The organism is Alkalilacustris brevis, assembly GCF_003350345.1.
Classification (GTDB): domain Bacteria; phylum Pseudomonadota; class Alphaproteobacteria; order Rhodobacterales; family Rhodobacteraceae; genus Alkalilacustris; species Alkalilacustris brevis.
Window position 1 is genome coordinate 57,076 of sequence record NZ_QNVJ01000009.1, and the last position, 56,246, is coordinate 113,321.

At 65.6% G+C, this 56,246-nt stretch carries 50 protein-coding genes and 2 tRNA genes (2 of these 52 only partly in view); 25 read left to right on the forward strand and 27 right to left on the reverse strand.

Translation table 11 applies throughout. The features are described from left to right. On the forward strand, window positions 1-237 hold the end of the coding sequence (locus DQ229_RS01105) for a hypothetical protein (protein WP_162300709.1). Its footprint begins 729 nt before the window's first position; 237 of the gene's 966 nt are visible here — the last part of the coding sequence; its start codon lies beyond the left edge, outside the window; it ends in the stop codon at window positions 235-237. A 285-nt stretch (window positions 238-522) separates the two neighbouring features. Here the strand turns inward: DQ229_RS01105 and DQ229_RS01110 are convergent, their stop codons facing one another. The 4 genes from DQ229_RS01110 to DQ229_RS01125 all read right to left on the reverse strand — a co-directional run bounded on the left by DQ229_RS01110 (window position 523) and on the right by DQ229_RS01125 (window position 3,944). Further along, window positions 523-882, reverse strand: a complete 360-nt coding sequence (locus DQ229_RS01110; protein WP_420796848.1) for an ArsR/SmtB family transcription factor — start codon at window positions 880-882, stop codon at window positions 523-525. 184 nt (window positions 883-1,066) lie between these two features. Further along, complete coding sequence (locus DQ229_RS01115; RefSeq protein WP_114964430.1) at window positions 1,067-1,561, reverse strand: flavin reductase family protein; 495 nt, start codon at window positions 1,559-1,561, stop codon at window positions 1,067-1,069. 45 nt (window positions 1,562-1,606) lie between these two features. Further along, window positions 1,607-3,430: a M3 family oligoendopeptidase gene (locus tag DQ229_RS01120; protein ID WP_114964431.1), complete on the reverse strand. Its 1,824-nt coding sequence runs from the start codon at window positions 3,428-3,430 to the stop codon at window positions 1,607-1,609. A gap of 298 nt (window positions 3,431-3,728) precedes the next feature. Next, window positions 3,729-3,944, reverse strand: coding sequence for a hypothetical protein (locus DQ229_RS01125; RefSeq protein WP_114964432.1), 216 nt, complete (start codon window positions 3,942-3,944; stop codon window positions 3,729-3,731). A 180-nt stretch (window positions 3,945-4,124) separates the two neighbouring features. Between DQ229_RS01125 and DQ229_RS01130 the strand changes: the two genes are divergently transcribed. Further along, a complete protein-coding gene (locus DQ229_RS01130; protein WP_114964433.1) occupies window positions 4,125-4,385 on the forward strand; it encodes a DUF2312 domain-containing protein in 261 nt (86 codons plus the stop codon). A gap of 57 nt (window positions 4,386-4,442) precedes the next feature. On the opposite strand, the gene DQ229_RS01135 is transcribed toward DQ229_RS01130, so the two are convergent. Beyond that, window positions 4,443-5,318: a hypothetical protein gene (locus DQ229_RS01135; RefSeq protein WP_155326410.1), complete on the reverse strand. Its 876-nt coding sequence runs from the start codon at window positions 5,316-5,318 to the stop codon at window positions 4,443-4,445. Window positions 5,319-5,553: 235 nt separating this feature from the next. On the opposite strand from DQ229_RS01135, the gene DQ229_RS01140 reads away from it, so the two are divergent. The 7 genes from DQ229_RS01140 (at window position 5,554) to DQ229_RS01170 (ending at window position 12,273) form a co-directional block, all read left to right on the forward strand. Beyond that, window positions 5,554-5,629: transfer RNA gene (locus DQ229_RS01140), tRNA-Thr, on the forward strand. A 259-nt stretch (window positions 5,630-5,888) separates the two neighbouring features. Continuing rightward, the gene (locus tag DQ229_RS01145; protein ID WP_114964483.1) at window positions 5,889-7,013 is read left to right on the forward strand and encodes an AI-2E family transporter; all 1,125 of its coding nucleotides are present in this window, start codon (window positions 5,889-5,891) and stop codon (window positions 7,011-7,013) included. Between the two features lie 41 nt (window positions 7,014-7,054). Further along, a complete protein-coding gene (locus DQ229_RS01150) occupies window positions 7,055-8,017 on the forward strand; it encodes an AAA family ATPase (RefSeq protein ID WP_238380907.1) in 963 nt (320 codons plus the stop codon). A 326-nt stretch (window positions 8,018-8,343) separates the two neighbouring features. Then, window positions 8,344-8,766 carry a hypothetical protein gene (locus DQ229_RS01155; protein ID WP_155326411.1) on the forward strand — a complete coding sequence of 141 codons (423 nt, stop codon included), beginning with the start codon at window positions 8,344-8,346 and terminating at the stop codon, window positions 8,764-8,766. Next, window positions 8,759-10,036 carry a vWA domain-containing protein gene (locus tag DQ229_RS01160; protein WP_114964436.1) on the forward strand — a complete coding sequence of 426 codons (1,278 nt, stop codon included), beginning with the start codon at window positions 8,759-8,761 and terminating at the stop codon, window positions 10,034-10,036. The genes DQ229_RS01155 and DQ229_RS01160 overlap by 8 nt, the downstream gene beginning before the upstream one ends. Before the next feature lie 201 nt (window positions 10,037-10,237). Further along, complete coding sequence (locus tag DQ229_RS01165) at window positions 10,238-11,260, forward strand: XdhC family protein (RefSeq protein ID WP_114964437.1); 1,023 nt, start codon at window positions 10,238-10,240, stop codon at window positions 11,258-11,260. Then, a complete protein-coding gene (locus tag DQ229_RS01170; RefSeq protein WP_114964438.1) occupies window positions 11,260-12,273 on the forward strand; it encodes a molybdopterin-binding protein in 1,014 nt (337 codons plus the stop codon). The genes DQ229_RS01165 and DQ229_RS01170 overlap by 1 nt, the downstream gene beginning before the upstream one ends. Window positions 12,274-12,554: 281 nt before the next feature. Here the strand turns inward: DQ229_RS01170 and DQ229_RS01175 are convergent, their stop codons facing one another. Then, window positions 12,555-15,035: a penicillin acylase family protein gene (locus DQ229_RS01175; RefSeq protein ID WP_114964439.1), complete on the reverse strand. Its 2,481-nt coding sequence runs from the start codon at window positions 15,033-15,035 to the stop codon at window positions 12,555-12,557. A gap of 92 nt (window positions 15,036-15,127) precedes the next feature. On the opposite strand from DQ229_RS01175, the gene DQ229_RS01180 reads away from it, so the two are divergent. Further along, window positions 15,128-16,003: an NAD(P)-dependent oxidoreductase gene (locus DQ229_RS01180; RefSeq protein WP_114964440.1), complete on the forward strand. Its 876-nt coding sequence runs from the start codon at window positions 15,128-15,130 to the stop codon at window positions 16,001-16,003. Window positions 16,004-16,274: 271 nt separating this feature from the next. On the opposite strand, the gene DQ229_RS01185 is transcribed toward DQ229_RS01180, so the two are convergent. Both DQ229_RS01185 and DQ229_RS01190 read right to left on the reverse strand, forming a co-directional pair. Continuing rightward, window positions 16,275-16,823 carry a lipid-binding SYLF domain-containing protein gene (locus DQ229_RS01185; protein ID WP_238380908.1) on the reverse strand — a complete coding sequence of 183 codons (549 nt, stop codon included), beginning with the start codon at window positions 16,821-16,823 and terminating at the stop codon, window positions 16,275-16,277. 158 nt (window positions 16,824-16,981) lie between these two features. Further along, window positions 16,982-17,653, reverse strand: a complete 672-nt coding sequence (locus DQ229_RS01190; protein ID WP_238380909.1) for a lytic transglycosylase domain-containing protein — start codon at window positions 17,651-17,653, stop codon at window positions 16,982-16,984. 210 nt (window positions 17,654-17,863) lie between these two features. Between DQ229_RS01190 and ssb the strand changes: the two genes are divergently transcribed. Then, window positions 17,864-18,361: a single-stranded DNA-binding protein gene (ssb, locus tag DQ229_RS01195; protein WP_114964443.1), complete on the forward strand. Its 498-nt coding sequence runs from the start codon at window positions 17,864-17,866 to the stop codon at window positions 18,359-18,361. Window positions 18,362-18,573: 212 nt separating this feature from the next. Here the strand turns inward: ssb and DQ229_RS01200 are convergent, their stop codons facing one another. The 3 genes from DQ229_RS01200 to DQ229_RS01210 all read right to left on the reverse strand — a co-directional run bounded on the left by DQ229_RS01200 (window position 18,574) and on the right by DQ229_RS01210 (window position 22,636). Next, window positions 18,574-20,475 carry a TRAP transporter permease gene (locus DQ229_RS01200; protein WP_162300712.1) on the reverse strand — a complete coding sequence of 634 codons (1,902 nt, stop codon included), beginning with the start codon at window positions 20,473-20,475 and terminating at the stop codon, window positions 18,574-18,576. Window positions 20,476-20,635: 160 nt separating this feature from the next. After that, the gene (locus tag DQ229_RS01205; protein WP_114964445.1) at window positions 20,636-21,577 is read right to left on the reverse strand and encodes a TAXI family TRAP transporter solute-binding subunit; all 942 of its coding nucleotides are present in this window, start codon (window positions 21,575-21,577) and stop codon (window positions 20,636-20,638) included. A gap of 45 nt (window positions 21,578-21,622) precedes the next feature. Further along, the gene (locus DQ229_RS01210) at window positions 21,623-22,636 is read right to left on the reverse strand and encodes an amidohydrolase family protein (protein WP_114964446.1); all 1,014 of its coding nucleotides are present in this window, start codon (window positions 22,634-22,636) and stop codon (window positions 21,623-21,625) included. A 126-nt stretch (window positions 22,637-22,762) separates the two neighbouring features. On the opposite strand from DQ229_RS01210, the gene DQ229_RS01215 reads away from it, so the two are divergent. Next, window positions 22,763-23,683, forward strand: coding sequence for a LysR family transcriptional regulator (locus DQ229_RS01215; RefSeq protein WP_114964447.1), 921 nt, complete (start codon window positions 22,763-22,765; stop codon window positions 23,681-23,683). A gap of 114 nt (window positions 23,684-23,797) precedes the next feature. Here DQ229_RS01215 and DQ229_RS01220 read toward each other — a convergent pair whose 3' ends face one another. Continuing rightward, entirely contained in the window at window positions 23,798-25,444 is a 1,647-nt protein-coding gene (locus tag DQ229_RS01220; RefSeq protein ID WP_114964448.1) for an FAD-dependent monooxygenase, read from the reverse strand. A 310-nt stretch (window positions 25,445-25,754) separates the two neighbouring features. Here DQ229_RS01220 and DQ229_RS01225 point away from each other — a divergent pair, with 310 nt between their 5' ends. From DQ229_RS01225 to DQ229_RS01255, 6 genes are all read left to right on the forward strand, one after another. Next, on the forward strand, window positions 25,755-26,474 hold the full coding sequence (locus tag DQ229_RS01225; RefSeq protein ID WP_114964449.1) for an IclR family transcriptional regulator: 720 nt from the start codon (window positions 25,755-25,757) through the stop codon (window positions 26,472-26,474). Between the two features lie 240 nt (window positions 26,475-26,714). Then, a complete protein-coding gene (locus tag DQ229_RS01230; RefSeq protein ID WP_114964450.1) occupies window positions 26,715-27,467 on the forward strand; it encodes a class II aldolase/adducin family protein in 753 nt (250 codons plus the stop codon). Window positions 27,468-27,846: 379 nt separating this feature from the next. Beyond that, complete coding sequence (locus tag DQ229_RS01240; RefSeq protein ID WP_114964452.1) at window positions 27,847-28,911, forward strand: Bug family tripartite tricarboxylate transporter substrate binding protein; 1,065 nt, start codon at window positions 27,847-27,849, stop codon at window positions 28,909-28,911. 226 nt (window positions 28,912-29,137) lie between these two features. After that, window positions 29,138-30,169 (forward strand): Bug family tripartite tricarboxylate transporter substrate binding protein, encoded by a 1,032-nt coding sequence (locus DQ229_RS01245; RefSeq protein ID WP_162300714.1) that lies wholly within the window; start codon window positions 29,138-29,140, stop codon window positions 30,167-30,169. Window positions 30,170-30,257: 88 nt separating this feature from the next. Further along, on the forward strand, window positions 30,258-31,001 hold the full coding sequence (locus tag DQ229_RS01250) for a class II aldolase/adducin family protein (protein WP_274378814.1): 744 nt from the start codon (window positions 30,258-30,260) through the stop codon (window positions 30,999-31,001). 72 nt (window positions 31,002-31,073) lie between these two features. Continuing rightward, window positions 31,074-33,122 carry a tripartite tricarboxylate transporter permease gene (locus tag DQ229_RS01255; RefSeq protein ID WP_114964455.1) on the forward strand — a complete coding sequence of 683 codons (2,049 nt, stop codon included), beginning with the start codon at window positions 31,074-31,076 and terminating at the stop codon, window positions 33,120-33,122. Window positions 33,123-33,633: 511 nt separating this feature from the next. Here DQ229_RS01255 and DQ229_RS01260 read toward each other — a convergent pair. From DQ229_RS01260 to DQ229_RS01270, 3 genes are all read right to left on the reverse strand, one after another. Then, window positions 33,634-33,708, reverse strand: a tRNA-Asn gene (locus tag DQ229_RS01260). Window positions 33,709-33,792: 84 nt separating this feature from the next. Next, complete coding sequence (locus DQ229_RS01265) at window positions 33,793-34,695, reverse strand: MBL fold metallo-hydrolase (RefSeq protein ID WP_114964456.1); 903 nt, start codon at window positions 34,693-34,695, stop codon at window positions 33,793-33,795. Then, the gene (locus tag DQ229_RS01270; RefSeq protein WP_114964457.1) at window positions 34,682-35,287 is read right to left on the reverse strand and encodes a hypothetical protein; all 606 of its coding nucleotides are present in this window, start codon (window positions 35,285-35,287) and stop codon (window positions 34,682-34,684) included. Before DQ229_RS01270 ends, DQ229_RS01265 begins: the two co-directional genes overlap by 14 nt. 191 nt (window positions 35,288-35,478) lie before the next feature. Between DQ229_RS01270 and recA the strand changes: the two genes are divergently transcribed. The 3 genes from recA to DQ229_RS01285 all read left to right on the forward strand — a co-directional run bounded on the left by recA (window position 35,479) and on the right by DQ229_RS01285 (window position 39,739). Then, a complete protein-coding gene (gene recA, locus DQ229_RS01275; RefSeq protein WP_114964458.1) occupies window positions 35,479-36,552 on the forward strand; it encodes a recombinase RecA in 1,074 nt (357 codons plus the stop codon). Between the two features lie 225 nt (window positions 36,553-36,777). Further along, entirely contained in the window at window positions 36,778-39,441 is a 2,664-nt protein-coding gene (alaS, locus tag DQ229_RS01280) for an alanine--tRNA ligase (RefSeq protein ID WP_114964459.1), read from the forward strand. A gap of 4 nt (window positions 39,442-39,445) precedes the next feature. Continuing rightward, complete coding sequence (locus DQ229_RS01285) at window positions 39,446-39,739, forward strand: DUF1330 domain-containing protein (protein WP_114964460.1); 294 nt, start codon at window positions 39,446-39,448, stop codon at window positions 39,737-39,739. Window positions 39,740-39,987: 248 nt separating this feature from the next. Here the strand turns inward: DQ229_RS01285 and DQ229_RS01290 are convergent, their stop codons facing one another. Both DQ229_RS01290 and DQ229_RS01295 read right to left on the reverse strand, forming a co-directional pair. Then, on the reverse strand, window positions 39,988-40,344 hold the full coding sequence (locus DQ229_RS01290; RefSeq protein WP_114964461.1) for a DUF5368 domain-containing protein: 357 nt from the start codon (window positions 40,342-40,344) through the stop codon (window positions 39,988-39,990). Window positions 40,345-40,357: 13 nt separating this feature from the next. Continuing rightward, window positions 40,358-41,674, reverse strand: a complete 1,317-nt coding sequence (locus DQ229_RS01295; RefSeq protein WP_114964462.1) for an NAD(P)/FAD-dependent oxidoreductase — start codon at window positions 41,672-41,674, stop codon at window positions 40,358-40,360. A 223-nt stretch (window positions 41,675-41,897) separates the two neighbouring features. Here DQ229_RS01295 and DQ229_RS01300 point away from each other — a divergent pair, with 223 nt between their 5' ends. Then, entirely contained in the window at window positions 41,898-42,374 is a 477-nt protein-coding gene (locus DQ229_RS01300; protein ID WP_114964485.1) for an RrF2 family transcriptional regulator, read from the forward strand. Window positions 42,375-42,459: 85 nt separating this feature from the next. Here DQ229_RS01300 and DQ229_RS01305 read toward each other — a convergent pair whose 3' ends face one another. Genes DQ229_RS01305 through DQ229_RS01315 form a run of 3 tightly spaced genes read right to left on the reverse strand, consistent with a single transcriptional unit; the run spans window position 42,460 to window position 45,676 of the window. Continuing rightward, window positions 42,460-43,041 carry a retropepsin-like aspartic protease family protein gene (locus DQ229_RS01305; protein WP_114964486.1) on the reverse strand — a complete coding sequence of 194 codons (582 nt, stop codon included), beginning with the start codon at window positions 43,039-43,041 and terminating at the stop codon, window positions 42,460-42,462. 57 nt (window positions 43,042-43,098) lie between these two features. Then, window positions 43,099-43,734, reverse strand: coding sequence for a MarC family protein (locus DQ229_RS01310; RefSeq protein WP_114964463.1), 636 nt, complete (start codon window positions 43,732-43,734; stop codon window positions 43,099-43,101). Between the two features lie 43 nt (window positions 43,735-43,777). Further along, window positions 43,778-45,676 (reverse strand): ABC-F family ATP-binding cassette domain-containing protein, encoded by a 1,899-nt coding sequence (locus tag DQ229_RS01315; RefSeq protein WP_114964464.1) that lies wholly within the window; start codon window positions 45,674-45,676, stop codon window positions 43,778-43,780. A gap of 188 nt (window positions 45,677-45,864) precedes the next feature. On the opposite strand from DQ229_RS01315, the gene ndk reads away from it, so the two are divergent. Continuing rightward, window positions 45,865-46,287, forward strand: coding sequence for a nucleoside-diphosphate kinase (gene ndk / locus DQ229_RS01320; RefSeq protein ID WP_114964465.1), 423 nt, complete (start codon window positions 45,865-45,867; stop codon window positions 46,285-46,287). Window positions 46,288-46,293: 6 nt separating this feature from the next. On the opposite strand, the gene DQ229_RS01325 is transcribed toward ndk, so the two are convergent. From DQ229_RS01325 to DQ229_RS01350, 6 genes are all read right to left on the reverse strand, one after another. Then, entirely contained in the window at window positions 46,294-46,665 is a 372-nt protein-coding gene (locus DQ229_RS01325) for a TfoX/Sxy family DNA transformation protein (protein ID WP_114964466.1), read from the reverse strand. Window positions 46,666-46,813: 148 nt separating this feature from the next. Further along, complete coding sequence (locus tag DQ229_RS01330; RefSeq protein WP_114964467.1) at window positions 46,814-47,419, reverse strand: bactofilin family protein; 606 nt, start codon at window positions 47,417-47,419, stop codon at window positions 46,814-46,816. Continuing rightward, complete coding sequence (locus tag DQ229_RS01335; RefSeq protein ID WP_238380910.1) at window positions 47,409-48,737, reverse strand: M23 family metallopeptidase; 1,329 nt, start codon at window positions 48,735-48,737, stop codon at window positions 47,409-47,411. Before DQ229_RS01335 ends, DQ229_RS01330 begins: the two co-directional genes overlap by 11 nt. Before the next feature lie 193 nt (window positions 48,738-48,930). Further along, entirely contained in the window at window positions 48,931-49,392 is a 462-nt protein-coding gene (locus tag DQ229_RS01340; RefSeq protein WP_114964469.1) for a peroxiredoxin, read from the reverse strand. Window positions 49,393-49,721: 329 nt separating this feature from the next. Continuing rightward, entirely contained in the window at window positions 49,722-51,242 is a 1,521-nt protein-coding gene (gene trpE / locus DQ229_RS01345) for an anthranilate synthase component I (protein ID WP_114964470.1), read from the reverse strand. A gap of 11 nt (window positions 51,243-51,253) precedes the next feature. Then, complete coding sequence (locus DQ229_RS01350) at window positions 51,254-53,107, reverse strand: peptidyl-prolyl cis-trans isomerase (RefSeq protein WP_114964471.1); 1,854 nt, start codon at window positions 53,105-53,107, stop codon at window positions 51,254-51,256. A 236-nt stretch (window positions 53,108-53,343) separates the two neighbouring features. On the opposite strand from DQ229_RS01350, the gene DQ229_RS01355 reads away from it, so the two are divergent. After that, window positions 53,344-54,762 carry an FAD-binding oxidoreductase gene (locus DQ229_RS01355; RefSeq protein ID WP_114964472.1) on the forward strand — a complete coding sequence of 473 codons (1,419 nt, stop codon included), beginning with the start codon at window positions 53,344-53,346 and terminating at the stop codon, window positions 54,760-54,762. A 155-nt stretch (window positions 54,763-54,917) separates the two neighbouring features. On the opposite strand, the gene DQ229_RS01360 is transcribed toward DQ229_RS01355, so the two are convergent. After that, the gene (locus DQ229_RS01360) at window positions 54,918-55,304 is read right to left on the reverse strand and encodes a hypothetical protein (RefSeq protein WP_114964487.1); all 387 of its coding nucleotides are present in this window, start codon (window positions 55,302-55,304) and stop codon (window positions 54,918-54,920) included. Window positions 55,305-55,447: 143 nt separating this feature from the next. Between DQ229_RS01360 and hemF the strand changes: the two genes are divergently transcribed. Next, window positions 55,448-56,246 carry the 5' portion of an oxygen-dependent coproporphyrinogen oxidase gene (gene hemF / locus DQ229_RS01365; protein ID WP_114964473.1) on the forward strand. It continues 92 nt past the right edge of the window, so the window shows 799 of its 891 coding nt (coding positions 1-799); its start codon is at window positions 55,448-55,450; the stop codon falls past the right edge of the window.

The window sequence follows — 56,246 nt, forward strand, 5'->3', positions numbered from 1 at the left end:
GCCGAACGTGCCATGACCAATGCCGGGGTCGCCGGGGATGAGGAAGCGCAGGCGCGCGCCCAAGCGGCCCTGCGCGCCGCCGAAGAGGCCGCAGCCGCCGCTGACAGCGCGATGCAATGGTCGTCGATTGCTGCCGGCGCGGTGGCCGATGCCATTCTGGGCGCCGCGCCGGATCAGGCCATCGTCGACGAGTTGCTCACGCAGGGCCGCATCCGCCTGCCGCAGGAGAACGAGTAGAAATTTCCCGACGGGCATGACCAGGGCTGGGCCGCAGACAGGCCGCAGACAGGCCGTTGCCGGGCGGCAGCCTGGCTTGCAATCGCGTCAGGGCACAGCCCCTTCACTGTGAGGGAAATATCCTCGGGGGGTCCGGGGGGCAGACAGCCCCCCGGCTTTCCCGCGGCGCGCACGCGGCGCATCCATCCGGTTTCTTGCTAAAGCGCCGGCCTGGTGCAGTGCCCTGTCCCGGCGCGATTTTCGGGCCGTCGGGCAGCTTGGCCCGGCTTGACATTGCCCGGCCGTTCAGCCGCGCGCGGTCTGGCCTTCTTCGCAGAACATGTCGTAGAGCAGTTCGATCACCCGGCGCGACTTCGTGTCGCTCAGTGAGTAATAGATCGCCTTGCCCTCGCGCCGTGTCTCCACCAGCCCTTCCAGCCGCAACCGCGCAAGCTGCTGGCTGACGGCGGCCTGCCGCGCGCCAAGGAGTTGCTCGAGTTCGGTCACCGATTTCTCGCCCGACGCCAGGTGGCACAGAATCATCAGCCGCCCTTCATGCGCCAGCGCCTTGAGAAAGGCGCAGGCCGTCTCGGCGTTTTGCGACATTTCGTCGAAGGGCACGGATGGTTCGTGCTTCTCCATCAGTTCATCAGCGTTGAGCGCCATGATCCGACCTTTCCTGACAGTGCCGGGCCGTGGGCGAAACCAGCCCCCCGGTCACGGGTAAAGCGCCTGCGGGCGCCGGTGCCGCCATGCCACGGCGGAAAATCACATTCCGTTAGTTTAATGTGTTTCATGCGATATTCAAGGCCCGCCTTGCTCTTCCCCGTGCCGTTTCCGGTGCCGGTCTTCACATCGCCGCCGAAACCTGGCCGTAATCACCGCCCGAAAAGACCAGCGGTGCACCGTTTCGCTGGCTGGCCCGCAGCACCCGACCGACCACGATGGCATGATCTCCACCATCATAGGTTGAGTAAAGCGCGCAGTCAAAGCGGGCGAGGACATCGGGCAGCACGGGCACCCCTTCCGGCGTATGCTCGGGCGAAAGGTCGTCGAACAGCCCCGCGCCACGGGCAAAGCGGTGCGACAGCGCGCGCTGCTCGGCCGCCAGCACGTGGATGGCGAAATGCGCGGCCCCGGCAAACAGCGCGAAGCGCCCCGACGCCCGCGCCGGGCACCACAGCACCAAGGGCGGATCGAGCGACACCGAGGTGAAGCTGTTGACGGTGATGCCCACCGGCCCCGCGGGCGCCGCCGTAGTCACGACCGTCACGCCGGTGACAAAGCGCCCCAGCGCCTGGCGGAACAGTCGGGCGTTTTCTGCATCCGGGGCAAAGCTATGCACGTTGTCTTCCTTGTGTCTTCCTTGTGTCTTGCGATGCGCGGGGCGTCAGCCTTCCATGCGCTCCAGTTCGTCGATCATGTCCGAGATCATGTTCAACCCCTTGTCCCAGAAGGCCGGGTCCGAAGCATCGAGTCCGAAGGGCGCAAGCAGCTCCTTGTGATGTTTCGATCCCCCCGCGCGCAGCATCTCGAAGTATTTTTCCTGAAAGCCCGCGCCGCTTTCCTCGTAGACCGCATAAAGGGCGTTCACCAGCCCGTCGCCGAAGGCATAGGCATAGACATAGAAGGGCGAATGCACGAAATGCGGGATATAGGCCCAGAAGCTTTCATACCCGTCCATGAAGTTGAACACCGGACCGAGGCTTTCGGCCTGCACGCTCATCCACAGCGCGTTGATGTCGTCGGGCGTCAATTCGCCTTCCCGCCGCGCGGCATGCAGCTTGCACTCGAAATCGTAAAACGCGATCTGGCGCACCACGGTGTTGATCATGTCCTCGACCTTGCCGGCCAGCAGGGTCTTGCGCTCGGCATCGGATTTCGCATTGGCCAGCAGCCGGCGGAAGGTCAGCATCTCGCCGAACACGCTGGCGGTTTCAGCCAGCGTCAGCGGGGTGGAGCTGAGCAACTCGCCCTGTCCTGCGGCCAGCACCTGATGCACGCCGTGGCCCAGCTCATGCGCCAGCGTCATCACGTCGCGCGGTTTGCCCATGTAGTTTAGCATGATGTAGGGGTGCACCTCGGTCACCGTGGGGTGGGCGAAGGCGCCCGGCGCCTTGCCGGGCTTGACGCCCGCGTCGATCCAGCCGCGTTCGAAAAAGGGCGTGGCGATCTCGGCCAACTTCGGGTCGAACTCGGCATAGGCGTTCATCACCGTTTCGCGCGCCTCGTCCCACTGGATGGTGCGCGGCGGCTCGATCGGCAGCGGCGCGTTGCGGTCCCAGACTTCCAGCTTCTCCAGCCCCATCCAGCGCGCCTTGAGCGCATAGTAGCGGTGCGAAAGCTTTGGATAGGCGGCGACCACCGCATCGCGTAACGCCTGCACCACCTCGGGTTCGACATGGTTGGCGATGTGGCGCGCGGTCTGCGGTGTGGGCATCGTGCGCCAGCGGTCCTCGATCTCCTTTTCCTTGGCCAGCGTGTTGTGGACACGGGCGAAAAGGCGGATATTGGCGCCGAACACCCGCGCCAGCGCCTGCGCGCCGGCTTCGCGGCGGTCGCGCATGGGGTCGGTCAGCAGATTGAGCGTGGCTTCCAGGCCGAATGGCTCTTCCTCGCCGTCGATGTCGAATTCCAGCCCCGCCATGGTCTCGTCGAAGAGCCGGTTCCAGGCCGCCGCGCCCACGGTGGACTGATCGTGCAGGAATTTCTCCAACTCGTCCGACAGCTGATAAGGCCGCATCGCGCGCATCCGGTCAAAGATGGGCTTGTAACGTGCCAGATCGGCACTGGCGTCGAAATGCTCCGCGAGCACCTCGTCGGGGAGGCGGTTCACCTCAAGCTGGAAGAACACCAGGGGCGTGGTGTAACCCGTGATCCTGTCCTGCATGTCGGCCATGAACTTGGCGCGCGCGGCATCAGTGGTGTTCTGGTAATAGCGCAGCCCGGCATAGGACATCAGCCGCCCCAGCAGTGTCTCGATCGCCTCGTAACGGCGCACGCAGTCCAGCATCCCCGCGGCATCGAGCGTGGCAAGCCGGCCTTCGTAATCGGCAGCGAAGGCGGCGCAATCGGCTTCGGCCCGTTGCAGATCCTGCGCGATCTGCGGCGCGTCCGGCGCAGGGTAGAGATCGCTCAGATCCCAATCGGGCAGGTCGCCATAGGCGCCACCGCGGCGCTCGGCATCGAAGACGGGGCGGGGAAGCATGGGCATGCGCGGTCCTTCCTGAATGTGGTGTTGTCTCACATATGCCCCGCGCGGGGGGCGAGGCAAGGCATTGCCGGGTTTCCCGTGGCGCCCGGTTTCAGAGCTGGCTGCCGGATAAGCCCCGAAGCCGCTTTTTCGCCCCTGCAAAGCAGGGAAATTGTTTCATACTGCGCCAGTCAGGCCTTGGCCCGGGCGGCTGGAGTATGTCGCGTTCAATCGAACTTGCGTCGAGCTTCGAACAGAGGGCATGCGCCCGCCCGAAGGGCGCGTGGATGCGCCCGCCGGATGATAACCGGCATGCGCCTCAGGTCAGGAATATTCCGGCCACCACCATGATGAGCCCCAGCGCCGAAACCGCCAGCGCGCCGAGGTTGATCGCCACGGCCCGTTGCAACCGTGCGCGCAATTCGTCATCGCCCAGCCCGGCGCTGCGGGCTTTCAGCGCATAGACGACACACCAGCCCAGCCCGGCCACGCCGCAAAGCGTCAGCAACGCCCCTGCCCAGATCAGCCATTCCATCGCTTGCCGCGTCCTTCATCCGCCTTCTGCCCGTCCGGGCAGGTATCCATCTTGTGCCCGTCCGGGCACGGACCTAATCCAGCCCACCCCCGCTGACAAGCGCAAGCCTGCCAAAGCGGCCTTGAACAGCCCCTCCGGGCCGAGTAGCAGAAGCAAAACCCTATCACACGAGAGGCCCAGATGAGCGACCCCGTCAGCGACGCCGCCTATAACGTGACCGCCGAGGAACTGCGCCAGTTCATCGAGCGTTACGAATCCCTCGAAGCCGAAAAGAAAGACATCGCCGACCAGCAGAAGGAAGTCATGGCCGAGGCCAAGGGGCGCGGCTATGACACCAAGGTCATGCGCAAGGTGATCGCGCTGCGCAAACGCCAGCCCGACGAGATTGCCGAGGAAGAGGCCGTGCTGGAAATGTACAAGAGCGCCCTGGGCATGAGCTGAGCGCGCCGGTCGGGGCAGAGGCAGCGCAGGGGCAGGGGCAGGGGCCTGGCGCGGGCTTCAGCCCAGGAAGGTCACGCCTTCGGTCCCTGCGATGACCGCGCAATCCGCCTCGTAGGCTTCGCTCAGCGCGGTGACATGCTCTTCCGACCAGCCGGGCAGGTCCAGTTCGACCTCAAGCTCGTCTTCGTGGGCGAACTTGTCGAGAAAGGCGGCGACGATGCGCTGCCGCTGCCCGGCCGTCACCGGCGGGTTGGCGTCCAGGTATGCCTTCAGCCGTTTCTCGCCCTCGGGGCGCATCAGCCCGTGCAGCCGGTCATGCTCGCCCGTCAGGGGCGGCGCATCGGCCTCGAGCCCCGCCACCGCCTGCATCACCTCGGGCCAGATCAGGGGCGTGTCCTCGTCACACCAGACGGTCAGCGGGATTCCCGGATTGGCCTCGCGCAGCCGCGCCACCAGATCCGACCAGCGCAGCTGCATCGGATCGGTGCCTTGCATCATGCCTTCATAGGTCTCGGCACCGACCCGCGCACGCACCGCGGGCAGGAAGGCAGCCGGATTGCGAATGCCCAGGAAGAAGGCGCAGTCCGCCTCGGGAAACAGCCGTGCGAAAAGTGGCGTCTTGCGCGCCGCGCGCGGATAGATCAGGCCGTTGCCGAACACCGCATTGGTTGCGCCAAGAAAGGTCTCGCTCGACAGGACGATCCGTCGGGGCGCGTCATGGTCGGTGATCGCATCGAGAAGCGTCTGCTGCATCTCCGGCGGGGCATCCGCGCCCTGAAGGTTGCGCAGCGTCTCGCCCAGGATCGGGCGATAGCGCCCCGGCGCGGGCACGATGATCCCCTCGCCGGCCAGCCGGTCATGGTTCTTGCGCAGCGATCTGACAAGCTGGTCCTCGTCGGTGCACAAGGCCCCCATGTGAAACGCCAGTTGCATCCGTATCGTCCCCCGCTGCGCGAGGTCGTCCCGCCCCGCCTGCTACGCAGCCTAAGCCCTTGCCCCCGCGCGGGCAACCCGGCCCGCGCCACCAAGCCCCCGCGCGGGCAATCCGGTCCGCGACGCCGCACCGCTTGTCCGTCTTGACGGTGAAGGGCGAACGCGGATAAGGGAGGGCGTTCTTCGCGCACGGCCTGTCGGCCCCCTTCGGCCAGACCGGCCCGGCCCGCGAACTGCCGGATTAGCTCAGCTGGTAGAGCAGCGGTTTTGTAAACCGAAGGTCGGGGGTTCGAGTCCCTCATCCGGCACCATTCCTGCGCCCTTGGCCGCGCGCGCCTGTCCAACGCCTTGCACCGCCCCCGCCCGCCGCCTAGAGTTGTTTGGCAATTGCGATGCCGCGGCGTGCCGGCCGGCCTGCCACAAGGCAGGTATCCGCCGCGCGGGATCGTACAGAGGCAAGGCCGGATCGCACAGGCAGGACAAGGCAGCATGAGTGGCAAGACAACGCCCGAACAGACATCGCCCGCGCGCCTGACCTTCGGCGAGAAATTCCGCCTGCAGACCTGGCTGATGGGGATCATCGCCTTCGGCATCATGCTCTACATGCTGATGCAGGCGAAGTTCGTGCTGATCTCGCTGGCCATCGCGATAATCCTGTTCAGCCTTACGGCCGATGCGATCAACTCGATCGCGCGGATGCGGATCGGCTCCTTCCGGGTGACGAACTGGCTGGCCAGCGTGTTCGCGGTGCTTCTGATCTCGTCGCTGCTGCTGGCGCTTTCGGCGCTGGTGCTGTCGCAGCTCAACACGGTGCTCAGCACCACGGTCAATTATGCCGAGCAGGCGCAGTTCGCGATCGCCGAGCTGTTCAGCTTCATGGGCGAGGATGTCGAACAGGCGGTCCTTGCCACCGTGCGCTCGATCGAGATCACCGGCTATCTGCGCACCGCGGCGGGGCAGGCGGGCAACCTGCTTTCGGCGGTGGTGCTGATCATCCTGTTCGTGGCTTTCCTGTTCGCCGAACGGGTGTGGTTCTCGACCAAGCTGGTCAACCTTCTGGGCGACTCGCGCCAGGCCGACCGGGTGGGGCGGATCATCGGCTCGATCGTGCGCAACGTGAACTACTACCTGCTGGTCAAGACCTTCGTGAGCGCGGTGACGGGCCTGATGGTCTTTTTCGTCTGCTCGCTCTTTTCGCTCGAGTTTGCCGGGGCGATGGGCATACTGACCTTCATGCTCAACTATATTCCCAACCTCGGGTCGATCATCGCCACGGTGGTGGTGGCGCTGGTGGCCTTCGTGCAGGAGGCCGATCCGTCGCTGGCGCTGCTGGTCTTTGTCTCGGTGGGGGTGCTGCAATTTCTGGTCGGCAACGTGATCGACCCGATGCTGATGGGCCGTGCGCTGCGGCTGTCCTCGTTCGGGATCATCATTTCGCTGGCATTCTGGGGGCTGGTCTGGGGCGTGCCAGGTATGTTCCTGGCGGTGCCGATCATGGTGGGGTTGATGATCGTCTGCTCGCACATCCCGCAACTGCGGCCGGTGGCGATCCTGCTTTCGCGCGAGGGGCTGCCCGAGACCGAAATGTTCGTCCCGCAGGAGCCCGAGCCACCGCAGAACATTTCCGCGCCGCGGCAGAGGGCGCCCCGCGCGCCCGATGCTGCGGGCGACACGGGGGGCGATACCCGCGCCTGAGCCGCGCGCGCGGCTCAGGCGCTTGACGCTGCCGCCGTGCCATGCAGCATGTGCCCATGAACCAGCCCGGCCAGCCTCCCCAACCCGAATTGCCCGCCTCGATCGACGCCGTTGCCGGGATGCTCGCCGCGCAGGGCTATGTCAGCGACCGCGCGCTTGCCACTGTGGTCTTTCTGGCGCTGCGTCTGGGCCGGCCGCTGTTTCTGGAAGGCGAGGCCGGCACCGGCAAGACCGAGATCGCCAAGACCATCGCCGCCGCGCTGGGCCGGCGGCTGATCCGTCTGCAATGCTACGAGGGGCTCGATTCGGCCAGCGCCGTCTATGAATGGAACTTCGCCGAGCAGATGATCGCCATCCGCACCGCCGAAGCTGCGGGCGGCGCCGACCGCGACAGCCTGCGCAAGGAACTCTTCAGCGAGGAATTCCTGATCTCGCGCCCCCTGCTCGAAGCGATGCGTCCGCAACCCGGCGGCCCCCCGGTTCTGCTGATCGACGAGGTCGATCGCACCGACGAGCCGTTCGAGGCCTTCCTGCTCGAGGCGCTCTCCGATTTCCAGGTGACGATTCCCGAGCTTGGCCCCGAACAAAGCCCGGTGCGCGCGCCGGCGCCGCCGATCGTCATCCTGACCTCGAACCGCACCCGCGAAGTGCATGACGCGCTCAAGCGGCGCTGCCTGTATCACTGGGTCGATTACCCCGATTTCGAACGCGAGATGGCGATCCTGCGCGCCCGCGTGCCCGAGGCGCCCATGCGGCTTTCGCGCGAGGTGGTGGCCTTCGTGCAGCGGCTGCGCGACGAGGACCTGTTCAAGAAACCCGGCGTCGCCGAAAGCATCGACTGGGCGAAATGCCTGCTGGCGCTGGATTCCGTCGCGCTCAGCCCTGAGGTGATCGCCGACACGCTGGGCGCGGTGCTCAAGTATCAGGATGACCTCCGCAGGCTGGAAGGCCCCGAGGCCGCGCGCCTGCTGGACGCGGTGCGGCGCGATCTGGACGGGGCGTGAGAATGCCGCTTCTTCTTGGCCCAAATATCCATTCGACCGCGCGGCCGGGTGCAAGGTCAGGTGTTGCTCGTGATCTGTTTCATTCCGCCCGGGCCGCAAGCGGCCCGGGCATGCGCCCGCCCGCCCCACAGGCGGGCGCATTCGCGCCCACCTCGGGCGGTCGCATGCCCTCGGTTCGGGGCGAAAAGATTTCGACTGCACGCGGCGCGCTGTAACAGCAGGGAGGTGCTGTGATGCGGTTCCTAGGTGAAGAGGCCATATCCGCCCCAACACGGACAACCGCACGCTCCGTCCTCAGCGTTAGCGGCGTGCTCGCAATGATCCTCATGGGCTGGATCAATCTTGATGAGTTCGCAGCCTTCGGGGTGACAATTCAAGGAGAGCGCGTCGAGTCAGTGGTCAGCGCTGTGTTGCTGTTTCTGGTCGTTTCGCATGTCATCCAGTGGCGCGGGGATTACCTGAGCTATCGCGGCTGGAATGTGATCGGCCGACAGCCCGCGTCGATGAGGTCTATTGAAGGCACCAAGGAGCAGACGAAGCTTGATGCGATAGCAGAGGACAGCAGAGAAGTCGCCGAAAAAGACGCCGTGACGAAGGCAGGTCTGGTGCAGATGCAAAGTTATCTGGACCGCATGAGACGCGAAATGACGGCTTTTGCGAGCTTCGCCTGGTTCTACGTCTGGATCTGGTATCTTGCCTTTCCGCTGGTCGCTGCGGTTGGCGTGCTGGTCTGGTGGCTTTATGCCTGACCAAGTCACGCCCGACCTGCCCGAAGAGGGCAGGCTTATGGCGAACATCGCCCATTTTGCCCGCGCCCTGCGCCGGGCCGGGCTGGGGGTGGGGCCGGACCGGGTGCAAAAGGCGGTCGAGGCGGTGGCGCTGGCGGGGTTCACGGCGCGGGCCGATTTCTACTGGGTGCTGCACGCCTGCTTCGTCTCGCGGCCCGAGGAGCGTGAAACCTTCGATCAGGTGTTCGGGATGTTCTGGCGTGACCCGCGCTTTCTGGAGCAGATGATGCCGCCCGGGCCGCCAGCAATGCACGGGCCGCAGGAGCGGGCCGCCGCCCGTCCCGCCGAGCGCCGCGCCGCCGAGGCGCTGCTGGGCAACCTGCCGCCCGCGGCGGCGGGCGAGGAAGAGTTGGAACTGGAAATCGAGGCCGATGCCAGCGGCACGACCTCGGGGCAGGAGCGATTGCGCCGGCTGGATTTCGCGGCGATGAGCGCGCGGGAGTTGGCCGAGGCGCGCGCGGCCCTCGCGCGCCTGACGCTGCCGGTGCGGCCCTTGCCCTCGCGGCGCCTTGCGCCCGATCCGCTGGGCCGCCGCGCCGACTGGAGCCGCACCCTGCGTCTGGCGATGCGCCGCGGCGGCGAGGTTGCGCGGCTGGAGAGGCGCAAACCTCGCCCCCGCTGGCCCGACCTGGTGGTGCTGTGCGATATCTCCGGCTCCATGTCGGCCTATAGCCGGGTGATCCTGCATTTCCTGCATGTGCTGAGCAACCGCGCCGTGCGCGCGGGCAGCAAGCGCACCGGCTGGCGGCGGGTGCACGGCTTCACCTTCGGCACAAGGCTGACCAACATCACCCGGCACATGCGCGCGCGCGATGTCGATGCCGCGCTGGCCGCCGCCGGGGCCGAGGTGCAGGACTGGGAAGGCGGCACCAGGATCGGGGCCTGCCTGCGCAGCTTCAACCGCGACTGGTCGCGCAGGGTGCTGGGGCCGGGGGCGGTGGTGATCCTGATCACCGACGGGCTGGAACGCGACCCGCCCGCGCGCCTGGCCGCCGAGATGGAGCGGCTGCACCTGTCGGCGCGGCGCGTGATCTGGGTCAACCCGCTTCTGCGCTGGGAGGGCTTCGCCCCGCGCGCCGCCGGTATTCGCGCGATGCTGCCGCATGTGGACAGCTTCCGCGCCGGCCATAACATCGATTCGCTGGCGGCGCTGGCCGGGGTGATCGCCAGCAGCCGCGACACGGGCGAGAAACCGCGCCTGATGCGACTGCTTGCAGGGAAAGGTAGCTGACGGCGCGCCGGGGGGCTGTCTGCCCCCCGGACCCCCCGAGGATATTTCTTTCACAGTGAAGGGGCGGTCCGGGCCGGGCGGATAAGCTGGCCGATGCGCGGGCGGCGAGCCGGCAAGCCGGGAAGGGGTTGCCGCGGGCTGCATTTGGCTTTCTTCTGTGCAAAGGGTGGCTGCCGGTGGGTGACGGGAGAAGGGGACGCAATGGCCTTTCACGATGAAATTGCAGAGCAGGCGCTAGAATGGCATCGCGCGGGGCGCGCGGCGGCGCTGGCCACGGTGGTGGAGACCTGGGGCAGCGCGCCGCGCCCGGTGGGCAGCCAGCTTTCCGTCTCGGGGCAGGGCGAGATCATGGGCTCGGTCTCGGGCGGCTGTGTGGAAGGTGCGGTGGTGGTCGAGGCGCTCGAGTCGCTGGAGGATGGAAAGCCGCGGATTCTGAGTTTCGGGGTCAGCGATGACGAGGCCTTTGCCGTGGGGCTTGCCTGCGGCGGCACAATCCGGGTGCTGGTGGAGCCGGTGGCGGCTGGGAGTGCAGGCCCTGCGCTGCCCGTGGCGCTTCTGGCCGAACTTGTGGAGGCGCGGGCGGCACGCCGGGCCGTGGCCGTGCTGACCCATCTGGAAACATGGGAGCGGCGGCTGGTTGCCGAGGACGATGCGCCGGCGATCGGCCAGGCGCTGGGTCTTGGCGATGATGCGCTTGCCGCGCGCTTTCGTTCCGACAAGTCTGGCGTGGAGGAGGGTTGGTTCGCGGCCATTCACAACCCGCCGCTGCGGATGGTGGTGGTGGGGGCCGTGCATATCGCGCAGCCGCTGGTGGCCATGGCCCGGCTGTGCGGATACGCGCCCTGTCTGGTGGACCCGCGCGAGACCTTTGGCGCCGCGCACCGATTTCCCGGCGAGGAAATCAGCCATGACTGGCCGGACGAGGCGCTGGCCGCGCATGGGCTGGACGCGCGCACGGCTGTCGTCACCCTGACTCATGATCCCAAGATCGACGACCCGGCGATCATCGCGGCGCTGCGCTCGCCGGTGTTCTATCTGGGCTGTCTCGGTTCGGTTCGCACCCATGCCAGGCGGGTGGAGCGGCTGCGTGCCGAGGGGGTGAGCGAGGCGCAGATCGCCCGCATTCATGCGCCTGTTGGGCTGGATATCGGCGCGAAGTCGCCCGCCGAGATTGCCGTTGCGGTGATGGCCGAGATCACCCAGAGCCTGCGGACGCGCCGCTGATGGAGTTCGGCCCGGTTCCTCTGGCGCAGGCGGAGGGCGCGCGGTTGGCGCACTCGCTGCTGCTGGAAGATGGCGGCGCGCGGCTGCGCAAGGGGCGGGTGCTGACGGCTGAGGACTTGGCGCGGATGGCGCAGGCAGGGCTTGCCGAAGTGGTCGTGGCGCGGCTCGGGCCGGCGGATCTGGACGAGGACAGCGCCGCCCAGCGGCTTGCGCGCGCGCTGGTGCCTGACGAGGCGGCGGCCGGGCTGCGCCTGAGCGGCGCTTTCACCGGCCGGGTCAACCTGCACGCGCGCGCGCCGGGGCTGTTTGTGCCCGATGTGGCAGCGGTGAATGCCTTCAACCGGGTCGATCCGGCGATCACCCTGGCAACCTTGCCGCCCCATGCCCGCGTGGCGCGGGGCACGCTGGCGGCCACGGTGAAGATCATCCCCTACGGGGTGCCCGCGCGGGCGGTGGACGCGGCCTGTGCCGCCGCCGCCGGCGCGGTTTCGCTGCAGCCGGTCGTGCTGCGCCGGGCGGGGCTGGTGCAGAGCCTTGTGCCCGGCCAGCCCGAGAAGCTGAACCAGAAGGGGTTGCGTGCGGTGCGGCGGCGCCTTGCGGCGCTGGGAATGGACCTGACCGCGCATCGCGAGGTGCCGCATGAAGTGGCGGCGATCGCTGGGGCATTGAGCGAGCTTGAAGGCGACGTGTTGCTGGTGCTCACCGGCTCGGCCACCTCGGACAGCTGCGACACCGCCCCGCGCGCGCTTGTCGCGGCGGGGGGGCGGCTGATCCGGTTCGGAATGCCTGTCGACCCCGGCAACCTGCTCTTTCTGGGCGAGCTTGGCGACTGCCCGGTGATCGGGCTGCCGGGGAGCGCGCGCTCGAAGGTGGCGCACGGGGTCGACTGGGTGCTGGAGCGTATCGCCTGCGGCATTCCCGTCGGCAGCGATGATATCGCGCTGATGGGGGTGGGCGGGCTTCTCAAGGAGATTCCCACCCGCCCGCAGCCACGCGAGCAGCGCCGGGGCTGAGGGAGCGGATCGCACGGGGGCTGGGCCGTGCACCGAGGCCCGGGGCGGCGAACGGACGCCCCTGCCGCACCCGCGCCTCCGGCGTGCCGGGAATACGGTTTTCGGTGCGGCTGCGCCGCACCGATGCCTCCGGCGGGGATATTTTCCTCACAGTGAATATCCAGGCGCGGCGCCATCCCTTCACTGTGAGAAAAATATCCGCGCCGCAGGCCCCCATCAGCCAAAGGCGCGCGGGCGGCTTTTCCTGCGTGAAGTCCCGGCGACGATTTTCCGAAGCTACGCTACTGTGGAGGTTCCAGCCGGGTTATCCCTACTGCGCCGGCGCGGGCAAGCCCGGGGTCGAGTGACATCGGGATATATTCACCGCGCCGCCAGCGTTCGCCGAGATCGTCATAGTGGCGGCTGAGCGGGTGGCCGGACTGCCCTGTGGCGATGATGAAGACCGAGCTGTCGGGATCGGCGAAATCATAGACCCCGCGATACCCCGCCCCGTGCACGTTCTGGTAAGGCTCCGGCCCGGTGCCTGCGGTCATGCCGCGCATCAGCGTGTGGTCGCCGCCGCTGGTCGACTGGGTGATATTGACGAAATAGCGCAGCACCCGCATCTCGCCGAGCGTTGGATGGGCATGCACCGCCTGATGCGCATCGCCCCAGCGCCAGCTGTCAGGGTTGGGTCCAAAGCGTTCGCTCAGCCAGATCAGCGCGTCATCGAGCGCCAGCCTTGCCATGTCGGTGCAGGTTTCGCGCACCGAGGATTGCACCACGTTGCACCATTCCGAGGCGCCGTCGATATCGCGATAGACGCGTTCGATGAACAGTGGCTCCACATGGGTGAAGGCGGCCGACAGGGGGCCGAGTTCGTCGCGGACAAGCCGGTCTTGCAGGTGGCGCAGCCAGGCGGCGTAGATCAGCGGCTCGGGCAGGTGCTCGTTCATCTCGCCATTCCAGTCGGCCAGGAGTTGCAGCGCGCGCTGGCGCAGCCGCTCGGGCGTGCCTTCGGGGGCGGCCTCGCCGGTGAACCACAGATCGGCCCCGATCAGCGGCAGCAGCGCGCGGGCCGAGGGGCTGACAGTGTCGAGCTGTGCCTCGATGAAGCTGTCGCGGGTATGCACCTCGCGGTCGCCCATCAGCCGCAGCCAGCGCTGGATGCGCTGGGTGTCGCCCCAGTCGTGGCTGACATGCAGCGGGAAAGGGCGCGACAGCGGCTTGTTGTTGGTGTTGCCCAGAATGCCGCTCGAGGGGGTCTCGAAGCGCGGGTTGGCCGAGTGGGGCAGGCGCCCCTGCCAGCGGTTCTGCGCGATCCAGCCCGGCGCGGGCATCCGGCCCTCGGTCTGGTGGGCGGCATCGCGCCGCGGCATGGCGCCGATCATCTGCATGGCGATGCGGTCGCGGTCGGCCAGCATCAGGTTCTGCGCCGGCGCCACGTGATGGGCGCTGGCCACGATCGCCTCTGAAACCGATTGCGCCCGCATCAGGCGCATGGCTGCGGTCATCGAGGTGTCGGCGGGGTCGAGCAGCGTCCAGCCCAGGCTGGTGACATGGCCGGGCGGGGTGATCGTGCCGATGTCGAAGTGATGCCCGGGCAGGACCGGGCCGTTCTCGGTCCAGCGCAGGGTGATCGTGACCGGATCGGCGCCGCGCACCCGGATGATCGAGCGCCGCGTCTCGAAACCGGCCCAGCCCCCGGGGGCGCGGTATTCTTCGGGATTGGCCGGGTTGAGCTGTTCGATGAACAGATCCTGATCATCCATGTAGGACGAGGTCAGCCCCCAGCCCAGCGCATCGCTGCGTCCGCTCAGCACCGCCGGAATGCCGGGAATGGTGCCGCCGATCACGCCGCCGCCTTCAAGCTCGATCCGCGCCAGATACCACAGCGAGGGCGCGGAAAAGCCCAGATGCGGATCATTGGCCAGTAGCGTGCCCCCCGAGGCCGAGCGCGACGGCGCCGCTGCCCAGGCGTTCGAAGCGGCGGCAAGCTGCCTGGGCGCGAAGGGCGAGAATGGCGCGGCGGGCTGCTGTGCCGCCGCCTGTGCGCTGCGCATGTGTTCAGGCAGCCCGCCGGGAAAGAGCGCCGCGTAATCGGGCAGGTCGGCCAGCCCCGCATCGGGCGCATCTGGCATCAGGTCGCGCACCCGCGCGTCATCCTCCAGCAGCAGCGAAAGCCGCGCGCGCAACACCTCGTTTTGCAGATGCGATGACATCTGCAGCCCCATCAGCTTGATCAGGGCGATCGAGTCGGCGGGCTGCCAGTAGGCGATTTCCGAGGGGAAGAGAAAGAATTCCGGCGCGCCGCGGCCGCGGGCCTGGGCATTGACGATGCGCACCCATTCGTTGACGCCGCGTGCATAGGCCTCGAGCGCGGCACGGGTGCGCGCGTCCTGCGCAGAGACCGACCGCACGGCCAACCCGTGCAGATCGAGCCTGCGCATCAACTCGTCGGTGCGCAGGCTGCGCGCGCCGAACACCTCGGAAAGCCGCCCCTGCGCTGTGCGCCGCAACATGGTCATTTGCCAAAGCCGGTCCTGCGCATGGGCGAAGCCGAGGCCGAAGAACACATCTTCGTCAGTGTCGCCGAAGATATGCGGCACATTGGCATTGTCGCGCACGATCTCGACCGGCGCGCCGAGCGCCGCGATCTCGTAGCTGGCCGAGTAATCGGGGATCGAGCGCGCGGTGAAATAGTAAAGCACCACAAGCGCGAGCGCGGCCAGCGCGACAAGCCCCAGAAACACGCGGATTGTCCAGCGCAGAAGGGTCAGCATCTCTTGCCTGTTGTTGTGCCCGGTCTGTCCGGCTAGGTACTGGGTTGGCAGGCGACATGCAATCGCCGCGCAACGGGAGAGGGGAAAGAGACATGACAAGGATCGCATTTCTCGGGCTGGGAGTGATGGGCGCGCCGATGGCGGGGCACCTGCTGCGGGCCGGACATGAGGTGACAGTCTACAATCGCACCGCCGCCAAGGCGGAGGCCTGGGTTGCTGCTTATGGCGGCGGGCGCGCTGCGGCGACCCCGCGCGCGGCGGCCAAGGGGGCGGAATGCGTCATGGCCTGTGTCGGAAATGATGACGATCTGCGCGCTGTATGCCTGGGCGATGACGGCGCCTTTGCCGGCATGCGCGAGGGCGGGCTCTTCATCGATCACACCACCGTGTCGGCACAGGTCACGCGAGAGCTGGAAGCAGCGGCCCGCGCGCGCGGCGCAGGCTTTGTCGATGCGCCGGTTTCAGGCGGCCAGGCCGGCGCCGAAAATGGCGCGCTGTCGATCATGTGCGGCGGCACGCAGGCCGATTATGAGCGGGCCGAACCGCTGATGGCGCCCTATGCCCGCATCTGCCGCCGGCTGGGCGAAAGCGGTTCGGGGCAACTGGCCAAGATGATGAACCAGATCGCCATCGCCGGGTTGGTGCAGGGCCTGTCCGAGGCGCTGCGCTTCGGTGAGAAGGCCGGGCTGGACGGCCGCGCAGTGGTCGAGGTGATCGCCCAGGGCGCGGCCGGGTCATGGCAGATGGAAAACCGCCACGCCACGATGCTTGACGGCGAATTCAATCACGGTTTCGCCGTGGACTGGATGCGCAAGGACCTGGGCATCTGCCTGGCCACCGCCGACGAGATCGGCGCGCCGCTGCCGGTGACCGCGCTGGTCGATCAGTTCTACAAGGATGTGCAGGCGATGGACGGCGGGCGCTGGGATACCTCGAGCCTGATCGAGCGGCTGCGCAAACTGTCCTGAAGGCACAGGCGGCCATGATACCAAGGCAATGTCGCCACCGCGCCCCTGGCCGGCGGGGACCTGCGGCGCGGATATTTTCTTCACAGTGAAGGGGCGCGGCGCGCCTGGATATTCACTGTGGCGAAATATCCCCGCCGGAGGCATCGGTGCGGCGCAGCCGCGCCGAAAATCGGCAGTCTCGATTTCACCGCCGTGGCGGCCAGGCCGTGCCCCTTCGTGCGGCCCGGTCACTTTCTGTCCTCAAATCCGCGTCAGGCCGGCGCCTGTCGGTTCAGGGGATGATCCGGGTGTATTTGGTCCCGGCCAGCGAAGCCCCCGCGATCAGGCCCGATTGCGCGAAGACGACCGCGATCACCGGCGAAAGCTGGGTGGTGGTGTCGACGCCCAGCGCGCCGCCGCGGTCGGGCAGGGCGTAGCGCATGTCGGCCCCCGCTGCCCATCCGTCGGATGAGCGGAAGTCGCGCAGCGCTTCGCTGGTCATGAAGAACAGCGCATGGGCATATTGTTGCGCCCCGAACTGAAGCCCGAACGAGGCCCGCGCGGCTGAATAGTAGTCGACCGACACATCGTTGATCCTCAGCGCGCCCTGTCCATAGCCGCCGCCCACGAAAAAGCCGCCCTCCGTCACCAGCGGCATCCACAGGATGCCGTGCGACTTGTCGGAAAGCTCGCGCGTGCCCGGGTAACGGTCAAAGAGGAAATCGCGGGTGGCATCGACCCGCGCGTCCAGGATTGCCGCGCCATCGCCGCCCACCGGGTTGCCGCAGGCCGCCAGGCCCAGCGTGGCGCCGAATCCGGCCAAGGCGCCCCGTCTTGTCATGCTGCTCGTCATGCTCTGCCTCTCGTCTGGTACAGGATATTGTTGCCGCGCACCGTTTCGCGCGCTTGCGTCGCAGTATACGGGGTTTGCACGGGCCTGTCATGCCCTCCGCTGGGGCATGAGCCTGCTTTCGCCGGGGGGCTGCCTTCAAAGGGTGCTCAGCCGCCGAGAATCACCGTCACATAGCTTGCCGTTTCGGCATAGGGCGGCACGCCGCCGTGGCGCTCCACCGCCTCGGGCCCGGCATTGTAGGCGGCAAGCGCGAGACGCCAGTCGCCGAAGCGGTCATACATCATCCGCAGGTAGCGGGCACCGCCCTCGAGGTTTTCGGCCGGCTGGTCGATATCGACGGCAAGCAGCATGGCGGTTTCGGGCATGAGCTGCGCCAGGCCCCGCGCGCCCTTGTGCGAGACCGCGAAAGGGTTCCAGCCCGATTCCTGCTGGACGAGGCGCAGAAACAGGTCTTCGGGCACCTGGTGGCGGCTGGCGGCGGCGCGTGCCATGTCGAGATACGGCCCGCGGTAGCGGCCGGTATAGGCAGGGATCTCGGGGTCGGTCCTGACCGATGGGGGCTTGAGCCGGTAGGCGGTGGAATATTGCTGCGAAAGCCGCCCGTCGAGCAGCCGCTTTTGCGATTCGAAGACGTCGGCGGGGTTGCGGGAAGAGGCCGTCAGGTCCAGCCCCTGGGCCTGCACGCCGCCCGCATGTCCGGCGGTGAGCGCCACGAGCAGCGCGGCAGTGGCGGCCACCCGCGGCAGCGCCACCCCCCGCAGCAGGACCGGCCCGGCCGGCGCGGCGCGGGGCATGTGGCTGTCCCTTGCGGCAGGCATGCCTGGTCGCGGCTGCTGCATGGCTGGCGTTTTCCTTCGGCTGTTCCCCCGCTGCGCGGCCCTGGCCACGCGAATGATCAAGATAACCGACCGGGCCGAAAAATCCAGCATTTCGCGCATCGGGCGCGGCATGGACGATAACGGTTTGGCAACCAACCTGTAGTGGTCTAAACCGGCAAGGAACCAACACGGCGACAGGGAGGCACGCAAATGGCGGGCTCGGTGAACAAGGTGATCCTGATTGGAAATCTGGGGCGCGACCCCGAGGTGCGGACCTTCCAGAATGGCGGCAAGGTCTGCAATCTGCGAATCGCCACTTCGGACCGCTGGCGCGACAAGACCACCGGCGAGACGCGCGAACGCACCGAATGGCATTCGGTCGCGATCTTTTCCGAGCCGCTGGTGCGCATTGCCGAACAATATCTGCGCAAGGGCTCAAAGGTCTATGTCGAGGGCCAGTTGGAGACCCGCAAATGGCAGGACCAGTCCGGCCAGGACCGCTATAGCACCGAGGTGGTGCTGCGCCCCTTCAGCAGCACCCTGACCATGCTGGATGGCCGCGGCGGCGAGGGTGGCGGCAGCAGCGGCGGCGGCACGGGCGGCGAGCGTGGTGGCGCCCCCGCGGGCGGCGGCTACGACCAGGATGCCGGGCGCGGGCCATCGGGCGGCTTCGGCGGCAGTGACATGGATGACGACATCCCGTTCTAGCGCCCAGCCACGCAGATCGACGATTTCGGGCAGGAAAGCCCTTTGTCATCAGTGTGGCAAGGGGCTTTTTCTGTCTGGGTTGGCGCTACAGCCATTCGGGTTTTCGCGCGCGAGCGGGTCATCTTCTCCACGGCGTCGCTGTCGAACTCCGTGCAACCGTGGGCCAGGAAAACCTGCGGCCCTCCAGCCCCGCGCGACCTGGCCAAAGCCATTCACGCTTCGGTGGAGCCGTTTGAAGCACGCATTGATGCGCGGTGGTGCCAGAACCATGCCCCGGCCAGCAGCACGCCTGCCACCTCGAGCCAGATCGCATGGGTGGCCGCTTCGGCAGGAACCAGGACGAACATGCCCGCCAGCCCCAGCCACAGGCGGCTTCCCGGTGTGATTTGGGCCTTGAAATACCCCACGATCGCGATCGAGACGAGCCAGACCCCGGCAATCGCGGTTATCGCGGCCAGCAGCACATCGTTCCAATCCCCCTGCATCAGCAGCGATGGCGAGAAGACGAACAGGAATGGCACAATGAATGCGGTCCACCCCACCCTGACCGAGGTGAGCGCCGTGGCCATCGCGGTGGAGCCCGCAATGCTGGACGCAGCGAAGGCGGCAACCGCGACGGGCGGCGAGATCATCGACATCATTCCGAAGTAGAAGATGAAGAAATGCGCGGCGATCGGATTGACATCGAGTTGCAGCAAGGGCGGCGCGGCCAGTGTTGCTACCAGGAGATATATCCCTGTCGTCGGCATTCCCATTCCCAGCAGGATGCAGACAACCGCAGTGGCCAGCAGCAATGCGAACAGGCTGTGCTGCCCGAGTCCGACAAGAAGGTAGGTCAGGCCAAATCCCAGGCCGGATGTCTGAAGCACGCCGATCACCAGGCCGGCAATGGCGCCGATCAGGACAATCTCGAATGATCCGCGCCCCGCTCTCAGCACCGCCTCCCACAGCTTCGCGGGCGAGATGCGCTCGCCCTTGTAGCCAAAGATCGCGTTGAAAACCAGGATGGTGGCGATCGCCCAGAGCGCGGCCTCGGCGGGCGAACGGTTGAGCGAGAAGAGAACCCAGATCAGGACTGCAAAAGGCAGCGGGAAATACCAGCCTGCACGCAGGACATCCCGCAGGGGAGGGATGAGGTGCTCGGGCACTGCGGGGATCTTCTTCACGCCCGCTTCGAGATCAGCCTGGATAAGAACGGCGAGGAAGAAAAGCAGTGAGGGGATGATCGCCGCGACCACGATCGTGGCGTATGACGTCTGCAGCAACTCGGCCATCAGGAACGCGGCCGCTCCCATGACCGGTGGCATCATCTGTCCGCCTGTCGAAGCCACAGCCTCGAAGCTTGCCGCCATCCGTTTGCTGTAGCCGCCGCGCTTCATCAGCGGAATGGTGATCACACCCGTGGAGGCGACATTGGCCACGGCGCTGCCCGAAATGGAACCGAACAGCGCCGAGGACACGATCGCCATCTTGGCGGCGCCGCCGCGGCTGCGGCCGACAAGCACTGTCGCCAGATCGGTGAACCAGTTGGAGCCCCCGGTCGCCAGAAGCATCGCCCCGAACAGGATGTAGACGACGACGATATTCACGACAATCTTGATCGGAGAGCCGAGCATCGCGGTGGAGTCCACCGCCAGATATCCCAACAGCTCGTCAATCGGGCTGGCCCGTCCCCCAAGCACGCCCGGCACCCGGTCGGCGATCAGCGCGTAGACAAGAAATACCAGCACGACCGCGACGAGGCTGAAACCGGATTTGCGCCGCAATGCTTCCAGAAGCAGTGGCACAAGTATGATTCCGATCCAGGTGATTTCCTGCTCGTGGCGGAAGAAGTTCACGGCTATCTGAGGATAGCGCCAGGACATCCACAGGCATACGCAGAGCGATGCCCCCGCCAGCAGATAGTCCAGCCATGCCGGGCCGATCCTGCGATCCGTGGCCATGATGAAGGCCAGCGCCATCGACAGGCCAAGCACCACGAGCACCAGTTGTTCCGGAAAAATGGAAATGCCCAGTCGCCGTGGGATATTACCGGCCATGAACAGGGCCGAAGCCGTCACCCCAAATGCCAGAACGGCAGTCAGAAAGGGGCGGAGGACCGGAGAACTTGCCATGTGCCGCATTCCCGTAATGGCGTCTGCATTATTGGCCCGGCCCTGGAAATGCAGGGCCGGACCAGACGTGGATCATCTTTGCCGCTACCTTGGCCTTGTCGCAATTTTCAGGTCGTCAGGCGTTCCCGCCTGACTTGAAATTGCTTCGCGGCGGCTGGTCTCATTCCGACCAGAGGTTGTGCTCATCGTAGTAGCGCGCGGCGCCGGGATGATAGTCAAGGCCATGATCCATGGCGATCATCGCGGTGGAATATTCAGACCAGAGCGGCCCGGAATCCATAAGGGCCTGTTCCCCTTGCACCAGCGCATCAACCACCGCGTAAACGACGTCATCCGGCACCCCGGCATGGGCGAAAAGCACCGTCTCGTAGACATGAAGCCCCGTCGGTTCCGGAATGCCGTCAAGCCCTTCGGCGGGTTCGACGATCTCGATCCGGGTTTTCGGAAGGGCGGCAAGCATGTCTTCGTCGGGTTGCAGGGGAATGTAACGCACCCCGCCCGAGATGGTGGCATCCATCTCGCGCACCGCGGCTGACCCGGATGCAGCTATAACCGCATCCACATCGCCTTGCCGGAAGGCTTCCCAGCTATTGGGAAGCGAAGTCACCGGCACCTCCTCGATCATCGAGCGATCAAGGCCTTCGCTGGCGAGAAACGCATCCCAGAAATACTCGAACAATGGCGATGCACTATACCCGGACGGGATGCGCTTGCCTTCGAGTTCGGCGACTGACGTGATGCCGGACTCATTGGTAACGATCACGCCCTGGATGAAGGGCGCGATGGTCGCCACGACCCGCAGGTTTTCATGCGGGTCGCCTTCCGAAAGCATCGTTCCCGTGTGGCCCATGTAATACTGCATCACGTTCGAGATGCCGAAGTCGATGCGCCCCAGATCGACGCCGGTCATGTATTGCTGCGTGCCTGCCATGGCCTGCGGGCGCATCTGGTATCCGGAGTGATCCGACACGACGTTGGAGATTGCGGCACCAAGCTGGGCAACCGCGCCCCCTTCGGTGGTGCCCACACTGAGAACCTGCGCGCTGGCAAGAGATGTGGTCGCAAGGGTTATCCCCGCTACCAGTGTTCCGATCTTGTGCATCTTTTCCTCCCTTGATGCGGTGAATGTGAGACGTGAATCGGGCGCTCAGTCTCTCTTCAGGCCAAAGAAATCCTGCGCGTTTCGGTAGGAGATCTTCTCTCGCTCCGCTTGCGGCATGTCGATGGATTCAAGCACCTTGATCGTATCACGGATATACCCCGGCCCCCGTTCGGGGTCGAAGGGGCTGTCAGAGGCGAAAAGAACCTTGTCGGCTCCGTAGAAATCCAGGCCGCAGACAGTCGCTGCGCGCGAACCGAAGACCGCCGTATCGGCGTAGAAATCCTTGAAATAGTCAAACGGCCGTTTCTTGAGCCGCTTGAGCACTTCCCCCAGGTCCTCGTCGGTGGTTCGCTTGCCGAGCTGATCCATGCCGGGGCCTACACGGCCCTCGAAATACGGCACCATCGCGCCAAGATGGTGGGCCAGAACCTTGAGGTCGGGCAGCCGGTCCATCATCCCCGAAAACACCAGCCGGGCCATTGCCGCGCTGGTCTCATAGGGCCAGCCGAAGGTCCACCAGATCTCGTAATGCGACTTTTCCTCGTCGGCGTAGTCGGGCATCGATGCGCCACGCGACGGATGCAGTAGCACCGGCTTTCCGTAGCGTTCCGCCATCTCGAAGACAGGGAAGAAGTCGGGATGATCGAGCGCCCGGCCATTCACATTGGTGTGGATCTGAAGGCCGTTCGCCCCAAGGTTCTTGAAGGCGCGCTCGGCCTCGGCCGCGGCGTTGTCCGAGTTCATCGGCAAGGACGCGATGAAGCCCGCGAAACGATCGGGATGCTTCGCCACAAGCTCGGCCATGCCGTCATTCCCGAGGCGGGCGTATTCTTCCGTTTCGGCAGGGGCGCCGAGGCTTTCTAGCGGCGGCATCCCGAGCGAAAGCACCTGCGTGTAGTCACCGAACTGGTCCATCACCCGGAACCGCTCGTCCAGGTCGTAAATGCAAGGAATGCCCCGCATCCGGTGCCCGATGTCCTTCGCCGCTCCGTCTGCCTGCAGCATCTTGTCCCACAGTTGTTTGGGAAAGAAGTGGTTAAATGCGTCGATGTAGCGCAACTTGGATCCTCCTCGGATTTTCATGGGTTGCCAGATATTACCGAGCAGGTCTGGGCGGCACAAAGACCGTTTGCCTTACCATGCTACAAGAAATATCTATATCATGTCGCCAATCGGAGCCGCACCATGAACCTGCGACAGTTATCCTATTTCATGAAGATCGCCGAGTGTGGCAGCCAGACCGCAGCGAGCCGTCAGCTCAATGTCTCGCAGCCAGCCCTGGGGTTTCAGATTCGCGAGCTGGAGAATGAACTTGCGGTGGAACTGTTTCGAAGGCGCAGCCGGGGCATGGAACTGACCGAGGCCGGCAAGGAACTCGTTCGGCACGCCGAGGGCATCTTCCAGCGCATGGACGCAGCGCGGGACGCCATGCGCAGCTACAGCGCAGCCGACAAGAAAACACTTTCCCTGGGGGCCCCCCCGACGCCGGGAAAGCTGCTTATTCCCGGCCTGATGCGGACAGTCGCCTCGTCGGGGAGGGTTTCGATCCGGGTGCGCGAAGGGCTGTCTTCGGATCTCGCCGAACAGGTCAGGCAGGGGGAGCTGGACCTTGCACTTTGCTACGACCCGATTGCAAACAAGGACTTGCACATCAGACCCTTGTTGCATGACGACCTCGTACTCATCAGCCCGCCGGGTCAGATCGGGCCGGCACCGACCCCGATCGATTTTCACGCCCTGGGCCGCTATCCCCTTATCCTTGACAGCCCGGACCAGATTACCCGCAAGCTCATTGACAGACAGGCCATCCGCGAGAAGGTCACGCTCAACATCGTGATCGAGGTGGAGTCCGTCAATCTGAAGCGCGAACTGCTGCTTTCGCAGGGGTGTTGCTCGATTGTGCCGCTCGGTCTTTTCAACGATGCCATTGATCGAGGGCAGTTCGAGTGGGCGCCGATCGTTTCGCCCTCAATCACCAGAACGCTGTGCCTGGTCAGTCGCCGGATCTTGCCGAAGTCCGACTTCGACTACATCCACACCCGGATCGAGCCGATCATTGCCGACCACATCCACGAGGGAAAGGTCAATTGGCAGGCTCTCGCTTGAGACACGCAGCCCGGCGAGCGGGAGGAGGTCACCCTGGCCGCTTGCGGCCAAAGCAACCCCCGACCACCGGAAGCCGGTGCCTTCATGACCCGAGTCGTGAAGCGGATGCGTCACTCACAAGGGTCCGTGATGGCGCGCCATGCCATCGACCGGATGCCCCGTCGCCACCGCGGCGAGCTTCTGCGGATCCCGCGGCAACGCGTTGCCGCGCCAGACGATGTGCAGATCAGGACGCACAAGGAAATAGTCGCATCCATAAAGTTCGCGAAGCCGGCTGTCGGGGAAGTCCATCACCCTCACGGGGGCGCCGATCTTCTTCAGGGCATTGACAAGCGCGTCAACCGGTTCGGAGTTCTGGCCGAAGCGGAGTATCGCATAGGTCTGGCCGATCGTGTCATTGATGGACTCGCCCGGCTTCAGCCAGACATGCGGCAGCCGCACGCCGGTCCAGGCTGTCGGGTCATAAACCCGGAACAGCTGCTCGGGGCCGCCGGGCTCGTCCCAGATCACCGGGCTCGACACGTAGCGATAGCCAAGCTCTGCGCCGATCATCTCGTTGGTCTTGCGCTGCTCCGCATCTGCAACGCGGGCCAGATTGGCGCGCAAGCGCTCCCCTTCCGCCGTGTCATCGTTGAAACCCGGAGCCCATTGCGACCGCCACTTTCGCCGGCCCTGCGATGCATAACGCGAGGCGCCGACATTCCGGTCGCCTACCTGGCGGCGCTCGGCCTCGTAGGACGCCAGCAGGTTGGGGCCGGCCCACCCATTCAGCGTGGCGGCCAGCTTCCAGGACAGATCAATCGCGTCGCCGACACCGGTGTTCATTCCCAGCCCGCCCGTGGGGATGACGAGGTGAGCCGCATCGCCCGCAAGAAACACGCGCCCCTCGCCATAGCGATCAGCCAGCAGCAGATTCTGCTTCCATTCGCCGACATAGAGCATCTCGTAATCGACATCAGCGCCGACGACCTTCTCGAACTGGGCTGCCATGGCCTCGTCGCTTTCGACGACGGCGTGCAGCGTCCAGTGCTTGGTCGAATCCTGCATGATCAGGAATGACGCCTGATCATCGGCAACGTGGTAATGGCGGCCCCGCCCCGGGCCGTCACCCAGCGGGATGCGATCAAACAGATCCTCGCTGCGGTAAAGCGCCTGGCGCAGTTTCAGCAGATTGCCCTCGCCACGCAGGGAGATGCCAAGCCGCTTGCGCACCCCGCTGGCGCCGCCATCGCACCCGGCCATGTAGGACGACCGGATTGACAGTTCTTCTCCGTCGAGGCGGCGGACACGCGTCGTAACGCCCTGGTCATCCTGTTCGAAATCAAGAAATTCCGTGCCATACATCACGGTCACCGAAGGCAGGCTTTCCGCGACGGACTTAAGCAGCGGCTCCAAAGTATATTGTGAAATCAGTTGATACGGTTCCGCCGGTTGTGACGTATCCGGCGTCGCCTCGATCTCGCGCCGGGCGTCGTTGACCGAAGGATATTCGAGCTGCAGCAACGGCGGCTCCGTCATCTTCGTTACGACGAAGACATCCATTGGAACGTCGCTGTTCAGCCCGGCCTCGCGGATCTTGCCGGCAAGGCCCATCCGCCTGTAGATTTCCATCGTGCGCGCATTACAGCGCTCCATCTTGGGCAGAAACTCCGGCGCCGCCTTCTTCTCAACGAGCACACAACGCACGCCCTGTTTGCCGAGGTCAACCGCAAGCGTGAGGCCGACTGGCCCTGCTCCGACAATCAGAACCTGCGTATCCATCTCAGATATACTCCTCTAGTGTCCGGGTTGGCGGGAAGCTAGAGCGTGAGGATCATGCGGTCAAATACTATCTTTATGATTCCTGTTATGTGGGATTTTTTGCGATACGGGTGGCTGTACGCTACCTCCGTGGGGTGGCGCCGCGCCCTCCGGGCACCGTCGCCGGGCCGCCACAGGCGGCAGTTGAGCCGGAACTGGAAACTTCAGTGCCGGTTGTTTACCGTCTGCGTCGGACGGATGGTCGGCGCACAGGGCGGTATCAAGCCGATGCGGCAGGAAGTGAGACATCGAATTGCTTAGTAACGAAAGAATGCTCAGCATTCTCGACCTTTTCGACGCACACAACCCTGAGTGGACCTTCGAGGACATGCATGAGCGCCTCGGGTTTGCGCGCTCGACATTGTATCGCTACCTCAAGCTCCTTACCGACGCCGAGCTGCTGAGCTCCCTGCCGGGCAGGGGGTATACCCTGGGCCCGAGAATCATCGAGCTCGACTACCAGATCATGGCCACGGACCCACTGATCCATTTCGCGCGCCCGATGATGAGCGAACTGGTCGCGAGCCATTCTTGCGTCAGTCTGCTTTGCCGTCGCTACAAGCACAGGGTTCTGTGTGTCCACCAGGAAGCGAGCACGACGACATTCCGAAGCACCTACGAGCGGGGAAAGGCCCGGCCCCTGTTGCGCGGCGCGGCCTCGCTGGCGATTCTGGCTTATTTCTCGGTTTATCAGCTGACCAAGCTCTATGAAGAGCAGCCGGAGGATTTCCGGCACGCGGGCCTAGGGGAATCGCTTCAGGAGGTGCGCGAGGCGCTCAAGCTCATTCGGCAGAAAGGCTGGGTCCATACCCATGGCCAGGTCACGCCCGGTGTGACGGGGATCGCCGCGCCGATATTCGACGCAAGGCACGACATAACCGCAAGCGTGAGCCTGACGCTTCCTGAGCCCCGCATGAGCGAGGATCGCCTGGCGTCGATCGGCAAGCAGGTGGAGTTCTGCGCCCGGGTGATAACCAAATCGCTCCGGTGATCGGGCGGCTCTGACCTCATCAATCTGAATCCATTGGCAAGATTCCCACCCCAATCGCGGCGGGTGGTGTCCCGCAATCGTCGATTGGTGGTGGCTGGGAAATCAGTCCTTGTCCCGTAATATAAGAATTTCCCACATATTTGTTGACAGCCTAGGTTGCTCCGCTAGGCTGCACCCGTTCGACGCGCGCTGGGCGCCGCCCCGCCGGACACGGGAGTTCGCAAACTGGAGGATACATTTGTGAGTGCAGCGGACCGACTTCTTGACGACCTGGTCGTGGCCAACCGGATTTTGGCTTCCGAAGGAATCTGTGACGCATTCGGGCATGTTAGCGTGCGCCACCCTGATCGCCCGGACCGATACCTGCTGTCTCGTGCGCTGTCGCCCGAGCTGATCGTCCGCGACGACATCATGGAGTTTGAACTTGACGGCACCCCGGTCGGGGGAGACGGGCGCAAGCCGTATCTTGAACGCTTCATCCATGGCAGCATCTACGAAAAGCGCCCCGACGTTCACTCCGTCATTCACAGTCACAGCCGCAGTGTGGTTCCCTTTTCGATCACGGAGCAGCCCCTGCGGCCAGTGGTCCACAGTTGTGCCACCATCGGCCATGACGTGCCGGTCTGGGACGCGCAGGATAGTTTCGGCGACACCAATCTCCTGATCTCGAGCATGGAGATGGGGCGTGACTTCGCAAATGTTCTTGCCGAGGGGCGCAGCGCCTTGATGCGGGGGCATGGCTCCACGGTGATCGGTCGCAGTCTTCGAGAGGCCGTCTATACAGCCGTCTATCTAGAAGTGAACGCGCTACTCCAGTTGCAGGCGAATTCGCTCGGTCCGATCAAGTTTCTGTCGAAAGGCGAAGTCGACAAGATCCAGTCACGGCTTGCGGATTCCCTGCCGGGCGAAGGGTATGATCGCTCGTGGGAGTACTGGAGCCGCCGGGCAGGGATAGATCCCTCCAACCCGAAAGCGACACTTCAGGAGCGGTGATTTGGGAAGCGATGCTCGGGTATCGGCGGCCAATGGCATGGTGGAGGTGCCGGAAAGTCCGGACACTGGCCAGGCGGGCATCGTCCGGCACGCGGTTGCACAGGGGCTTCTGGATGTCGGGCAGCCATCTTTCGCGGCCAATCCGGATGCGGGCTTTCCCGGGCGGTGGGGCAGTCTGACCGGATACCTGGGAAACGTGCGCCCCTCCAAAGCCGGCCGCGCGGCCAAGCCCGCCTCGGGCCGTCCAATGTGAGGTAACGCACCTGTGCCATGGCTGGCGCCGCTTTCAGACCGGATCAGCCGCGCCGCCGACAACAGTTTGATTCACGGTCGGTGGTCTTGTGCCGCGACCAAAAAGCAGCAGTAACGGGAGGAAAAAATGCTTGCAGCAATCCAGAACCGCGTCAGGGGAAGGCAGAGATGCCTGATCGCGGCAACAATCGTCGCAGCTGGCGCCGCAACATCGCTTGCGGCCACGTCGGCCCTGGCGGATGGGGTCGAGGAATTCTACAGCGGCAAGACGATTACGATCTATGTCGGTTTCGGACCCGGCGGCGGTTATGATCTCTATGGCCGGCTGGCAGCCGATTTTCTTGGCGATCACATCCCGGGTAATCCCAACGTGATCGTCGAAAACATGCCCGGTGCAGGCGGCCGGATGGCCGCGCAGTATCTGTATTCTGTAGCGCCCCAGGACGGAACTGCCCTGAGTGTCATCGTTCAGTCGGTCGCAATGGATAGCGCGTTGGGAACGATTCCCGGTGACGTGGACGCATCGCAGTTCTCGGGCATTGGGCGGCTGACGGCCAACTACGAGCTGGGTCTGGCCTGGCACGAAGCCCCTGCAAAGACGTTCGAAGACGCCAAGAACGTCGACGTTCCGTTCGCTTCGACCGGGGCCGGTTCGGCGTCGCATTTCGTCCCGCGAATGCTCAACGACATCGAGGGAACACGGTTCCAGGTGATTGCGGGTTACGAGGGAACGGCAGCGGCGAGCATCGCGCTTGAACAGGGCGAGGTCGATGCGATGATGATCGGTATTGCCGGTCTTCGCGCTTCGCGCCCCTCCTGGATCGAGAACAACCTGTTTAACGTCCTCTGGCAGCTTTCCAACACACCGCACCCGGATTTCGCGGATGTGCCGGCAGTGGGGCAGCTGGGCGAGACCGAGGAAGAAAAGCAGATGTTGCGCCTGGTTGCCGGCGCTGCAGATGTGGGTCGGTCGCTGGTTGCGCCGCCCAACGTCCCGGAAGAGCGCATCGAAGCCCTGCGTCGCGCGTTCGATGCGATGGTCGCGGATCCTGAGTTCATCGCCACGGCGACAGAACGGAACCAGGAACTGGATACCATCTCCGGCGAAGAACTTCAGGCGGTGATCGAAGGCCAGATGAATGTGTCCGGTGATGCGGTCGAAAGGGTCCGGTCCTATGTGACCGCGGACTGACACCACGCGTAACGCTGCACGGCGTCCCTGCGGGCCGCCGTGCAGGCCCGGCAGGAGAAGGTTGCGACCCCAGTAGAGATTGCTCGGGGCAATGGCGAAACGTGTCCGGAGGAAGGGGCACGGCAACCGTCCCGCGCCCTGGTCATTTGCAAACGAGCTCGCTCGGCAAGCGAGGTCCGAACGGCCGGACGGTGCTGAATCAACCACCATGGGAGGAGACCCGAAAATGCAACAGAAGATACTGAAAGGCGCGACACTTGCTGCCGTGTTTGGCCTTGGCTGGAGCGCCGCCCCGGCACAGGCCGATGAGGCCGTCGCCGAGTTCTACAGCGGCAAATCGATCGAGATGATCATCGGATATTCTGCCGGCGGCGGGTATGACCAGTACGCGCGGCTGGTTGCGCGTCATCTCCCAAAACACCTTCCCGGGAATCCCGACATCATTCCGCGCAACATGCCCGGCGCGTCAAGCCGTCTTGCAGCCGAGTACGTCTATAACGTGGCGCCGCAGGATGGCACGGTTCTGGCCACCGCGGATCAGTCGCTTTCAGTGGCGCAGGCGATGGGTGACGCGAGCCTGACGCTGGACGCGAGCCAGTTCGGCTATGTCGGAAGCCCGGTGATGCAGAACAACGTGCTGATCACCTGGCATACCTCGGGTATCGAAACCGTCGAGGATGCCAAGGCCAATCCGGCTCCTATCGGCGCAACCGGCGGGTCGACGTCATCGCAGTACCCAACGCTGATGAACGAACTTATCGGCACGCAGTTCGACATCATTACCGGCTATCCCGGCGGGAATGACATCAACTTTGCCATGGAAGCCGGCGAAGTCGATGGCCGCGGCAGCGTGAACTGGGCTTCGCTGGTGCCGCTGGGGTGGTACGAGGAGGGGCTGATCAATGTGCTTGTCCAGATCGGCCTACAGCGTGAGCCCGACCTGCCCGACGTTCCGTTGCTGATGGAGCTTGCAGAATCTGACGAGGATGAACGGCTGCTGCGGCTTATCTCCTCGCCGACAACTGTCGGCAGGCCTGTCTTCACGACCCCGAACGTTCCCCCCGAGCGTCTCGAAGCCCTGCGGGCCGCCTTTGACGCTATGGTCGAAGACCCGGAGTTTCTGGAAGCGGCGGCTAACGAAGGGCTTGCCATCCAGCCGGTTTCGGGTGCCGAACTCCAGCAGATCGTCGATGACATCATCGCGACACCGCCCGCGATCGCGGCGCGCCTGGGCGAACTCATCGGGGTCGCCGACTGACGACGGCTTCCAAGGACCAGAAAGCAAAAAACCAATCGGGCGCCGCGGCTTGCGTGGCGCCCCAACCAGACAGAACGGAGAAGCCAGGATGTGCGCCACAAAGAATCCGCCCGTTGACGAGCTTGGGGCCTACGCGCAACACATTGCCGCCGCGACCCGAATGCTTGTGATGGAGGAAATCCTCGACTACAGCGGCCACGTCGCGGCACGCCTGCCGGGTGGCGACACTTTCATGGTCCAGAATGCAACGGATTCGCGCGCAGAGCTTGACCCCGATCGCCTGCTGGTGATCGACCTTGATGGAAAGGTCGTGCGCGGCGACACACAGCCCCCCCTCGAAACGGTGCTGCATAGTGAAATCTTCCGCGCCCGGCCAGATGTTCAGGCGGTGCTGCACTGCCATCTGGAACTCGCGATCGCTTTCACCCTGATGAAAGACGTCGAACTCAAGCCGATGCGCGCGCGCGCGGTGCGCTGGAAGAGCGGCGTCCCGACCCACCCCGATCCCAGACTCATTCGCCGGCATGAACAGGGTGTCGCGCTCGCCGAGACACTGGGGCCGCATAATGCCGCGCTGATACGCTCGCATGGCATGGTTCTTGTCGCGGAATCGGTGCCTGCCCTGTTCATCGACGCGCTGCACTTCAAGGCAAATGCCCGGGCACTGATGACAGTGTTGCAGGCCGGAAAGGAACCCGTGCCGATGAACGAAGAGGAAATCGCGATGATCGACAGTCCGCGTGAATTTCACGTGGCGAAGCTGTGGAATTTCTACATACGCAAGGGAAAGTCTGCGGGTATCATCCCCGAAGACTGGAGCACCGGCATCTGAGCGACCCGGCCGGAAAGAGCGGCACACCTGCCCTTGACAGAGGCCATGACCTGAAAACGGGGACGGAACGGAATGGACGCAAGCATACTTGGCGCAGCTGGCGAGGCGTTCTCGCTTCTCCTGGACCCGTTTCGCCTGATGATGCTCGGGGCGGGCGTGCTGATGGGGTTGTTCCTGGGCCTTGTGCCGGGTATCGGCGGGCTCGCGGGGATGGCGCTCCTGTTGCCGTTCACGTTCACCATGGACCCGTACACGGCGTTCGCGATGCTGCTCGGCATGGCCGCTGTCGTGGGCACGAGCGACACCATCCCTGCCGTCATGTTCGGTGTGCCCGGAACCGCCGGGGCGCAAGCAACCATCATGGACGGCAACCCGATGGCCAAGCGGGGCGAGGCGGGCCGGGCCCTGAGCGCGGCCTTCACCGCATCGCTCATCGGTGGGCTGGTCGGGGCGCTGATCCTGGCGCTTACGATCCCCATCCTGCGGCCATTGATGCTGCATATCGGTTCGCCCGAGTTGCTGGCTTTCTCGGTTCTGGGCATCACGATGGTTGCGGTCCTGTCGGGAAGCGCCCCGATGCGGGGCATCGTGGCCGCGGGCCTTGGCGTCATGCTGTCCATGATCGGGGCAGACCCGCAGACCGGAACCCTGCGCTGGACGATGGGAACCTTCTATCTGTGGGATGGCTTGCCGATCGTGCCGATGGTGCTCGGGCTTTTCGCCCTTCCCGAACTTGCCGACCTGGCTATCCGGCGCCGCTCCATCGCCGGCGACAGCAATATCGACACGCGTTCGGGAATGTGGACCGGCTTCAAGGATGTCATCGCCAACAAGTGGCTGACCGTGCGCTGCGGCGCCCTCGGTGCCGGGCTGGGCGCCATTCCCGGTATGGGCTCGGCAGTGGTTGACTGGATCGCCTATGGCCATGCCCTGCAATCGGTCAAGGGTGCCGGCAAGACCTTCGGGAAAGGCGACGTGCGTGGGGTGATCGCTCCGGAATCGGCCAACAATTCCATTACCGCCGGCGCATTGGTACCAACGATCGCCTTCGGGGTGCCCGGTTCCGCGGCGATGGCAATCCTGCTCAGTGTGTTTCTGATCCACGGGCTCGTTCCGGGGCCGGAGATGCTCAACGACAATCTCAGCGTGACCTACACGATGGTCTGGTCGATCGCGATTGCCAACATCCTGGGCGCGGGCATCTGCTTTCTGTTCAGCGGGCAACTCGCCAAGATTGCGATCCTGCGATACACGCTGATCCTGCCTGCAGTGCTGACCTTCGTCTATATCGGCGCCTTTCAGGCATCGCGCAACTGGGGCGATCTCTATGCGCTTCTGGCCTTTGGCGTCCTGGGTTGGACGATGAAGCAACTGCGCTGGCCGCGTCCCCCGCTCATACTTGGCTTCGTGCTGGGGGCGCTGATCGAGCGATATCTCTTCATCTCGGTTACGCGTTACGGCCTGGACTGGCTGGCGCGCCCCATGGTGATGATCCTGCTGTTTGCCGGGTTCCTCGTGCTTGCCGGTCCAGTGCTGCGCCACCTTCGCGACCACGGATGGTTCCACGGGATTGCGCGAAAGATCGGGATGCCCCGCTTCAGGGCCCGCGATCTGTTCTATGTCCTGGTCTTCGGTCTCATCGCGTACATGATGAGCATTGCGGCGGGCTGGTCTTGGGGGGCCCGTGTCGGGCCGCTGACGGTGGGGTGGGTTACGTTGACCGTTTGCGCCCTCAGCTTTGCCAACCAGACCTTGACGCGTGGATTCTCTGAGACACAAAGCAAGGACGGGGAACTGCCGGCCGAACTGCACATGGACACGACCACCGATTACAGCGACTTGCCGCTTGGTGTCGTGCTGCAGCGGGCGCTTGCCTTCATAGGCTATCTTTTCGGCTTCATGGCGTCGATGGCAGTGATCGGCTTGATCCCGACGGTTCCGTTGTTCATCGCCGTCTTCATGTGGTTCGAGGGGCGGGAAAACTGGAAGCTGATTCTCGGGCAGGCGCTCGTGCTCACCGTTGCGGTCTATGTCGTGTTCGACCGGCTTCTGGGCATCCCCTGGCCACGGACCCTTCTGGGACAATGGTTTCCGCACTTGTCGTTCCTGCCGTCGGTCTGAACGGCGCTGCCGGACAGCTCGGACGGTCGCGCCCCCGTCTTGCAAACGCCAAGCGGCCTGACTGAATCCGACAGACGGCAACTCGTCCTAATGCGTGCGGCGTTTGACTGGATTTGGCCAGAGGACATACGGCCCGGGCGGGATGAAGCCGATCAAGCGCAACATGCCTTGGCACCTACCAATCGGGATCATCATTTGATTTCTGACTTCCCTTCAGTGGTCGTGTCTCAGTGTGCAATCAGATGACGGCTCCGGGCCGGGGCAGGGTATGGCACGATCGGGTGCACTTGCGTCCATTGCAGCCTCAACGCCCTGCATATGGCCGCCGAAGCGACCGGGGCAGAAGTGAACGTCAGCGCAGCGCCGGATCCGGCATCGGAGGAGAGGCCGCACCGATGGCCGGAAGATCAATCGCGGGGCAGTGTTGTCGCCCGTCCGACTCGGACAGAGGCGAACCGTCGGACGCCCGCCCGCCCGTCAAAACTCTACAGTGTTGTCTTTATAGGATTTTTGGCTCCGGCGGTAGGATTCGAACCTACGACCAATTGATTAACAGTCAACTGCTCTACCACTGAGCTACGCCGGAACACGGGGCTGCAATAGCAAGGCTTTTCCGGGGCGTCCAGACCATTTGCGCAGAAATCTTCGGCCTGCGCGGCGATTGCCCGCCTCAGGCGGGCGGGGTGCGGAAGCGGGTGTCGGGGCCGGGCGGGCCCAGCGGTTGGGCCAGGCCGCGCGCTGTCAGGTCGAGCAGATGCGCCAGCACGTTGCGTCGGGCCGCGCGCAGCAGCTTCGGCGAAACATCGCGGTAGATCCCGGCGGCGATCTCGCCGATGCCGCGTGGCTCGGGGCCGAGGGCGGCGAGGATCTGTGCCTCGCGGCTGCGGCGGTGCGCGGCCAGCTCCGCGATACGCGCGGCCGGGGCGTCGATCGGGTCGCCATGCGCCGAAAACATCCGCCGGGCGCCCAGCCTGGCCAGCTTTTCCAGCGAGCGCATGTAGGCGCCCATGTCGCCATCGGGCGGCGAGACCAGCGACGAGGCCCAGCCCATCACGTGATCGCCGGTAAACACCAGGTCACCCCATTGAAAACACATGTGGTTGCCCATATGGCCCGGCGTCCAGCGGGCGCGCAGCTGCCAGGTCTCGGCGGCGACCGTTTCGCCATCGGCCAGGCAGCGGTCGGGGCGGAAATCTGCGTCCACTCCTTCGCCGCCGCCGATTTCGCCCGCGCGCGCCAGGGCCTCCATCGCCGGGCTGCGGCCCGCATCGGCCGCCCCGAAGGCCAGCACCGGCGCGCCCCAGCGTGCGCCCAGCACGTCCGCCAGCGGTGAATGATCGCGATGCGCATGGGTGACGAAGATCTGCGCGATGCGCTCGCCCGGCGCCAGCGCGGCCTCCAGCGCGGCGAGGTGTTCGGGCAGGTCGGGGCCGGGGTCGATCAGCGCCACCGCGCCATGCCCCAGAATGTAGCTGTTGGTGCCGTGCAGCGTCATGGGCGAGGGGTTGGGCGCCAGCACCATGCGCAGCCCCGCTGCGGGCCGCTGCACTTGCCCCGGCTCAGGCGCGATCATTGTCGAGCGACTCGTAAAGCGCGAAATCCTCGGCCGCGAAGCGCCGCAGCGCGGCTTCGGTCTCGGGGGAAATCTCGAGGCTGCCGGAGGGCGAGACATTCAGCTTGGGCAGCGTGATTTCGCATCCCAGCCGGTCTTCGAGGAAATGGATGAGCACGCCGATATTCTCGTAGCGAAACAGCCGGTCCACCGCCAGCCCGTCGGGGCCGTTCAGAAACCGCGCCTGCGCGCCGACATCGGCATGCGGCGGGCGGGGGCTGGCCATGTAGTCGCGCACAAACTGGTCGAAGCTGAGCTTTGCTGTGCTGTTGGGCTGATCGAGGATCTCCTCGCGCCGGCGGTAGCGATACCAGCTTCCCAGCCAGTCCAGCGGCTCGCGCATCATTGCGACCACTGTGAAATCGTCCCCCCCCGAAGCCGCCTTCAGGTAAGGCCCGATGAAGCGGCGGAATCGGTAAGCCGGCGTGTGCTTGAGCACTGGCGGGCGTTGCACGACCATGCTGGCCAGAGGCTCCAGCGCGGCCTCGATGGCGGTCGATCCGGTCTTGGGGGTGGCCAGAATGGCGAGTCGGTGCTCCCAGAAAACAAGCATTATCGCGGGAAATCCTTTTTCGTTCTTCAGCTTGGAGCCGTAAACTAAACCTTAACCATTCCGGGAAAAAGCTGAATTTCTGAAAAATGCAGTTGAAATGTTCTCGTTTTGATCGCATAAGGCATGGAACAAGGCGCGAACAAACCCACGATTGCTGCCCGTCGCCGAACATGGAATAAGGGATCGAACTCATGGCAATGGCGAACCTTCTCGACATGACCGACAAGCGGACACAGGAACGGCAAAAGGCGCTCGATTCGGCGCTGGCTCAGATCGAACGGCAGTTCGGCAAGGGCTCCATCATGAAGCTCGGCGGCGACAACCCGATCAAGGATATCGAGTCGACCTCGACCGGCTCGCTGGGGCTCGACATCGCGCTTGGCATCGGCGGGCTGCCCAAGGGCCGCGTCATCGAGATCTACGGCCCCGAATCCTCGGGCAAGACGACGCTGACACTGCATGTGGTTGCTGAAGAACAGAAAAAAGGCGGCGTCTGCGCCTTTGTCGATGCCGAACACGCGCTCGATCCGCAATATGCGCGCAAGCTGGGCGTGGACCTCGACGAATTGCTGATCAGCCAGCCCGACACCGGCGAGCAGGCGCTCGAGATCGTCGATACGCTGGTGCGTTCGGGCGCGGTCAGCCTTGTGGTGGTCGACTCGGTGGCAGCGCTGACGCCGAAATCCGAGCTTGAGGGCGACATGGGTGATTCCAGCGTCGGCGTGCATGCCCGGCTGATGAGCCAGGCGATGCGCAAGCTCACCTCGTCGATCTCGCGGTCGAACTGCATGGTGATCTTCATCAACCAGATCCGCATGAAGATCGGCGTGATGTTCGGCAGCCCCGAGACGACGACGGGCGGCAACGCGCTGAAATTCTACTCCTCGGTCCGGCTCGATATCCGTCGCATCGGGTCGATCAAGGACCGTGACGAGGTGGTGGGCAACGCCACGCGCGTGAAAGTGGTCAAGAACAAGGTGGCGCCGCCGTTCAAACAGGTTGAGTTCGACATCATGTATGGCGAGGGCATCTCCAAGCGGGGCGAGCTGATTGATCTGGGTGTCAAGGCCGGCGTGGTCGAGAAATCGGGCGCCTGGTATTCCTATGGCGACGAACGCATCGGCCAGGGCCGCGAGAACGCCAAGACTTTCCTCAAGGATAACCCGCAGGTCGCGCTTGCGATCGAAGACAAGATTCGCGCCGCGCATGGCCTCGATTTCGCCATGCACGAGGGGGATGACGGCGACGACGTGGTGGAAGGCTGAGCCACGCCACGCCACGACACGCCGCGAACCGCGCGCGCGGTCGCGGATATCTGCGCAAGGCTGATCACATGGCGCGGGCCTGACAGGGTGTTGCACCCGCCTTGGCGGGCCGCGTCGAACAGCCGGGCAGGGCGGTCGCGGCCTTGACGCTGTGGACAGGACTGCGACGCGCGGCTAAAGGGGGGCAAAGCCCGTTAATGGTGCCCTCCGAGCCGAAGGACCGTGATGCCCAGCCTCAACGATATCCGCAGCACCTTTCTGGATTATTTCGCCCGCAACGATCACCAGGTCGTCGAGTCCTCGCCGCTTGTGCCGCGCAACGATCCGACGCTGATGTTTGTCAATTCGGGCATGGTGCAGTTCAAGAATGTCTTCACCGGGGTGGAGCATCGCGATTACAAGCGCGCCGTGACCAGCCAGAAATGCGTGCGCGCCGGCGGCAAGCATAATGATCTCGACAATGTCGGCTACACCGCGCGGCATCACACCTTCTTCGAGATGCTGGGTAACTTCAGCTTCGGCGATTATTTCAAGGAGGCCGCAATTCCTTTCGCCTGGGAGTTGCTGACCCGCGAATACGGCATTTCGAAAGACCGGCTGCTTGTCACCGTCTATCACACCGATGACGAGGCCGCCGCGATCTGGAAAAAGGTGGCCGGGCTGCCCGATGACCGGATCATCCGCATCCCCACCAATGACAATTTCTGGATGATGGGCCCGACCGGCCCCTGCGGCCCCTGCACTGAGATATTCTACGATCACGGCGACCACATCCCCGGCGGCCCGCCGGGCAGCCCCGATGAGGATGGCGACCGTTTCATCGAAATCTGGAACCTCGTCTTCATGCAGTTCGAGCAGTTCGAGGACGGCGCGCGCAAGGATCTGGCAGCGCAATCCATCGACACCGGGATGGGGCTGGAACGGATCGGCGCGCTCTTGCAGGGCAAGCACGACAATTATGACACCGACCTGATGCGCGCGCTCATCGAGGCCTCGGCCAATGCCACCAGCGCCGATCCGGACGGCCCCGGCCGCATCCATCACCGGGTGATCGCCGATCACCTGCGTTCCACCGCGTTCCTGATCGCCGATGGGGTGATGCCATCGAATGAGGGGCGCGGCTATGTGCTGCGCCGGATCATGCGGCGTGCGATGCGCCATGCGCACCAGCTGGGCGCCGACGAGCCGCTGATGTATCGCCTGGTACATGCGCTGGTGCGCAAGATGGGCGGGCATTACCCCGAGCTGGTCCGCGCCGAGGCGCTGGTGACGGAAACCCTGAAGCTGGAAGAAACCCGCTTCCGCCAGACGCTTGATCGCGGGCTGCGACTGCTCGATGACGAACTCGCGCGCCTGCCCGACGGTGCGACCCTGCCCGGCGATGCCGCTTTCCGGCTATACGATACCTATGGCTTCCCGCTCGACCTGACCCAAGACGCCCTGCGCGAGAAGGGCCGCGCAGTGGATGTGGCCGGGTTCGAGGCCGCCATGGCCGAACAGAAGGCCAAGGCCCGCGCCGCCTGGGCCGGTTCGGGCGAAACGAAAGAGGCCGCGATCTGGTTCGACCTGGCCGAGAAACACGGTGCGACCGAGTTTCTGGGCTATGACACTGACAGCGCCGAGGGGCAGGTGCTGGCACTGGTGCGTGACGGTGCCGCGATCAAGCGCGCCGAGGCGGGCGAGAGCGTGCAGATCATCGTCAACCAGACGCCCTTTTATGGCGAGGCCGGCGGCCAGGTGGGCGATACCGGCACCATCCGCACCGAACACGGGCAGGCGCGCGTCACCGACACGCTGCGCGCGCAGGGGCTGTTCATCCATGTCGCGGAAGTGACCGAGGGGCATATCACCCTCGGCGCGGCGGCCGAACTGGCGGTTGACCGTGACAGGCGCGCGCGCATCAAGGCCAACCACTCGGCCACGCACCTGCTGCACGAGGCGCTGCGGCAGGCCCTGGGTGATCACGTCGCGCAACGTGGCAGCCTGAACGCGCCGGACCGGCTGCGCTTCGATTTCAGCCACGGCGCGCCGCTGAGCGCGGCCGAGCGCGCCGCCGTGCAGCAGGAGGTCAACGCCTATATCCGCCAGAACGCGCCGGTCGTGACCCGGATCATGACCCCGGATGACGCCCGTGGCGTTGGCGCGCAGGCGCTTTTTGGCGAGAAATACGGCGACGAGGTGCGCGTGGTGTCGATGGGCCGCGCGCCCGGCTCGGGCAAGGGGCTGGACAAGGCGACCTACTCGATAGAGCTGTGCGGCGGCACCCATGTCAGGCGCACAGGCGAGATCGGCGCCATGGTAATCGTGGCCGATCAGGCCTCGTCGGCCGGGGTGCGGCGGATCGAGGCGCTGACCGGCCAGGCCGCCATCGACTGGCTGGAGGCGCAGGCCGAACAGTTGCACGGCCTGATGGGGCAGTTGAAATCGCCCACCTTCGAGGACGCGCAGAAGAAGCTGTCCGCACTGCAGGCCGAGAACCGCGCGCTGCAAAACGAACTGGCGCAGCTTCGGCGCGAACTGGCCATGGGCGGCGGCGGTGCGGCCAGCGGCCCCGAGTCGCGCGATCTTGGCGGCGTGAAGTTCCTCGCGCAGGTGCTCAAGGGCGTGACGGGCAAGGAACTTCCCGGCCTGATTGACGAGGCCAAGGCGCGGCTGGGCAGCGGCGCGGTGCTGCTGGTGGCCGATGCGGGCGGCAAGGCTGCCGTGGCCGCAGGCGTCACCGCGGATCTGACCGAACGGCTTTCGGCGGTGGACATGGTGCGCGCCGCGGCGGCGGAACTGGGCGGCAAGGGCGGCGGCGGACGGCCCGACATGGCGCAGGCCGGGGGCTCGGACCCGTCGCGCGCCGATGCGGCCATTGCCGCAGTAGAGAAACTGATTGGAGGGTAAGCCGATGGGTGCGTTCTGGATTGCACATGTCGACGTGACGGATGAAGAGGCCTATGGCCGTTACGCCGCCATCGCCACCGAGGCCATCGCCGCCCATGGCGGGCGGTTTCTGGCGCGCGGCGGGCGCTACCGGCAGATGGAGGGGCGCGACCGCCCGCGCAATGTGGTGGCGCATTTCCCCAGCTTCGAGGCGGCCGTGGAATGCTATGAATCGCCGCGCTACCAGGAGGCGCTGAGCCATGCGCGCGGTGCCTCGGAACGCGATCTGGTGATCGTCGAGGAGAACGTGCCCGGCTGAGGCCCGGCGGGCCCCCACCGCCTGCACGATGATCGGAGCCGCTGTGCTTGCAGCAGGCGGCGGATGCCTTCGGCGAGGATATTTTTCCCAAGAAGAAGGCGCGGTTTCGCGCAATTTCCCCGGTGCGGGCGCGCGCCCGACGGGTCCCGGGGCCGGGCACGAGCGGCCTTCGCAAACCCCGCGTGCTTTGTGCCAAGGGGGCAATGGGGCGGGCGCAGGCCGTGCCGCCGGCCCGCTTCCCGCTGGTGTCACGCCTCCGTCTGTTTGCCGCGCAGGAGCGACTGCACCACATAGACCAGCACCGCCAGCCCCACCGCGCCCAGTGCCGCGACCCCCAGCAACACGATCCAGTCGATCGGGCCGCCCATATCGCCAAGGCGCGAATTCGTGATCCACAGGACGAACCAGACCGCCGCGATGGCACCGAATGGCATGGACAATTGCGCAATCAGATACTTGCGAAACGACAGCGCGCGGTCGCGCACCAGCACATAGACCCAGGTCGCCGTGATCACCACGGCTAGCGCCACAAGCCCCCAGAACAGCCAGCGTCCGAACATTTCCTCGAACACGGCGATCAGGGTGCTGAGTGTCATCTCTTCCATGGTTGTTCCCTCCTCAGGCGCGGCCGCGCAGCATGGCGTTATAGGTGGCCTTGAGCGCGACTTCCTTCATCAGCCATGAGATCCACAGCTCTTCGAGCGGAGCGATCACGCCGGGGAAGGACGGCACCAGGTTGTCGTTGTAGTCGAACTCGATCAGCATCGCGCGGCCGACCCGGGTGATCAGCGGGCAGGAGGTGTAGCCGTCGAAGCGGCGGGTGCCCTCGCGCCCGGCCAGTTCCGAGACCAGGTGATCCTCGACCACCGGCAGGTGCCACTTGACGCTTGCGGCGGTCTTGCCCTTGGGCACGCCGTTGATGTCGCCGATGCCGAAGACATTGGGATAGCGCGCGTGGCGCAGGGTGTGCATGTCGACCTCGATCCAGCCCTGATCGGTCCAGCGGTCGGCCCAGCTGAGGCCCGAGTCGCGCACCACCTGGGGCGCCCGCTGCGGCGGGATCACGTTGATGAAGTCGTAGCCCAACTCGACCGGCCCGCCGGGCGTGTCATAGGTGGCGATCTTGCGCTCGGCGTCGAGCGCGCGCAGCACATGCGAATAGCGCACGTCGATGCCGCGATCGTCAAACAGCATGCGCACTTTCTCGTTGACGATGGGCACCCCGAAGAGCGAGCCCGCATGTGCCGCATAGATGATCTGGCAATCGCCCCGCGTGCCCTTGCTGCGCGCCCGGTCATCGGTGAGGAACGCGTATTTCAGGGGGGCGCCTGCGCATTTCATCTCTGTCGCGGGGCGGCCGATATGGGCGACGCCGCCGCGATCGGTGTAGCGATCCATCTCGCGCCAGGTGGCGGCTGCGGCCTCGGGGCTGGCGTAATGGGCGCCGATGCCGTCCTGCCCGACCATGTCGAGCGAGAACCCCTCGATCGCGTCCCAGTCAAGCGTGAGCCCGGTGGCGACGATCAGGTAATCATAGTCGAGCCGCGTGCCGCCGGTGGTGGTGACGCGCTGGGCTTCAGGGTCGATCTCGGCGGCGTATTCGGCGATCCACTCGATCGAACGGGGCAACCATTCGCCGGTGCTGCTTGCCGAATAGGAGGCCGGGCGCAGCCCCGACGCGATCAGGGTGAAGCCGGGCTGATACCAGTGCTGCTGGCGACCGTCCACGATGGTGATGCGCGCGCCCTCGATGCGCGCCGCCAGCCGGTTGGCGATGGCCGCGCCACCAGCCCCCGCACCCAGGATCACGATGCGGGCCGAGCTGCGCACGGTTTGCGCCGGCGCGGGCGCGGTCAGTGCCGCAGTGGCAAGCCCCCCGGCGGCCAGCCCCAGAAACCCCCGACGCGAAGTGGCGAGGTCGCGAAGTTCGTTCATGTGAGTGCTCCTCTATATATATTTTGAATATTGCATATGTAATCGTCTGCAATCCTTGATGCAAATCAATATTGGTGCAGGCAGGGCACCTCATTGCCGCCGGGGGCAGCGCCTGGCCACCAGGATGGCCCCTGCGAGCGGGCGCGCGAATTTGATCTTTGTCAAGGCAGCGATCCTGAAAGTCTGCAAATCTGATACCTGTTTTGGCAAACAGGAGGCTCTCATGCGATTGACGCAACGTACCAATCTGGCGCTGCGGGCGCTGATGTTCTGCGCCGTCAATGATGGCCGGATCGTGCGCAAGCAGGATGTCGCAGAGCGCTGCAATGTCTCGGAAAACCACCTGGCGCAGGTTATAAACGGGCTGGCGCGCACGGGCTTCATAACCACCTTGCGTGGTCGCCATGGCGGTTTTCGGCTGTCGCGCCCGATGGAGCAGATCAATATCGGTCATGTCGCGCGCGAGTTCGAGGGCGGCGTGCCGCTGGCGGAGTGTTTCGCGGCCGGACGCAACGAGTGCCCGCTTGCCTCGGCCTGCCGTCTGCGCGATGCGCTGGCCCGTGCGGTCGCGGCGTTTTATGCCACGCTCGATGAACTCACCCTTGCGGATATGGTGGAGTGCAACGAGGGGCTGGAGCAGATCCTCGCCCTGCCGGAGGCCCTTCCGCGCTGCAATCGCGCGCTTGCGGCGGCCGGGTAGGGCTGCAGCAATTCGGCTTTCGGTCGAAACGTCGGGTTTGTGTAACCTGTTGTTTCAAGGCGATCCCGCCTGACTGGCAATTTCTCTAGCGGGTCAGGAGCAGGCGGTCGCGCTCGATCTCGATCCGGGCAAATCGCTGAAGATAGCTCATGCCCAGCAGCGACAGGCCCAGTTCGCCCTCGTTGACCCAGGCGGTGACGTTGCGATCGACGATGCCGCCCAGCGACACGCGGTCAAGCGTGACTCGCGCGGTGCGCACCACGCCATTGGCCGTCTGTGCCCGCCCGGTGTAGGAGAGCGTGTCGGGGTCAAGGCCGATCCGCCGTGCATCGTCATGCGAGATCACCATGTCGGTGGCCCCGGTATCGACGACAAAGCGCACCGGTTCGCCCTCGATTTCAAGGGTGATGTAATAGTGCCCGTCAGGCGCGCGCGGCACCTCGACCCGGCCTTCGCTGACATTGACCGCCTGGCTGGGCATGACGCTGTGGCGGATATCGCCCCACAGCCCGTAGGCCGCGATGGCCCCCAGAAAGATCAACCCCCACAGCAGCGCCTGGCGCAACACCACACCCAGCCGGTCGCGGTTGGCGATCAGCATGTAGGTCAGCAGCACCGCCCCAAGCAGCGCAAGATAGCCAAGCCGGCCAATATCGTCGGTGGTCATGTCGTCATCCGCTCCAGCCAACATACCTAGACCGCCAGACGCCCGCTGTCAGCGCCCTCAAAGGCCGAAAAGCCCGATTGCCCGCATCCCGTCGATCACAAACTGGACAGAAAGCGCCGCCAGCAGCATCCCCAGAAGCCGCGTGACCACCAGTGTGCCGATCCGGCCCAGCCCGCGCTCGATCAGCCCGGCGGCCAGAAACAACGAGAAAACCACCATCAGCACCACGAGCATCATCAGATGCACGGTCAGCACGCCCAGCCAGTCGCCCCGCGTCTGCCCGACCAGCAGGATCATCGAGGCCATCGCGCCGGGGCCGGCAATCAGCGGCATCGCCAGCGGAAAGACCGAAGGGTCATCCTGCGGATGCGCGTGCTGTTCTTCGTCAGCGCGGCTTTCGCGGCGGCGCGAGCGCCGGTCGAACAGCATGTCGAGCGCGGTCAGGAACAGCAATATGCCGCCGGCGATCTGAAAGGCGGGCATCGAGATGCCGATGAAGCCCAGCAGCACCTCGCCCGCCAGTCCGAACACCAGCAATAGCCCCGCCGCCACGAGACAGGCGCGCAACGCCACTGCGCGGCGCGCCTGCGGCGCCATGCCCTGGGTCAGCGCCACGAAAACCGGCGTCAGCCCGATCGGGTCGACAATGACGAAAAGCGTCACGAATGCCGTGACGACAAAGGCCGGATCCATCACCTCGCCCCCTCACACGTGGCCGCTGCCGCGGGCCCTTGGCTTATCCGCCCGCCTCTTCCAGCCGGGTCTGGGCAGTGAGCCACAGCGCTTCGGCGCGGTCGATCCCCTCCATGACTTCGGCGTATTTCTTTTGCCATGTCGCGGCCTGATGCGCCATATCGGGCGCGTAGAGTTCGGGGTCGGCCAGCTTGCCGGCCAGCTTGTCGCGCATCCCGTTCAGTTTTTCGAGCCGGGCCTCGCATTTGCGCACCTCGGCGCGCAGTTCGAGAATTTTCTCGCGCGGGGCACGCGTGGCGGCGGCGGCGCCGGTGCGGGGGGATGGCGGCTGCGCACCCGCCTTCTGCGCCGGCTTCTTTGCGCCATTGGCGGCCCCGTTGCCATCGCCCGCCAGCAGCATCTTGCGATAGGCATCGAGGTCGCCATCGTAAGGCGCGACGCGGCCACCCTGCACCAGCCAGAGCCTGTCAACCACCAGGCTGAGCAGGTGCATGTCATGGCTGACGATGATCACCGCGCCGGCATAGGCATTGAGCGCCTCGACCAGCGCCTCGCGGCTTTCAATGTCCAGGTGGTTGGTCGGTTCGTCCAGGATCAGAAGCTGCGGCGCGTCGATGGTCGCCAGAAGCAGCGACAGCCGCGCCTTCTGCCCGCCCGAAAGCCGCTCGACGGGGGTTTCCGCCTGGGCCTCGAACAGGCCAAAACCGGCAAGCCGGGCGCGCAGTCGCGCGGGGGCCTCGCTAGGGCGCAGGCGGCGGACATGGGCAAGCGGCGTGTCGCCTGGCTCAAGCTCTTCGATCTGGTGCTGGGCGAAATAGCCCACCCGCAGTTTCGACGCGCGGGTGATCTGCCCCGCGCAGGGCGTGAGCCGGCCCGAGAGCAGCTTGGCAAGGGTCGATTTGCCCTCGCCATTGCGACCCAAGAGCGCGATGCGGTCGTCCTGGTCGATACGCAGGTCAAGCTTGTGCAGCACCGGCGGGCCGTCATAGCCCACGGCCACATCCTCCAGCGCCAGGATGGGGGGCGAAAGCTCCTCGGGCGAGGGAAAGCTGAACGCCTGTTTCGCGGCTTCCTCCGGCGCGGTGATCGGGGTCATGCGTTCAAGCATCTTGATGCGCGACTGGGCCTGGCGGGCCTTGTTGGCCTGGGCGCGGAAGCGATCCACGAATTTCTGCATATGGGCGCGCCGCGCTTCCTGCTTGCGGGCCTCGGCGGCCTGCACGGCGCGCTGTTCGGCACGCATCCGCACGAAGGTGTCGTAAGGCCCCTGGTAGAGGGTGAGCTTGCGGTCCTCCAGATGCAGTATCGCGCCCACCGCCCGGTTCAGCAGGCCCCGGTCGTGGCTGATGATGATCACCGTGTGCGGGTAGCGCTGCAGATAACTTTCCAGCCAGAGCGCGCCTTCGAGGTCGAGATAGTTCGTCGGCTCATCCAGAAGCAGCAGGTCGGGCCGGGCAAACAGCACGCCCGCCAGTGCCACGCGCATCCGCCAGCCGCCCGAGAAATCCGAACACGGCCTGCGCTGGGCGGCATCGTCAAAGCCCAGCCCCTTGAGGATCGCGCTGGCGCGGGCTTCGGCTGACCAGGCATCGATATCGGCCAGCCGCGTCTGCACTTCGGCGATGCGCGCCGGGTCTGTGGTGCGCTCGGCCTCGGCCATCAGGGCGGCGCGCTCCTCGTCGGCGGCCAGCACGGTGTCGAGCAAGCTGGTGGCGGATGATGGCACCTCCTGCGCGACGCCGCCGATGCGCGCGCGCGGCGGCAGGGTGATTTCGCCGCCTTCCAGTGCCAACTCGCCCCGGATCAGGCGGAAAAGCGTGGTCTTGCCGGTGCCGTTGCGCCCCACCAGCCCGATCTTGTGGCCGTCGGGCACCATGGCGGAGGCCCCCTCGAACAGCGGGCGCCCTTCGACCGAATAGGAGATGTCGGAAATTTTCAGCATGCCTTCCCCTGCCTCATCGTTGCGGCAGGGTCAATCGGCAGATGACTGCGGCAGCAGGGCAGGGCGGTCTTGCGTGGTGCTTTCCTTCCCCGTCAGCGCGTGCTAGCAGGACGCCGCAATTCCCGGGGTGCGCGCGGGCCGGAACTGTGGCCGCGCGTGCCCCTTCTCAACAAGAGGCAACGACCCAAATGGCAACCGAACGCACGCTTTCCATCATCAAGCCCGACGCAACCGCGCGTAACCTGACCGGCCAGATCAACGCCAAATTCGAAGAGGCCGGGCTGCGCATCGTTGCGCAGAAGCGCATCCGCCTGACCAAGGATCAAGCCGGCGAGTTCTACGCCGTGCACAGTGAGCGCCCCTTCTATGACGAGCTGTGCGAATTCATGGCCTCGGCGCCTGTCGTCGTGCAGGTTCTGGAGGGCGAGAACGCCATCGCGAAAAACCGTGAAGTGATGGGCGCGACCAACCCCGCCGATGCGGCGCCGGGCACCATCCGTGCCGAATTCGCGCAATCGGTTGGCGAAAACTCGGTGCACGGCTCGGACGCGCCGGAAACCGCCGCGCAGGAGATCGCCTATTTCTTCTCGGGGCTGGAACTGGTGGGCTGAACGGGCTCAGCCGCGGCCCGGCGTCACCCGCCGGACCGGCACCACACCAAGCGCATCGAGGGCCGCTTCCAGATCGGAGCGGCCCTTTTCCTTGGCGCTCCTGCCGCCTGCGGCCTGCGCGACCAGCGCATCGAAACGCTTGCGCAGCGCGGCCTTCTCAGTGCCCTGGCAATCGTTCCACGGGCGGCCCTGCAACCCCATGACGATCACGTAATAGGCGATGAAATGCGGCCGGTGCCGCCCGCCTTGCAGCAGCCGCAGATAGGCCGCGTCTGCACCCATCTCGCGCAGCTCCTCGGCCGAGTGGATGCCGACATTGGCGAGGGCCTGTTGCATCGCCGGGCCGATATTGCGGATGCTGGAGGGTGGGGTGCTCATGGGGTCCGTGGGGGGCTGCGTCAGGCGCGTGATTCGGGCGCTGTGGAAAGATTACGCGCAGTGGCCGCAAATGCAAAAGGCGCAGCCGGTGGCTGCGCCTTCAGTTATTCCTGCGGGGCCGGGCGCGCGCGTCGGGGGCGCGGCGCGTTCAGCCCTTTTCGCCTGGTTTGGCAGCGGCGGCCTGCGGCTGCTGCGGTGCAGCCGGCTTCGCGCCGCCTTGCTGGGGCGCCGAACCCGCGGCGGGGCGGGGCTGCTGCGCGCCATTGCTGGCGGCGGCGTTGCGGTTCTGCTGGTTGCCATTGCCCGCAAGTGGGTCTTCCTGGCGCTGAACCGAACCCTCGAAATGCGCGCCCGATTCGATGGCGATAGTCTTGTGGATGATGTCGCCTTCCACCCGCGCGCTGGACGAAAGCCGCACCTTCAGCCCGCGCACGCGCCCGATGATGCGGCCGTTGATGACCACATCGTCGGCGACGATTTCGCCGCGGACGGTGGCGCCTTCGCCCACGGTCAGCAGGTGTGCGCGGATGTCGCCGTCCACATTGCCTTCCACGACGATGTCGCCGGTGGTGCGCAGGTTGCCGGTGATGCTGAGATCGGCCGAAAGGGTCGAGGCCGGCGGCTTCACCTTGGGTGTGCTTGGCGCATCACCAGGGGCGCGGCTCGGCGCGGCCTCGGTTGCAGCGCGTGCAGAGGGTTCCTCGTCCTGAACCTTCTTCGGCCCCGGATCATTGATTCTGCTCTTAGAAAACATTTCTGGCAGCCCTTATGTATGTCATCGGATTGACGGGGTTCCCGCCGATGCGCACCTCGTAGTGCAGATGCACCCCGGTGGATTGACCTGTGGTGCCCATACCACCGATCCGGTCCCCGCGCGAGACTCTTTGCCCCTCCTTCACGTCCACGCGAGACAGATGTGCATAGAGCGTTTCGATCCCGAAGGCGTGCTGGATCACCACCGCGTTGCCATAGCCGCCATACCAGCCCGCGCGCTTCACCACCCCATCCGAGGTGGCCAGGATTGGCGTGCCACTGGATCCGGCGAAATCTACGCCGCTGTGCATCGCTGTGCGGCCCGTTACCGGATTGCGCCGCTGGCCAAAGCCCGAGGTGAAGCGCACCGCGGCCCGGACCGGCTGCGCAAAGGGTGCCTTTTCAGCGGCAATGCGATAGAGGTTGATCCGGTCGAGCCCGGCGAGGATCTCGTTGACGCGGGTTTCCTCGTCGTCCTCGAAAAGCGTGCCGCGGGTCGAGATCGACACCGAGGTCAGGCGCTCTTCGGGCGGGGCGTAGCCGCGGCGCACCTGCTCAAGGATCTGCTGCGGCGGCAGCCCGGCATCGCGGAACACCTTTTCCAGCGGTTCCATCGAAACCGTGACGGCGCGTTCAAGCTGAGTGAAGATCAGGTTGTTGCGATCCTCCAGCAGCCGCTTTTCCAGGGCGACATGATCGGCCTCGCGGCGCAGTTGCATGGCGATTCCGGCGATTCCGTCGCGCTCCTGCGCGGTACGTTCAAGCGCCTCGGTGAGGAAAGCCAGCGTCGCCTCATTGTCGCGCCTGCGGTCGATGGCGGCCTCGGCGCGGGCCTCGGTGCTGGTCATCCCGGTCAGTTCGGCGCGGGCGGCATCGCGTTCGCGCATGGTGCGGCGCAGGGTGGCCTGGATCACCTCGATCCCGGTCTCCATTTCCTTGCGGCGCTCTTCCGAGGCCAGCAGGGCCGATTGCATTTCCGAGATGCGATCAAGCGCGACGTTGAACCGCTCCTGCGCGGTGCGCGCCTCTTCGGCGCGGCGGTCGCGCTCGGCGGCCACGGCGTTCAGCCGGGCCTCATACATGAATTGTTCGCGCTTGGCTTGCTCGCGCAGGGTGCCTGCGCCGATACTGTCCATCAGCAGGATGGCGGTGGCGATGATGGTCCATCCCAGCACCAGTGCTGATCCTGAAAGCCCCACCACCTGCGTGAGAGGGGAAAGCCGGATGAAACGTGTTTCCTTGTCTGACCTGATGAAAAGTCGTCGATCCGGGAAACGACGCTCAAGCGTCGCGTTCAGGTAATCCAGCAACTTCGGCAATGGCTCTGTCCCGTCTTGTGTCTGTGCCCCAGTCGATCCGCCCGTTGATCGGGCGTGATCCCACATGTCTGTGTGCTTAGCGCCACGGGGTGCCTGCCGCAAGCTTTGAGATCCCTGAAGACAGCTTGACACTGTAAAATGCCGCTTTTGAGCGAAATTCTGCCGATTCGCGTGGTTCGTGGGTGGTTTCCGCTTACAGGTTCCGGGCCGTTTCCAGGACTTCGTCGGCGTGGCCCGGCACCTTGACCTTGCGCCAGACGCGCGCGATTTGCCCGGTTTCGTCGATCAGGAAGGTGCTGCGCTCGATGCCCATATGGGTCTTGCCGTACATCTTTTTCTCGACCCACACGCCATAGCGTTCGCAGACGTCGCTTTCCGCGTCCGAGGCCAGAATCACCCCCAGCCCGTGTTTTGCGACGAACTTGTCATGTTTGGCGACGCTGTCCTTCGAGATGCCGATCACGACGCAGCCGGCCGCCTCGAACGCGGGCGCCAGCGCGGTGAAATCCTGCGCCTCGCGGGTGCATCCCGAGGTATCGTCGCGCGGATAGAAATAAAGTACGACCTTGCGCGGGCGGAGCGCCGAAAGCGTGACCTCCTTGCCGCCGTCGCGCGGGAGGGTGAAGTCGGGCGCGGGCTGACCGGTTTCTGGCATTGGGGAGTCTCCTCGTTGCTGTTCTTGCCTCCGGGATTCTAGAGCAACTCCGGAGCAGGTTGATAGGTTTTTTCGGCCAGGAGCTGTGCAAGATCAAGGCTCTGCAGGGTTTCGATTGTTTCAGCGAAAAACCGAAAACTCATAGGAACCTTCTGCCTCGCGAGAGGCCGCCCCGCAGGCAAAAGTGTCGAACTGCGTGCGCATGGGCGCCTGCCCGCGCCGCGCGCTACGGGCACAGGGCGCGGGACAACCACAACCACGCGATAACGGCGCGCGGGCGGCCCGGCACAGGCAGGTTGCCGCGAAAGCGCAGCGGCCGGACGGGGAAATCAGGAACGCCGGTTGCCTCGCACGAACAAGCCCGCGTCTTCGGCGGCGCGGCGCAGGGCGCGCGATTTGTTGACGGTCTCCTGCCATTCGGCTTCCGGGTCGGAATCAAAGACCACGCCGCCGCCCGATTGGATATAAAGTGTCTCGTCCTTGATGACGGCGGTGCGCAGGGCGATGCACATGTCCATCTCGCCATTGGCGGCGAAATAGCCCACGCCGCCACCGTAGACGCCGCGCTTTTCCGGCTCCAGCTCGTCGATGATCTCCATCGCGCGCACCTTGGGCGCGCCCGAGACCGTGCCCGCGGGCAGCCCGGCCAGCAGGGCCGAAAGCGCATCTTCGCCCTCGCGCAGCTCGCCCACCACGTTCGAGACGATGTGCATCACATGGCTGTAGCGTTCGATGATGAATTCCTCGGTCGGGCGCACGGTGCCGATCTTCGCCACGCGCCCCACGTCGTTGCGCCCGAGGTCGAGCAACATCAGGTGCTCGGCGCGCTCTTTCTCGTCGGCCAGAAGTTCGGCCTCGAGCGCGCGGTCCTCCTCGGGCGTGGCGCCGCGCGGGCGGGTGCCGGCGATCGGGCGGATCGTGACCTGGCCCTCGCGCAGCCGCACCAGAATTTCGGGGCTGGCGCCGACCACCTGGAAGCCGCCGAAATTGAAGAAGAACATGAAGGGCGACGGATTGGTGCGTCTGAGCGAGCGGTAAAGCGCGAAGGGCGGCAGCGGGAAGGGCTGCTTCCAGCGCTGGCTGGGCACCACCTGAAAGATGTCGCCCGCGCGGATATATTCCTTCGCCTTCTCCACCGCGGCGATATAGCTTGCATGGGTGAAGTTCGACACCGGCTCGGGCGCATCGGCGCTGTCGCCCAGGCTGCGGCTTTCTCCCGAAACCTGCCGGTCGAGATCGCGCAGAGCGTCCATCACCCGTTCGGCGGCCTGCGCATAGGCCGCGCGCGCTGACAGCCCCGAGCCGGCCCAGGCCGGCGCGACCACCGTCACCTCGCCCTTCACACCGTCGAGCACCGCCACCACCGAAGGGCGCATCAGCACCGCATCGGGCAGGTTCAGCGGATCGGGGTTCACATCGGGCAGGCGCTCGACCAGGCGGATCATGTCATAGCCCAGATAGCCGAACAGCCCCGCGGCGATGGCGGGCAGGTCGCCGGGCATCTCTTCGATGCGCGACTCGGCGATCAGCGCGCGCAGGGTGTCCAGCGGGTGGCCTGCAAGCGCTTCCCAGGCGTCGGGGTCGAAGCGGGCCTGCCGGTTGATCCGGCTTTTCTGCCCGTGACATTGCCAGATCAGGTCGGGCTTCATGCCGACCACCGAATAGCGGCCGCGGACTTCGCCGCCAGTCACCGATTCCAGCATGAAGCTGTCGGGCTGGGCCTCGGCCAGCTTGAGCATGAGCGACACCGGCGTGTCCAGATCGGCGGCAAGGCGGGCCGCGACGATCTGGTTCCTGCCCGCCTCCCAGCCCTTGGCGAAGTCATCGAAATCGGGGAAAAGTTCGGCCATCGGCGCGGCGCTCAGCGGAAGTTCTGATGCACGGCCTGGATCGCGGCATCGTTGAGCTGGATGCCCGCCTCTGCCTGGAGCCGCTGTGCATAATAGGTGAACAGATCCTGCGCGATTGCCTGGCGCAATTGTTCGGTGATCGCCTCGCGCAGCTGTTCGGTCTCGGGCGTGGCGGCATCCGGCGGCAGGATTTCATCGAGCCGGACCAGATAGACCTGCCCATCCGCGGTTGCCACGCGGGTTTCCCCCTCGGTGCGCAGCGCGAAGGCCTCGGCGATCAGCGGTCGGGGCAGCCCCTGGACAAAGCCGTTGCGGGTGATCGCCTCGATCTGGTCAACCGTCAGGCCGAGATCGTCAAAGCTTTCGCCGGCGGCCAGCCGGGCGGCGAGTTGCTCGGCGCGTTCGCTCAGGCGGCGGCGGATTTCGGCAGCTTCCCAGCCTTCGATCACCTGCACGACGACATCGTCGAAATCGCGCAGCCGGGCGGGCACCTCTTCATCGAGGCGCAGGGCAAAGACGCCGCCATCCTCCAGCCCCATGATCTCGGGGAAATCGCCGTCGGTCAGCGCATCGGCGGCATCGCGGAAGGCCTCGTAGCCCGCGATTCCCTCGCGGCTGTCGCCGCGGTAGTCGATCTGCCCGCTCTGCATCTCGGTTTCCCGCGCCAGGTCTTCCAGTGTGGCGCCGCCGGCAAGCAGGTCTTCGTAATCGTCATAGCGGTCGGCGATCAGCCGGCGCGCCCGGTCGCGGGCCAGATCGACGCGCAGGTCGTCGCGCACCTCTTCAAAGCCGATGGTCTGCGCGGCCAGGATGGCGTTCACCCGAAACAGCGCGGGGCCGAAGGGTGTGTCGAACGGCCCCGCGATGCCGGGGCCATCCAGCGCGAAGACCCCGTCGCGCGCGGCGGGAGTAAGATCGTCGCGCGTGACATCGCCCATATCGGCATCATCCAGCGAGAGTCCGCGCTCGGCGACGATATCGGCGAAATCGGCAGCACCGCTCTCGATCCGGGCGAGGGCGTCCTGCGCCTCGGTGGTCGTGGGAAAGATCAGCCGCTCGACCAGCCGGCGTTCGGGGCGGTCGAATTCATCGCTACGCTGCTCGTAGAGGTCGCGCAAGAGCGCCTCGTCAACCTCGACCTCGTCGTAAAGCTGCTCGGGCGTGACCCAGGCATAAGAGATGCGGCGAAAGCCGGGTTCGGTGAAATCCTGGGGGTTTTCCTCGTAATGGGCCTGAAGTTCGGCATCGGTGGGCGCGGGCACCGGGGCATCCAGCTGGCTCTGGTCCAGTTGCGCCACGCTGAAGCTGCGCTGCTCGGCGATATAGGTGGTGAGCGTCTCAGTATAGGTGGCCGGCGCCGGCACGCCCGAGGTCAGTGCCGCCTGAAGAATGCCGCGCGCGGTCTCGATGCGGATCTGATCCTCGAATTCGGATTCCGACAGCCCCTCGTTCTGCAAGGCAAAGCGATAGGCTTCGCGGTTGAAACCGTCGTCGAATCCCCGGAAAGCAGGGATCGCGAGGATCTCTTCCGCCACCACGTCATCGCCCACCGAAATGCCCAGTTTCAGGGTTTCGTTTTCCAGCGCGGCGGTGGTCACGAGGCGGGCGCGCACCGCCTGGTCAAGCCCCATCTGCTGCACTTCGCCAAAGCTGATCGCACCGCCCGCCTCGGCCTCGGCGGCGCGGATTTCCTGCTGCAGGGCGCGGAAATAGTCGTTGACGCGGATTTCACGCTCGCCAACCGACCCGATCGAGCGGACCGAGCCGCCAAAGCCGTCCACCCCGAAGCCCGCAAGCCCGATGATCAGAAGCCCCAGGATGATCCAGACGAATATGTTCGCCGTCTTGCCTTTTGCCTTGGCCATGCAGTGACGCGCCTTTCGTTCAGGGTGCCGTTTCGGCGCCCATCTCTAAGCGCTGGGCCGGGGCGGGGCAAGCGTTTGTGCCCGGGTGCGTGGGCGCGCGCGGGCGGCTGTCCGTGCCCGGCCCGCGGCTTGCGGCGCTTTCCTGCTCTGGAACTTTGCCGGGGAAATGCGCTAACCATCCCCCAACCGCCTCGATGACACCACCTTGACCGCCGAAAGCTTCAGGAAACCCGCCGATGCTCAACCCCGCCGATGCGGCTTTTGCCGAAAACCTCGCGCAGCAACTGCCCGCAGGAACCCTGCGCGCCCCCGAACAGCGCCACCTGGAAGAGCCGCGCGGGCGCTGGCAGGGCGCGGGCGGCATCCTCGCGCTGCCGCGCACAGTCGAGGAGGTGGCGATTGTCGTGCGTGCCGCGGCTCGGGCGCGCGTGGGCGTGGTGCCCTATGGCGGCGGTACCGGGCTGGTGGGCGGGCAGGTCGCGCCCGACGGCCCCGCGCCACTGATCCTGTCGCTCGAGCGGATGCGCGCAATCCGCGCCGTCTACCCGCAGGAAAACGTGCTGATCGCCGAGGCCGGCGCGGTGCTGGCCGATGTGCAGGCCGCCGCAGCGCAGGCAGGGCGGCTCTTTCCGCTGTCGCTGGGCTCGGAAGGCACGGCGCGCATCGGCGGGCTGCTGGCCACCAACGCGGGCGGCATCAACGTGCTGCGCTATGGCAACGCGCGCGAGCTGTGCCTGGGGCTCGAGGCGGTGCTGCCCGATGGCAGCATCTGGCACGGGCTCAAGCGCCTGCGCAAGGACAACACCGGCTATGATCTGCGCGGGCTTCTGGTGGGGGCCGAGGGCACCCTCGGGGTGATCACGGCGGCCAGTTTGCGGCTGTTTGCCCAGCCCGCCGCGACCGGCTCGGCGGTGATGGCGGTGGAAAGCCCCGAAGCCGCGCTTGATCTGCTGGCGCGCGCACAGGCGCGGCTGGCCGAGGGGATATCCGCCTTTGAACTGATTAGCCGCACCGGCCCCGATTTTCAGGCCGAGGTCATGCCCGAGGTCCGCCAGCCGCTTTCGCCCGCGCCCGACTGGATGGTGCTGATCGAGGTCGGCCTGCCCAAGGGGCTGAACCCCGCCGAGGCGCTGGAAGATCTGTTTGCCGAGGGGTTCGAGGCCGGGCTGGTGACCGACGGCGTGATCGCCCAGTCCGAGGCCCAGCGCGCCGAGTTCCGCCACATGCGCGAATCCATCCCCGAGGCCAACCGCCTGATCGGGGCGATCTCCAGCCATGACATTTCGGTGCCGCTGGGCGCGGTGCCCGAATTCATCCGCCGCGCCGGGCCGGCGCTTGCCGAAATCGGCGATTTCCGCATCAACTGCTTCGGCCATCTGGGCGACGGCAACCTGCATTACAATGTCTTCCCCCAGCCCGGCCGCAGCCGCGCCGATCACGAAGACCAGCGCGACGCGATCAAACGCTGCGTGCATGACCTGGTGCATGAACTGGGCGGATCGGTCAGTGCCGAGCATGGCATCGGGCGGTTCAAGGTGGCCGATCTGGAACGCTATGGCGACCCCGCGCGGCTGGCGGCGATGCGGGCGATCAAGGCCGCGCTCGACCCGACGGGCATCATGAACCCCGGCGCGGTCCTGCGCGCGCAGGGCTGAGGGCGGCGCGCGCGGTCTTCCCTCGGCGCGGTTTCGCGCGCTCTCCGATCGCGCGGGCCTGCCCTTCACTGTGAGAAAAATATCCCCGCCGGAGGCACTGGCGCGGAGCACGGGCCGAAGGCCCGCCGCGCCATCTATCCGGTCCGGCGTCCGGCTCAGCTTTCGGGGTAACGCGCCTCGCAGGTGGCCAGTTCGGCACGGACCTGCGGCAGCAACTCGGCGCGGCGTTCGGTCAGGCTGGCCAGCTTGCGGCGCTCCTCCGCGCGGTCGATCGCGACGGGGCGTTCACGCACGATGGGTTCATCGACCGAGCAGAAGGTGAAAGGCTCTTCCGGCGGGTTGTAGCAAAAGACCAGCCGCGTGCGCACATCCGGCTCGCGGATGATGGCATAGCCGCGCTCGATATTGGTGCGGGTCTCGGCGATCAGCGCGTCGATGGTGCGCAACTCTTGCGTGGCGTCACTGATGCAGCGCTCGCGCGGGGTGGCGCAGGCGGCAAGGGCCAGCGCGCAGATGCCGAGCAGCAAGGGGGTGAGGCGCATGAAATCATCTCCGCGAATGTCTCGGGCGCGATGATAGGCCGCGCCCGGCCATCTGCCAAGCACGGTGCCCGCCATCTGGTGCAGCGCGCGCAGAATTGATAGGCCTGCACCGTCCCTCGTAACCCTGCAAGAGCATCGGCACCATGAACGAGATTGAGCAGAACAAGACCCGCGCGGCCCAGTGGTTCCGCACCCTGCGTGACGAGATCGTCGCAGCTTTCGAGGCGCTGGAAGACAGCCATGCCACGGGCCCCGACGCCGACCTGCCCGCCGGGCGGTTCGAACTGCGCGAAACCCGCCGCGCGGCCCCCGATGGCGGTGACGCGGGTGGCGGGCTGATGAGCGTGATGCGCGGCGGCCGGGTATTCGAGAAGGTCGGCGTCAATGTCTCGACGGTCTACGGCCAGCTTGGCGAACGGGCGCAGCGCGCCATGGCCGCGCGCAAGGATATTCCCGGCCTCGCTGACGCCCCGCGCTTCTGGGCCTCGGGCATCAGCCTTGTGGCGCATATGCGCAATCCGCATGTGCCGGCGGTGCACATGAACACGCGCATGTTCTGGACGCCTGGCGCCTGGTGGTTCGGCGGCGGGGCCGACCTCAACCCCTGCCTGGAATACCCCGAGGACACGGCGCATTTCCATGCCGTGCTCAAGGCCCATTGCGATTCGCACGGGGCCGATCTCTACCCGCGTTTCAAGGCATGGGCGGATGAGTATTTCTTCATCCCACACCGCAAGCGCGCCCGTGGCGTGGGCGGGATCTTCTATGACGATCTCAACAGCGGCGACTGGCAGGCCGATTTCGCCTTCACGCAGGATGTGGGGCGCGCGTTTCTGCCCGCTTTCGTGCCGCTGGTGGAGAAACGTCGCGGCACCGGCTGGGGCGAGGCCGAGCGCGAGGCGCAGCTTGTCCATCGCGGGCTCTATGCCGAATACAACCTGG

Excerpts from the sequence above, each read along its gene's own strand:
- DQ229_RS01110 (WP_420796848.1), bottom strand. The coding sequence starts at position 882 with ATGGCGCTCAACGCTGATGAACTGATGGAGAAGCACGAACCATCCGTG.
- DQ229_RS01305 (WP_114964486.1), bottom strand. The coding sequence starts at position 43,041 with ATGACCACCGACGATATTGGCCGGCTTGGCTATCTTGCGCTGCTTGGG.
- recA (WP_114964458.1), top strand. The coding sequence starts at position 35,479 with ATGGCAATGGCGAACCTTCTCGACATGACCGACAAGCGGACACAGGAA.
- DQ229_RS01190 (WP_238380909.1), bottom strand. The coding sequence starts at position 17,653 with ATGCCTGCCGCAAGGGACAGCCACATGCCCCGCGCCGCGCCGGCCGGG.
- DQ229_RS01125 (WP_114964432.1), bottom strand. The coding sequence starts at position 3,944 with ATGGAATGGCTGATCTGGGCAGGGGCGTTGCTGACGCTTTGCGGCGTG.
- DQ229_RS01355 (WP_114964472.1), top strand. The coding sequence starts at position 53,344 with ATGCTCAACCCCGCCGATGCGGCTTTTGCCGAAAACCTCGCGCAGCAA.
- DQ229_RS01150 (WP_238380907.1), top strand. The coding sequence starts at position 7,055 with ATGCAGCATGTGCCCATGAACCAGCCCGGCCAGCCTCCCCAACCCGAA.
- DQ229_RS01170 (WP_114964438.1), top strand. The coding sequence starts at position 11,260 with ATGGAGTTCGGCCCGGTTCCTCTGGCGCAGGCGGAGGGCGCGCGGTTG.
- DQ229_RS01300 (WP_114964485.1), top strand. The coding sequence starts at position 41,898 with ATGCGATTGACGCAACGTACCAATCTGGCGCTGCGGGCGCTGATGTTC.
- DQ229_RS01175 (WP_114964439.1), bottom strand. The coding sequence starts at position 15,035 with ATGCTGACCCTTCTGCGCTGGACAATCCGCGTGTTTCTGGGGCTTGTC.
- DQ229_RS01315 (WP_114964464.1), bottom strand. The coding sequence starts at position 45,676 with ATGCTGAAAATTTCCGACATCTCCTATTCGGTCGAAGGGCGCCCGCTG.
- DQ229_RS01245 (WP_162300714.1), top strand. The coding sequence starts at position 29,138 with ATGCAACAGAAGATACTGAAAGGCGCGACACTTGCTGCCGTGTTTGGC.
- DQ229_RS01325 (WP_114964466.1), bottom strand. The coding sequence starts at position 46,665 with ATGAGCACCCCACCCTCCAGCATCCGCAATATCGGCCCGGCGATGCAA.
- DQ229_RS01240 (WP_114964452.1), top strand. The coding sequence starts at position 27,847 with ATGCTTGCAGCAATCCAGAACCGCGTCAGGGGAAGGCAGAGATGCCTG.
- DQ229_RS01225 (WP_114964449.1), top strand. The coding sequence starts at position 25,755 with ATGCTCAGCATTCTCGACCTTTTCGACGCACACAACCCTGAGTGGACC.
- alaS (WP_114964459.1), top strand. The coding sequence starts at position 36,778 with ATGCCCAGCCTCAACGATATCCGCAGCACCTTTCTGGATTATTTCGCC.
- DQ229_RS01255 (WP_114964455.1), top strand. The coding sequence starts at position 31,074 with ATGGACGCAAGCATACTTGGCGCAGCTGGCGAGGCGTTCTCGCTTCTC.
- DQ229_RS01215 (WP_114964447.1), top strand. The coding sequence starts at position 22,763 with ATGAACCTGCGACAGTTATCCTATTTCATGAAGATCGCCGAGTGTGGC.
- DQ229_RS01250 (WP_274378814.1), top strand. The coding sequence starts at position 30,258 with ATGTGCGCCACAAAGAATCCGCCCGTTGACGAGCTTGGGGCCTACGCG.
- DQ229_RS01310 (WP_114964463.1), bottom strand. The coding sequence starts at position 43,734 with ATGGATCCGGCCTTTGTCGTCACGGCATTCGTGACGCTTTTCGTCATT.
- DQ229_RS01165 (WP_114964437.1), top strand. The coding sequence starts at position 10,238 with ATGGCCTTTCACGATGAAATTGCAGAGCAGGCGCTAGAATGGCATCGC.
- DQ229_RS01360 (WP_114964487.1), bottom strand. The coding sequence starts at position 55,304 with ATGCGCCTCACCCCCTTGCTGCTCGGCATCTGCGCGCTGGCCCTTGCC.
- DQ229_RS01200 (WP_162300712.1), bottom strand. The coding sequence starts at position 20,475 with ATGGCAAGTTCTCCGGTCCTCCGCCCCTTTCTGACTGCCGTTCTGGCA.
- DQ229_RS01285 (WP_114964460.1), top strand. The coding sequence starts at position 39,446 with ATGGGTGCGTTCTGGATTGCACATGTCGACGTGACGGATGAAGAGGCC.
- trpE (WP_114964470.1), bottom strand. The coding sequence starts at position 51,242 with ATGGCCGAACTTTTCCCCGATTTCGATGACTTCGCCAAGGGCTGGGAG.
- ssb (WP_114964443.1), top strand. The coding sequence starts at position 17,864 with ATGGCGGGCTCGGTGAACAAGGTGATCCTGATTGGAAATCTGGGGCGC.
- DQ229_RS01295 (WP_114964462.1), bottom strand. The coding sequence starts at position 41,674 with ATGAACGAACTTCGCGACCTCGCCACTTCGCGTCGGGGGTTTCTGGGG.
- DQ229_RS01265 (WP_114964456.1), bottom strand. The coding sequence starts at position 34,695 with ATGATCGCGCCTGAGCCGGGGCAAGTGCAGCGGCCCGCAGCGGGGCTG.
- DQ229_RS01185 (WP_238380908.1), bottom strand. The coding sequence starts at position 16,823 with ATGACAAGACGGGGCGCCTTGGCCGGATTCGGCGCCACGCTGGGCCTG.
- DQ229_RS01145 (WP_114964483.1), top strand. The coding sequence starts at position 5,889 with ATGGGGATCATCGCCTTCGGCATCATGCTCTACATGCTGATGCAGGCG.
- ndk (WP_114964465.1), top strand. The coding sequence starts at position 45,865 with ATGGCAACCGAACGCACGCTTTCCATCATCAAGCCCGACGCAACCGCG.
- DQ229_RS01290 (WP_114964461.1), bottom strand. The coding sequence starts at position 40,344 with ATGGAAGAGATGACACTCAGCACCCTGATCGCCGTGTTCGAGGAAATG.
- DQ229_RS01270 (WP_114964457.1), bottom strand. The coding sequence starts at position 35,287 with ATGCTTGTTTTCTGGGAGCACCGACTCGCCATTCTGGCCACCCCCAAG.
- DQ229_RS01130 (WP_114964433.1), top strand. The coding sequence starts at position 4,125 with ATGAGCGACCCCGTCAGCGACGCCGCCTATAACGTGACCGCCGAGGAA.
- DQ229_RS01160 (WP_114964436.1), top strand. The coding sequence starts at position 8,759 with ATGCCTGACCAAGTCACGCCCGACCTGCCCGAAGAGGGCAGGCTTATG.
- DQ229_RS01330 (WP_114964467.1), bottom strand. The coding sequence starts at position 47,419 with ATGTTTTCTAAGAGCAGAATCAATGATCCGGGGCCGAAGAAGGTTCAG.
- DQ229_RS01205 (WP_114964445.1), bottom strand. The coding sequence starts at position 21,577 with ATGCACAAGATCGGAACACTGGTAGCGGGGATAACCCTTGCGACCACA.
- DQ229_RS01340 (WP_114964469.1), bottom strand. The coding sequence starts at position 49,392 with ATGCCAGAAACCGGTCAGCCCGCGCCCGACTTCACCCTCCCGCGCGAC.
- DQ229_RS01135 (WP_155326410.1), bottom strand. The coding sequence starts at position 5,318 with ATGCAACTGGCGTTTCACATGGGGGCCTTGTGCACCGACGAGGACCAG.
- DQ229_RS01155 (WP_155326411.1), top strand. The coding sequence starts at position 8,344 with ATGGGCTGGATCAATCTTGATGAGTTCGCAGCCTTCGGGGTGACAATT.
- DQ229_RS01120 (WP_114964431.1), bottom strand. The coding sequence starts at position 3,430 with ATGCCCATGCTTCCCCGCCCCGTCTTCGATGCCGAGCGCCGCGGTGGC.
- DQ229_RS01180 (WP_114964440.1), top strand. The coding sequence starts at position 15,128 with ATGACAAGGATCGCATTTCTCGGGCTGGGAGTGATGGGCGCGCCGATG.
- DQ229_RS01350 (WP_114964471.1), bottom strand. The coding sequence starts at position 53,107 with ATGGCCAAGGCAAAAGGCAAGACGGCGAACATATTCGTCTGGATCATC.
- DQ229_RS01220 (WP_114964448.1), bottom strand. The coding sequence starts at position 25,444 with ATGGATACGCAGGTTCTGATTGTCGGAGCAGGGCCAGTCGGCCTCACG.